The following is a 57,495-nucleotide window of genomic DNA, read 5'->3' as shown; positions in this document are numbered from 1 at the left end:
GTAGCCCAGCATCGCCGCCCACATCGGCTGGTCGGCAAGGCCCAGCGCACGGTAGATCGCGCCGACCGTGCTGAAGGACTTGTCGGAGTCGTAGCCCTGGTAGCCGCCCGCGATCGTCGCGATCTTCTTGCTGTCGTACAGGAACCGGGCAGGTATGAACGGGCTGCCCAGCAGCACGTAGCAGGCGCTGCCGACCAGGAGCAGCGCCACGAGCACCTGCTTGATGGTGCGGTCGGGGTCGACCTCGCGCACGGCCACGGTCCGATCGACCGTCACGGCACCAGCGCTCCGCCGGTGGCCTTCGCATACGCCTCGACGACGCCGTCGTGCAGGGCCGACTCGTCCATCTCGCCGACGAGCCGGTCGCCGGACGCGATCATGCGGAGCCGCTGTTCCGGGTCCGCGACGGCGGCGTGGGCGGCGAAGGCGGCCTCTGCCGGGGTCCGGGCAGTGGTGAGGTAGGTCCCCTCGAACGCCGGGATCTGGCGGACGACGGTGGGCAGGCCCACCCGGGCGGCGTCGAGCACGCTGATCGGGAACCCCTCGTACGCGGCGCAGTGGAGGTAGACGTCGGATGCCGCCAGCTCGCGCATGACGTCGTCGGCGGTGAGCCAGCCGGTGACCTCGACACCCGCGTCCCGCAGCTCGCGCACGAACGCCTTGTCGCCGTCGCCCAGCCAGCGGAAGGACAGCCCGAGGCCGGTCCGGTAGGCGTACCGCGCCGTCTCCGCAAAGAAGCGCGGATCCTTCTGGGCAACCACCCGGCCGACCATCGTCACCGTCCTCTGGTCCCCCGCCGCCGCGCCGGAACGGGCCCCGGCCTCCCGGACCGCGGCCGACGACGGCGCGTTGGGGATGCGTACGACGTCTCGCACGCCCATCGACAGGGCGAGGCTCTCCTCGCGGCGGCTCACCGCGGCGACCACCGAACCGTTCGCCGCCAGCGCCCGCTCCAGGACCCGGACGGCGCCGCGCACCGGCGCGGGGAGGTCTGCCCGCTCGAAGTAGTAGCAGTGCGGCTGGTAGACGACGGGCACCGGCAGCCTCCGCAGGCGCGTGTACAGCCCGGCCCAGCTCGAGTGCGCGTGCACGACGTCGGGCGCGACAGCGTCGACGACCTGGCGGACCGCCCGCACCCGGGCCGATATCCCGTCCGGAAGCTGAGCGGCGGTGCGGTAGACACCGCGGCCGTCAATGCTCTCGATACCGGTGGACAACAGATGATGTTCGGCCTCGGGAACCAGTTCCGTAATGCGGTCGATCGCACGGCCGACGCCGCCGGAATACCGGTCCGTGACATGCAGAATTCGCAACTGCGCCCCTCCGCTGCGTGCCATAATCCACCCCGAAAAGGACATATATCCCTGCGGGCGCGGTTCAACCGAACGTCAGTTAGATTACCAACGGAAACTCAGGTAGGCGCGGGAACGAAACCCGATATGCGACTCTGCCCGACCCTGTAGGAAGCAAATCGGCAGGACGCAAATCGGCGCGCTTCTCGGCCGACCGAAACCGAACGATCGTGCATCATCAGGGGAACGCGTTGAACGTTACCGAATACCTCCGGATCACCCGTGAGCACTGGGCTCCAGTAGCTGCTGTCGCGCTTGCCGGAATCATGCTCGCCAGCTTGTTCGCGTTGACCAGGACCCCTGCGTACACGACTTCCTCGCAGGTATTCGTGTCGTTCCACGGGGCCGAGTCGACGTCCGAGCTGGCTACGGGCACCAGCTATGTCCAGCGCCGCGTCGTGTCGTACTCGAACCTGGTGCGGAGCCCCCAGGTGCTCGACCCGGTGATCGTGGAGCTGGGCCTCGACACGACGGCCGGCGAGCTCGGCACGCGGGTCCAGGCGGCACCGGTGACCGACACGGTGCTGATCGACATCACCGCCACCGACGCCGACCCGACCGTTGCCGCGCGGATCGCGAACACCGTCGCCGAGAGCCTCGCGGAGCGCGTCGACGAGCTGGAGACCCCGCAGCAGACCGTCGACTCCCCGGTCCAGCTGCAGATGGTCCGCGAGGCCGCCCCGCCGGGCTCCGCGAGCTACCCGAACATCCCCGTGATGATCTTCGTGGGCTTCCTCCTCGGCGCGGCCCTCGGGATCGCTCTCGCGGTCCTGCGGGAGATCGCCGACACCCGGGTGCGGTCGGAGCAGGACGTGCGTGCCGTTACCGACTCGTCGGTCATCGGCGCCATCACCATGGACGACGAGGCGGAGAAGAACCCGTTGGTCGTCCAGACGAGCCCGTACCACACGCGGTCCGAGGCGTTCCGGAGGCTGCGGACGAACCTGCAGTTCCTTGATCTGGACGGCGGCCCGCAGGCCTTCGTCGTCACGTCGTCGGTGCCGGACGAGGGCAAGACGACGTCCGCGATCAACCTCGCCATCACGCTCGCCGACGCGGACTCGAGGGTCCTCCTGATCGATGCCGACCTGCGTCGTCCCTCGGTCGCCGGATACCTCGGCATCGAGGGGTCGGTGGGGCTCACGACCCTGCTCATCCAGCGGGCCACCATCGAAGACGTCATCCAGCCCTGGGGCTCCGCGGGCCTCTTCGTCATGCCGTCGGGCGCCGTGCCGCCGAACCCCGCAGAGCTCGTCGGCTCGAAGGCCATGGCGCGGCTGGTCCGCGAGATGAGCGAGCAGTTCGATTACGTCATCATCGACACCCCGCCGCTGCTGCCCGTCACCGACGCGGCGCTGATCGCCCGGATGACCAGCGGTGTGCTCATGGTGGCCGGCGCCGGCCAGATCCGCCGCGAACAGCTGCGGCAGTCGCTGGCGAACCTGTCGACGGTCAGCGCCCGGGTGCTCGGGATAGTCCTGAACAAGGTGGGCCGCAGCGCGGACGCCTACCGCGCGAGCTACGGCTACGAGTACCAGCCGCGCACCGAGGACACCGGCGGCAGGTCCGGCAAGAAGGGCCGCGGCGCCGGCAAGAAGAAACCGGCGCGGGTGGCACACGTGGCACAGCCGGCGCAGGTGATGCGGCCCGCGCGTCCGGCACCGGTCCAGGAGCCGACGGCGGGCGCCCGGTCGGCGGACCCCGCACCTGCCGAGCGCACGGCAGAGCCGGTCCCGGTCGCCCAGCCGGCACCGCCCGTCGGACCCAGGCCTGCGGGCCAGCCCGCGGAGCGCGCTTCGGTCACCGCCGACAGCGGACCGACGAACGGCATCCCGCCGCGCCGGTCCACGGTGCCGCGGATCCCGCGGATCGCCCCCGTCTGGGCTCCGGTCCGGAGCGACGACGCGGGCTCCGGCCTCGCCCCGACGAGCAAGCTGCAGGCGGTCCAGGTCTCTGACGGCTCCCTGAGCACCCAGAACGGCCCGGGCAACAACTAGTTGTCGTTCGAGATCGGCACCGCGACCAATCTCGTCAGGCGATGATCCGGGCGGGCACGCCGACGGCGGACGCGTCGTCCGGGACGTCGATGAGCACCACCGCGTTGGCGCCGATCCTGGCCCGGTCGCCGACGCGTACCGGCCCGAGGACGCGAGCACCGGCGCCCACATAGACGCCGTCGCCGAGCACGGGGTCGCCGTCCTGCCCGGTCCGTGAGCGGGCGGCGCCCAGCGTGATGCCCTGCTGGATGCGGGCGTCGCGGCCGACGACCACGCCGGGACCGATGACGACGCCGGTCGGGTGCCACAGCACCAGCCCCGGTCCGATCCGCGCCGACCAGGCGATGTCCGCGCCGGTGATCGCGTGGTTGACCTGCTTGAGCACCGAACCGAGCACGGGGACGGAGCTGCCGGCTCGCGCGGAGGCGCGGTACAGGAACGTCGCGAGGAAGCGCAGCGTGAGGACGGTCGGCAGCACACCGGCGGTACGCGGGCGGCGCGGGTCGTCGCTCGTCCGGTTGGCCGCGAGGTCCGCGAGCAGGCCGAGGGGCCGAGTGTCGGCGGTGCCGTGCGCGGCACCGCAGCGTGCGGTGTCCTCCGTCGTCTCGTGAGTCGTCTCGTTCGTCGTGTCATGCGTCATCGCGTTTCGACCAGGCCTTCCGTCATCGAGTCGGCGGGGCGCCCCAGGCCCCAGCGTGCGCGTCCGACGGCGCGCGTCGCGGCGCTGATCGCCGCGCCGAGCCGGTCGCTCCCCGCCGTCCAGTCGTAGGCCGCGACACGCTCGACGGCGGACTGCCGCAGCCGGTCGCGGTAGCCGCCGTCCGCCATGATCCGGGCCGCCGCCGCGGCGAGGGCTGCCGGGTCGCCGGGCGGTACCACCACGCCGTTGCCGAGGTCGCGCACCACCTCAGCCTGACCGGGCACGTCGGTCGCCACCACCGGGAGGCCCGCGGCCGCTGCCTCGATCACCTTGAACGGTGAGGTGCCCCGCGCACTCGCCGTGACGGCGCCACGGGTCGCGAAGGCGAGGGTGGCCCCGCCCAGCACGCGTGCGACGTCCGCCCGGTCGAGCGTGCCTCGCCACTCGACGCCGTCGGCCCGGGCGGCCAGCACCCGCTCGCGTTCGACGCCGTCGCCGACCACGACGAGCCGCAGCCCGTCCGGCCAGGCCGGCTGCCGGACGGCGGCCACGAGGTCACCGATCCCCTGCCACGGCGCGAGGTTCCCCACGAAAACACAGTAGGGCGGCTGTTCAGGGGCACGTCGCGCGGCGGCGAACAGGCCGATGTCGGCGCCGTTCTCCAGGACCGTCACCTCGTGGGCGGGCCGGCCCGTCACCTCGACCACCCAGCGCGCGATCCCCGCGGAGGGTGCGACCACCCGGTCCGCCACGACGAGCGGGCGCAGCGCCACCCACCGTATGAGGCGGGATCTGCCGATCCACGGGTGGACCGCCTCGACCTCGGCCAAAACACCCTGCGCGCAGACGACGGAGGCCCCGCCCCGCAGCCGCGCCGCGACCAGCGCCGGCAGCGCGAACGGGTGCCAGCGCACGACGACGAGCCCGTGCCGCGGCTGCCGCACGGAGTCGAGCAGCAGCCGGACGAGGCGGGCGAGCCGTCCGCCGGAGCGCCCACGCCGGGCGACCACGCGGTGGGGCTCGATCCCGAGCGCGGCGAGGCGCTTCAGCGTCCCGTCCAGGTGCACGCCGGCGGCTGCCGACTCCGCCGCGCCCTCGAGCCACACCAGGGTCGTCCTGGGTCCTGCGTCCACGTGCTGCCTCCTGGAGGTCTCCTGTGCGGGAGGGTTCATGGGCCCGCCCCCTTCCGTGAGAGCAGGCGTGCGCCGCGCAGCAGCACGCCCAGATCCGTCCGGAGCCTGCGCCACAGCAGGGCCTGCAGCGCGACGGCGCCGGCCCAGACGAGCAGGCCCACCGCGAGGGTGGGCCACGAGCCCAGGTCGGTCAGGCGGCTCGCGACCAGCCCGGCGGCCGCGGCGCCGATGCCGTGGCTCACGAAGGCGCGGACGCCGTTCCAGAACAGCGCCCGCGCGGGCGCCTCGGTGACCCGGCCGACCCACCACAGGCCCAGCGGCCACACCACCGCCGTCGACGCCGCATAACCGAGCGCTGCACCGGTCATGCCGAAGAAGCTGCCGCCGCCGATCGCGAGCAGCACCACCGGCCTGGTCACCAGCGTGAACCGCAGCAGCGCACCGGTCCGCCCCGCCGACTGGAACACCCAGCCAGGGGCGAAGCCCGCGGCCTCGAAGACGCCGCCGACCGCGAGGATCGCGAAGGCCGGGGCGGCCGACGACCACCGCTCGCCGAGCACCACGTCGACGACCGGTCCGGCCAGCGCGGCCGCCAGCATCAGTGCGGGGACGATCGTGTGCAGCAGGATCGTCTGACCGAAGAGCAGGAACTCGCGGTAGCGCGGCGGGTCGTCGTGGACACGGGAGAGCACGGGGAGCGCCACCCGGTTGGCCGGCCAGGTGGCCTGCCGGATGGGTAGGGCCATGAGCTGGTACACGCGGCTGTAGAGGCCGGCGACGCCCGCGCCGAACCGGACGCCGAGGATCGCGGTGTCGATGTTCCGGGTGGCGTAACCGAGCAGCTGCGCGCCCAGCAGGTTCGAGCCGTACCGCACGAACGGGCGCACGGAGACGTCCCGCCGCGGCAGGCCGGGGACCCACCGGCCGGCGGCGATCACCCCCACCGACATCACGAACGCTGCGACGAGCTGCTGCGCCACCAGGGCCCAGTAGCCGCCGCCCGCCACGGCGACCAGGATCGCCACGCACAGCCCCGCGACCGGCCCGGCCACGTCCGCGACGGCGGCTGCGCCCAGGCGCATCCCGCGTACAAGGCTCGCCCGGTGCTGCGTCGCCACGGCGTTCAGCAGGAAGCTGAGCGAGACCCAGCGGGTGACGTCCGTCAGCTCCGGCTGGCCGTAGAAGGCCGCGACCAGCGGCGCACAGGCGATACCCGCACCCGTGAGCACCGCACCGATCAGCGTGTTCAGCCAGAAGAGATTGTCGCGCTCGGCGTCGGAAAGGGTCTTCGCCTGGACGGCGGCATTGGCCAGCCCGAAGTCCCGTACCGTCTCGGCGACGCCGACCAGAGCGAGCACCATCGCCAGGTAGCCGAAGGCCTCAGGGGCCAGCAGCCGCGCCAGGACCACTATCGAGACCGCCTGGACGCCGACCTTGAGCAGCTGGCCGCCCATGGTCACGGCGCCGCCCCGAGCCGCCTGTCTGCCGAGCGGAGCCGGGTCCGTGCCGACGGACGTCCCGCTCACTGTCGCCGGCCGACGAGATGTGGCACTACCTTGCGGTACGCCTCCGCATGACGCCTGCCGATCAGCTCCCAGTCGCGCTCGTCCAGGTGGGGCCGGGTCCCTCGCTCGCGGGTCATCCGCGCGACGGCCATCGCCCGCAGCAGGTCTGCCGGCTGCAGCACGCCGTCGTACATGATCACCCAGCCCTCGCCGACCTCGCGGGCGAGCCCGTCGGTCGCGGCGCTGCGCGGCACGAGCACCGGCCGGCCGAGGGACAGCGCAAGCAGGGCGGCACCCGAGTTGTGCATCTCCTGATAGGGCAGCACCACGAGCTCCGCGCGGCGCACCTCCCGCGCCAGCACGTCGTCGGGCACGAACTCCAGCCTGGCCGCTATCCGGTGGTCCGCCGCGGCGACCGCCGTGATGTGCTTCGCGAGCGCCGCGTCCTCGGACCTGCCGACGATCGTCAGGCGCATCGTCGGGTCGTTGACCGCGCGGAACACGTCGAGCAGCCGCTCGATCCCCTTGTAGCGGCGGATCAGGCCGAACTGGAACAGCCGCCCCGGCTCGGGCCGCGTGCCGGGGTCGGGCGGGAAGACGGACCGGTAGTGGCCGTGCGGGATGGTCGCGTTCCGCACGCCGGGCGGCAGCGGTGTTGTCGGGTTGAGCCTGATCCACAGCACCGTCCGGCGGTCGAGCGCCTCCAGGAACGACCGCTCCAGGCGGTCGCCGGACTCGTGCGGTGCGACGTTGTGCGCGGTGCGCACGACCGGCGTCTCGGTCAGCTCGAGCCGCAGCAGGAGCAGGTAGGCGAGCAGCACCTTGACGAACCGGCCGACCGGCGTCCGCTGTCGCACGAGGAACTCGGGCCAGTGCACGTGCAGCACGTCGTACGCGCCGAGGATCGCGCGCGGCCACGAGAACGTGAGGATCTGGATCTCGGGCGGTGCGCCGCCGATCATGTGGTCGACGTACTGCGTGGTGCCGTTCGGGGCGGGCAGCACGTGGAGCACCCGGATCCGGACGCCGACGGCGGTCTCGACGTCCGAGAGGTCCGCGGGGTCGTCACCCTTGCCCATGCCGCTCCTTGAACGCACCATTCCCCTTTCCCGCTCAAAACAAATGCCCACCTATCGCCCCGAGGAAATCGGCGAACCAACCGACCGGCAATAGTTTTAAATCGTATTGCCGTGGTTAATGGCGCGCATCCGGGCGATCAGTAGGCACCGCTCGGCGCGAACACTTCGCGAGCGGTCCGCAGCATGATTCCGATGTCGCCCAGCAGGCTCCAGTTCTCCACGTAGTAGAGGTCCAGCCGCGTGCCCTGGTCGATGGTCAGGTCGTTGCGGCCGCTCACCTGCCACAGGCCCGTCAGCCCCGGCTTCACGAACAGCCGACGCCGCAGCGCGTCGTCGTACTGGGCTACCTCGAGCGCGACCTGCGGCCGGGGGCCGACCAGGCTCATGTCGCCCTTGATGACGTTCAGCAGCTGCGGGAACTCGTCGAGGGAGTACTTGCGCAGGAACCGGCCGAGCGAGGTGACGCGCGGGTCGTCCTTGCGCTTGTAGTAGATGCCCACCTCGCCGTCGAGCACGTCGGTGAGGCTCTCCTCGGCGTCCTGCCGCATCGACCGGAGCTTGTAGAGCGTGAACGGCTTGCCGTTCAGGCCGATCCGCTGCTGCCGGAACATGGCCGGCCCGGGGCTGGTGAGCCGCACGCAGAGCGCGAGGAGGAGCATCGGGACGGCGACCACCGCCGCGATCAGCGTCGCGACGACCAGGTCGAACACGCGCTTCATCGCATGCTGGAGGCCTGTGTAGCCGGGCGGCGAGACCTGCACCACCGGAACGCCGTCCACCGGCGTGATGAGCATCCGCGGGCCGGCGACGTCTGCCAGCGCAGGGACGACCACGAGCTCAGCACCCGTGACCTCGAGGTCCCACGCGAGCTGCTTGAGCGCCGCGGGGGTCGCGCTGTCGGACGCCGTCACGGCGACGACGTCGACGTCGATCGTGCGGGCGGCCTCCGCCGCGTCCTCGACGCGGCCGAGCACCGGGACGCCGTCGACGGGCGACGGCACACCGGCTCCGCCCGGTATGCAGATGCCCACCACGAGGAAGCCCGCCTCGGGCGAGCGGTCGACGCGACGGCAGAGGTCGAGCACCGCGTCCCGCCCACCCACGATCAGCGTGCGGCGCTGGAAGCGTCCGTGCGTGCGCTCGGCGTGCAGCCGCGCCGCGAGCACCCGGCGTCCGATGGCGAGAAAGATCAGGCCGACCGGCAGGGTCACCGCCACGTACGAGCGGGCGAGGTCGAACTTGACGAGGTAGCAGACGATCGCGGTGAGGCCGAAGAGCGCGAGGGAGCCCCGCGCGACCCGTACGTACTCCTCGCGGCCCGAGCCCAGGATGCGGGGGCTGCGCGCACCGGCGAGGCCTATCGCGATGACCCAGGCCTCGGCGAGCGCCACCGAGATGAGCACGTACTGGCCGCCCCGCGGCTCGAAGAGCTCGACCTGGACCTGCCGGTCGAAGCGGAGCACGTAGCCGAGGGTCACGGCCGCCACCACTGCCACGATGTCCACGAACAGCGCGCGGTCGGTGACGATCTCCTGCCATGGAGCGGCCGGGCCCTTGCGCGGAGCCGGCGCGGTCATCGACGCGGCGAGCCGCGCCGCCTCGTCGTCCAGCTCCTTGAGTGCGGCTGCTTCGCGATCGACGTCGGCGGCGTTCGGGTGGTTCTCGACGGTCAAGGCACACTCCCCCTGGACAGGTACATCGAGGCTGGTGCACTGAGTACGGCCGCGCGCTGCGCCTCATCCAGGCGGTGAGGTGCGGTGCACGGCCGATCGGAAGGCCGCGTACTGATGGCCCTGGAGGATCAGTTCTGGCGGGTCCGGATCCGGCTGACGACGATCGCGGCCACGCCGGCGACGACCAGCCCACCGGCGATCGCGAGGTACGGGAAGCTCGTCGGGCCGGTGGCGACGATGCTCGTCCGGCTGTCCGCACCGCCGGTACCCGCGCCGGCGTCCGGCCCGTCCGCACACTCGGTGACGACACACGGGTGCTCGCCGTGGTCGGCGCCCGCCTGGTCCGCGTACGCGGCTCCAGCCGGCGCCAGCACGACCACCATGGCGATCACCAAAGCACTGATGAAGCGTCGAAGCATTGCCCTGTCCCCTGGATAGTGACTTTTGATCAGCCGGTCGGCGTCACTTTCCGACGGACACTTCAGCAGGTCGTGTACCCGGTGTCGTACGAAGAATGACATCGCCGTCCTGGTGCTTCCCAGTGATAATTGCATAGGTCACAGACACTGTCTCGCCAGGGTGAATTTCAATGTCGTCAAATGCCCTGGACAGTCCTTCGTGCTGCTGCGGCGAAATCCCAGTTTTCTCCGAGTTTTCGGACGCGTCGAGAACGGCGCCACCGGCGGGTGCATAGACGATCGAACGGAGCCGGATCAGGCCCGGCTCGCTCACGTCCTGACCGGCCAGGTAGTCCGGCGGCGAGCCCGCACCAGGCTCCCCGACGCGCGACGTGTAGGCGACGCTCACCTCGAGCTCGCGCGCTCCGTCGGGCCTGGCACCCCGCTCGACGACGTCGATCGCGGTGTCGAGGTAGTAGCCGACCTTGGCCGTCTGCAGGCCCTGGGTGAAGACGCCGACCACCGGCCGGGAGCCGTTGACCCCGCGCAGCCCGCCGTCGAGGACCGTGCCCTCGAGCAGGTGCGCCTCTCCCTGGTGCGCCGACCACACGAGCAGCCGACCCTCCCGCGCCGCGGCCGCCAGGGCGTCGACCATCCCGCCGGGCTCACCGGAGCCCTCGGACAAGGACGTGAACGCCGACTCCGCGAAGTCGGCGAAGATCAGGTCGGCGTTGTCCGGCGTCTCCGTGAGGTAGATGCCGTTGACGAGATAGCTCACCAGCTCCTCACCCAGCAGTCCCCCACCGGCCCCGCCCGGGGTGGACCCGTCGGCCTCCAGGAGCGCGGCCAGCGCGGTGGGGTCGACGGACAGCACGCCGTCCACCAGCTGCCCCGTCTCGCGCTCCCACATCGTGCGGGCCATCTCCGCGGCCCGCGGGAAGTCCGGCGTCGACGTGACGTTCTGCATCCAGCCACCGACCGCCTCGTCGAACATCGCCTCCTCGCCCTCCATGAGCTCGCCGGGGGGCGGCACGAAAGGCCCCACCTGGCTGGCGTGCATCTGGTCGGTGAGCTCGATCCTGCCGCGGTCTGCGTGCAGCACCAGCACGGTCCCGACGACCCCGCCCAGCGCCCGCGGCTCCGCGTTGTTCTGCACCAGGACGAGGTAGTCCCTCGGCTCGTCGGCCCCCAGCATCGGCGGGATGAGCTGCGCCGCGCGGGCCGCCGTCGCCGTCGACATGCGCAGGTCGCCGAGCTGCCCTTCCAGGTTGGAGACGGCGGCGGACACCTGCGGCAGCATCGGCGACCGGTCGATCTCCTCGACGCGCTGCTGCGCGTACCCGACGGACTGGTCGGCCCGCCGCACGTCCGGCGCGACACCCTCAAGGGGCGTGAGGTCCACGCGGCCACCGTGCGGCGCGAAGGTCGCCGGGTCGACCACCTCGACGACCGACGCGAGCTGCGGGAGCGGACCCTGCGCGAGGCGGTCGACCACCGCGGCCATGGTCGCCACCGCTTCCACCGTCGGCCCGACGCCGGGCAGCCGGCTCGCCAGCGTCCAGTGCGGGCCCACCGTCGCCGCCTGGGCGTCGGAGGCATGGCTCTGCAGCTCGGCCACGGTGGTGTCCAGGTGCTCGATGCGGCCGGCGACGGCGTCGGCCTGCAGCGTGGAGACGCCACGGGCGGCCTGGGTCAGCGAGTCGCGGGCCCGCAGGGCGTCGAACGCCACCCAGGCCACGAGGACCGCGAGGGCGACCAGCAGCCCCGTGACGCTCAGCACGACGATCTTCAGACTCCGGCGCCTGTGCCGTGTCCAGTACACCCGCCTGGGCAGCGGCGGCTTCTTCCACGGCGCCGGCGCGGGAGCCGCGGGACGAACCCTCGTGACCGTGGCGAGGCCACCGGCTCCCGGCGCGGGAAAGTCGCTCGTCCCGGGCCTTCTGAGGGGCAGGACCTTGGCGCCCTCGTCGACGCCTTCGCCCGCCTGGGTACTTCCCGCCTGCGTACTTCCTGCTTGTGTACTTCCTGCTTGCGTACTTTGAGAAGGGCTGCTCACGGGCGAGAACACCGGTGCGTCCGCCCACTTGCCGCCCCATCCAGGATGTGTCACCAGACCCCCTGATGGCTATGTCCGCACGATCCGCGTCACGTTACCTGCGACCCGTCAAGAGGGCACGGCAGAATTCACCCTCACGCTTTCAGGGGGTGCATTAAGGGGTGATTTAACTTGTAAAGAACCGAAAAACCGGTCAAGGCAAAGTAATGCATGCTTAGAATGGCGCCGGACTTACCAGACTTTTCGAGAGGGGCGTCCCTCATGTCACTTACCGTGCTCGCCGTCTGCACGGGCAACATCTGCCGCTCACCCGCCGTCGAGACGTTGCTGCGCAGCGTCCTCGACTCGTCCGTCACCGTCGGCAGCGCCGGGACCCACGCGCTGGTCGGCCACCCGATCGCCGAACCCATGACAGAGCTCCTCACCGCCGGTGGTTTCCCGCCCGGCCAGTTCGCCGCACGGCAGCTGACCAGGGAGCTCGTCGAGCAGGCAGACCTGATCCTCGCCCTGACCCCGGAGCACCGCACCCGGGTGGTCGGGTCGGTACCTTCCGCCGTGCACCGCACCGTCACCGTCGCCGAGCTGGGGCGGCTGTCCAGCACCCTGCCCCCGGGCAGCGTCTTCGGGCAGGACGACGCCGCCCGGCTGGCCACCCTCGTGCCCGCCGCGCTCCTCGAACGGCCCCACCACGTCGGCCGGCACCACGACGACGAGGTGATCGACCCCTACAGGCGCTCGGCCGACACCTATCGCCGCAGCTACGACCAGATCCTCGACGCGCTGACCCCGATGATGGCGGCGCTCCGCGCCTGACCGGCACAGTTCACCCGCGGTCACACCGCACACTCCGACGGGCCTGCCGAGCTCTTGTCCGTAGACTGGCGGCGTGCCAACGATCCGCTCCCTGCTGGCCCACCCCGAGGAGCGCCGGCCCAGCCCGCCGGCTCCGCGCGCCGACCTCTTCCGCGTCTTCGGCGCGGGCATCGTGCTGTTCGCCGTCGGGCTGATCGTGACGCTGATCCTCCACCTCACGGGGCGGGGCGGCCTGGAACCCGTGTGGATCTGCGGTACGGGCATGGCGCTCGGCGGGCTCGGCCTGCTCTGGGCCCGCCGCCACCGGTAGGCTCGGCGCTGATCGCGACGGCGCGCTCGAGTCAGAGCGCGATTCGGTAGACCGCTGCCGTCGCGTCGGCAGCCCAGTGGTAGGCGGGCATCGACGCCTCACTGCACCGCCGACCCCGCCGGGCGGACTCGCCGGCCGGCACCCACTGGTAGGTGCGGTGCGAGGCTTCGGTGGCCACGATCCGAAGGGTCACCTCGCGTCCGCAGTTCACACAGATCCCGTGCGGAGTGGGCTGCAACGTCTCATCGGACGGAGAAGGAGATGTGGGTGCGCGTGCGGGCCGAGCCACGGTGGTGTCGGCTTCGGAGGCGAAGTCCTCCTGTGCGTCGTGGCCGACAGCGGTGACGTTCACCGCACACCCGCCATCGTGCGCAGTACCTCGACCACGCCGTGCTCGGTGACGCTGCCGCACACCTCGCCCGCCGCAGCCTGGACCGCGGCCGGGGCGTTGCCCATCGCGACCGCCCGGGCTGCCCACTCGAACATCGGCAGGTCGTTGTGCCCGTCACCCACCGCAACGGTGTGCTCCGGAGCGACCCGCAGGCGACGTCGGACGGCCTCCAGGCCGCTCGCTTTCGACAGACCAGCCGCGGTCAGGTCGAGCCAGTCACCCGGCTCTGTGGTGGAGCCCAGCGTGACGGTCACGTCGAACCAGCGCAGCTCGCGCGCCAGCCGTCCGACGCCGGGCGCGTGCACGACGGCGCGGGTCGTGGGCGCAGCCCACAGGTCGCGTGCGCGCCCCGTGGGCGCAGCCCACAGGTCGCGTGCGCGCCGGACGACGCGCTGTCGGCCGTTGAGCAGCCCGCCCGGGAACGGGTCGTTGACCCGGTAGCCCTTGCCAAGGACTTCGGTCGCCAGCAGCACCTCGGGGATCAGGTCGACGGCCCGCCGCAACGCGGGACCGGCGTCGAACCGCACAGCGTCCTCGATGACCAGACGGCGCCCGCTGATCCGCACGGTCACCGCGCCGTTCGAGCAGACCACATGACCTCGGCGCAGCCCGAGACGCTTGATGATCGGCGCCACCCCGACCAGGGATCGTCCCGTCGCGATCACCAAGTGGTGGCCTGCCGCGAGAGCAGCCCGAACCGCGGCCACGGTCACATCCGGGATACGCCCGGAATGGGCGAGCGTGCCGTCGACGTCCAGCGCGACCAGGTGCGCTGCGGTGGCGAGTGGCGTCGGCGGTGGCGCGGTCGCGGTCTTCTGGGTCACGGTCGTCTCCCGTAGGGCGGGTCTTGGAGTGGCCCGACGCCGGGCGTGCGTTCGACGTCGGGCACGACCCAATCTCGCCTCTGCAAGGGGGACGTAGTAACCGCGTTAGCAGGTCACTTGAGAGACACTTCAACTGTCCACGGGCTTCCGTGGGAATCTGCTTCAGGCGCGCGCCGTCAGCCCAACCAGGGTTGCGTTCGTGATGTGTCGAGCGCGTGCGTGATCCTGAGCCTGATCGCCGGGTGGATGTTCAGGGCGTCGAGGCGGTCGAGCGGCTGCCAGATCACCTCGGACGACTCGGACGACGTCCGTGCTCGACCACCCGTGACAACTCCGGTCAGGCAGATCGAGAACTGCGAGCGAACCTCGCCGTCGGAGTAGGCGACTATGTGGTTCGGATCGGTGTAGATGCCGACCAGTCCGGTGATCTCGACGTCGTAGCCCGACTCCTCGTTGGTCTCACGGACCGCAGCCTGGGGGACGGACTCGCCCGGCTCCATGGCTCCGCCGGGGATCGTCCAGAGATCGTTGTCCGTGCGGTGGATCAGCAGGATCCGATCTGCCTCGTCACGGGCAATCACACTCACAGCCGGGACGATTGAATTCGGCGTGGGGGCCAGCGGGTCGTTGACGTAGTCGATGCGCGCCATGCCCCTCACCCTTTCACGAGGTGCCGAGCGGCGTTCCGAGGTCCCAGACGCGCTCGAAACTGTCGCGATACATGTCGAACATGTCGCGCTCCGGGTCACGCTGCAGATGCAGCATCGGAGCCAGGTAGCCGGCGATGCCGAAGACATGCGGGGTTACGAGCATGTCTTCGTCGTAGACGAAGATCGAGTTGTACAGGGTGGTGCGATGGAGACGGAACTCGACGTTCGGTTCGCCGAGGAGCGGCTCGTAGTACGCCAGCGCCGCGCGGATGCGAGCCGGGACAGCTTCGTCGACGCCTTCTTCCTCGCCCCGCAGAGCGGCCTCCGGGCTGTTGGGATCCCCGAGGAGGATACGGACGCGGACACCGTCCTGGGCCTTGCGTCGCATGATCTCGATCGAGGACGGGTTCTGCTCGGGGATGAACAGGATCGCGTGCCCGAGCAGCGCGATATCGCTGGTCGCTTCGCTCAGGAGGCGGAGCCAGAGATCGGTGGGAGATGCGGCGCGGTGCGGGTACAGCGCGACGACCTCTGGATGGATCATGGTGCTGACACCCGTGGCGGGCCAGATCTCGTCCACGGTGACGCCAAGTGCCTCGGCGACCAGGGCCGCTGTTCGAGGACGTGGCCTTCGACCTTGGCGCAACCAGCGGTCAACGGTCTTGGGGTCGACGTCGACAAGCTGTGCCAGATCCGCAGCGGTCAGGCGCCGGGCCGCCAGGAACTTCGCCAGGGGGTCGTTGACCCGGTCCATCAGTTTGGGCACTGACAGGACGGTACTGGACATTCGAAGTGTCCAGGGGTCAGGACACACCGTCGCCAAGGGGGCGGGAGGTCTCCCAGACGCGTTCGAAGCTGGTCGCGTACATGTCGAACATGTCGTGAGCGGGGTCGCGTCGTAAGTGCAGGATCGGCGCGAGGTAACCGTAGGCGCCATAGACGTGCTGGTTGACGAGCATCTCGTCGTCGAACCGGAAGATCGAGTTGTACAGCGTCGTCCGGTGCTGGTGGAACTCGACACCTGGCACACCCAGCAACGGGCGGTAGTACGCCATCGCCATGCTGATCCGTGCAGGCAGCGCGTCGCCCAGCCTTTCTTCAGCGCCCCGCAGGGCGGCTTCAGGGCTGTCGGGATCTCCGAGCACGATCCGGACGCGCACGCCAGCCTGGGCCTTTCGCCGTAACAACGCGATCGCTCCCGGGTTCTCCTCGGGCAGGAACTGGCTCGCATACGCCAGCAACCCGATCTGCGTGCTCGCTGACCGCAGAAGGTCCAACCAGAGCGGCTTCGGGACCATCGCGCGGTGCGGGTATAGGGCGACGACCTCGGCATGCACCCGGGCGGCCGTCTCGTTCGCGTCAGGCCACAGCACTCCGGGCGCGACGCCTAGCGCTTCAGCGACGTCGAGCGCCGTCGGACGGTGCGGAACACGGCCCTCATGAAGCCACCGCTGGACCGACTTGTGATCGACACCGACGAGAGCAGCCAGGTCCGCCGCGTGCATCCCCCGCTGCTCCATCACCCGCCTCAACTCGTTGTTCATCGCCCGCCCCGTTCCCGTCCCTCGGCCCCCAGGGACGTTACCGGAGCTGCGAGCCACCGCTGGCGGAGGACAGCCCGTGTCGGGTCACGTTCGACACCTCACCCGCGGCTTCGAGTGTGTCCGGGAGGCCGGCTACGAACCGTCGACTACAGAAAACCGCACCGCCCCCAGCACAGCACCGACCACAGCCACCGCGTCGGTTAGGTCAGGCAGGACCGTCGATGCGCCCGCCGCGGTCAGCGCAGCGGCCTCGACACCACCCGTCAGCACCGCGACGACCTGAGCCCCACCACGCATCCCAGCGTGAACGTCGTTGAGCGTGTCACCGATCAGCACCGTGTTGGACGCATCGAAGACGACGTCATGCTTGGCAGCTGCGCACGCCTGGGCGATAGCAACCAGGTCTGGACGCCGCGGAGCGTCGAACCCGAATCCTCCGCAATCCCAGTCCAGCCATGTATCAAGGCCGAACGTCCCCAACTTCACGATCGCGTTCGCACGAAGGTTGCCGGTCAACACCGACTGCACGATTCCGGGAACCCGCGCGAGGGCATCAAGCGCACCACGGGCACCAGACAGAGCACGGCCGCGATCCGCCAGTTGCCTGCGCAGCCCGATCAGGGACCTGGCCATCGCGTCCTGCTTGACTACATCGGAGAACGACGCCGGGTCCACCCCGTGATCGGCAAGCAGGTCATCGAGTATCTCCGGATCGGTCCGCCCGCCCGTGCGCGCGAAATGCTCGGCAGGACGACCGGTCAGGATCTCGAACGCACCTGCATACGTCTTCTTGCTCACCCCGCCGTTCTCGATCAGCGTGTGGTCCACGTCCCAGAGCACAAGCACGTCCATATCGAGACCGTACTGGCGAGCGCGATCGGCAACGCGCGGCGTCCGCGGCCGCCGGCGTGCCTGACACGCTGAGCGAGCGCCTTGGCCCGATCATCTGGCCCGACGGGCCAAAAACTCGCCCCGCGCTCCGGGAGAAGCCGCCGATCAGTCCCAGACGCGCTCCGCGCTCAGTTCCTCCGCACGTGCCGGGTCGCGCAGCGCGGCCTCCAGGAGGAGCGGGTCCGCGCCCGTGAGCTCCGCCAGTGCCCGGGCCAGGCCCTCGGGTGATGCGGCATGCGCGACGCCGGGCCCGCCCGCGTCAGCCGACGTCCCCGACACCCACCACGCGACGCGCTTTCCCTCGACGGTCAGCACGTCGTGGCGCCGCCAGGTCGACGGCGCATCCGGCGCAAGCGCCCGGACCCGCGGGTCGAGCTCGACGGGCTCCCCCGGTTCGTCGGGGGCGAGGGCGGCATCGCCCTCGAACGGGAGGTCCAGCAGCTCGGCGAGCGCCTCGGCGACGTCGGCCGGGGCGGGGACCACCGGACCGAGCTGGGCCCAGCGCGCCGAGGCGGCGACCGCGAGGTCGTCGACGCTCTCCACGCTCACGCCGGCGGGCCCCAGCGCGGGCAGTCGTGCCGGGGTGATCGACGGCGCGTCGGCGGCGCGGGCGAGCGCGGCCAGGCCGGCCCAGACGGCGCGCGCGACGTCGGCGGATACGGTCTGGCGTTCGTCCGCCTGCGACACCGGCAACCGCTCCAGGACGGCCGGCCAGTCGTGTCCGGGCAGGTCAGCCAGGTTGTGGAGCCCGCCGAGCGCGGCCAGGACGGCGTCGTCGAGCCCGGCGGTCGCGGGCGGAGCAGGCGGCAGCAGGGGCGTGTCACCGAGCGCGAACGGCGCGCCGACTCGACGTCGCAGGAACCACGCCGTGTACGACACGGCCTGCCGGCCTGGTGCATCCGCGGAACGCACAGGGGTCAGGAGCGCGCGGCGCAGGCCGGGGTCGGCAGACACCTTGCCGAGCGCCGCGGCGAGCGGGCCAGGTCCGGCGTCCGCCGCGTCACGCAGCGCGTCCAGGTCCGAGACCGCCTCGACGACCCCGATCCACGCGCCCGGACCGAGCTCGTCCGCGAGGTGCTCGAGGTACTCGTCCCAGTCGGAGAGCCACCCGGCTGGGTCGTCGGGCCCGTAGTCGGCGTCGGCACCGTCGGCGGTCACGACGTCGGCGACCCGGTAAACGACCAGCTCGGCGCGGGCGCCGGCGGCGGCTAGGGCAGCCGGCCCCCAGCGTTCGACGACGTCGTCCCGCACCAGGGCGAGATCGACGTGCCCGGCCGCCCACGTACCGGGCAGAGCCGCCTCGCGCAGCGGCACGACGTCGCCGTCCGCCACCACCGGCAGCTCGCCCAGCCAGAACGGGAGGTCGGCCGAACCGGTCCCGGCCGCTAGCCGGACCAGCTCGAGCACCGCCGCTACCACCTCGGCGGACGTCGGGTCGTCGAGCGCACCCGGGTCCCGCACGTCCGGATCCGGCACGGCGTCGGACGGCGCCGACAGGACGGCCCCGAGACGCTCGGCGTCGCCGTCGTCCAGCACGTCCTCCGCGGCGGCGAGCGCCGTCGACCGGACCGCCGGGTCCGCGAGCAGCCCGTGCGGGGTGGTGGATGCGGCGCCGGCCCGTTCGAGCAGCGGGTGTGCCACGTCCGGATGCACCACGCGGACGCCGAGCGCACGGGCGATCCCGGCGAGGTGCGGCGCGTCGAGCAGCACGGTGCCACGGGCGCCGCGGGTCACGCGGCCGTCGGCGAGCGGGAGCGGCGCCCCGGCGACCGCCTCGAGCACCGTGGGCTCGCCGGCGTGCGGGGCGATGGCGTCGAGGGCCGCGCGGATCACGCCGGGTTCGGGCGGCAGCGCCTCGACCACGTCGGCGAGGTCGACGGACTCGGCGCCCAGCGAGCGGGCGAGCGCCTGGTACCGCACCGGCACGGTCACCAGGGCCGCGGAGCTACCGGCGGCGAGCGCGGAGGCGAGGGCCGGGTCCTCGCCGAGCGGTCCGGCGAGGAAGGCCGCACCCCGCGGTGCGATGCGCAGTGCCGCACCGGGCACGCCGTCTGCGCCTGCCGCCTCGGTGCGTTCGGACACCTCGGCAAACGTGCTCAGCCGGAGGAGCGGGGTGTCGCGCAGGGCCGCGTCGGCCGACGCGCGGATCGCTGCGTCGACGTCGCCGGCTGGCAGCCCGGTCGGCACGAGGCCGAGGACCTCGCGCTCGGCACCGAGCTCACCCAGGAACGTGGCGTAGGCGCGGCCTGCCTCGGCGGCCACCCGGTCCGACGTCGGGCCGGGGAGCACCCCGCGCCGTCCCGGGTCGACGGGGAACGACGCGATGAGCAGGGCCGGAAAAGTGAGCCGGACGTCGGTGGGGGTCGGCGCGTGCAGCGCCGCGCTCTCTGCCGCGCGTCCGCCACTGACCGGCAGCGCCCAGAGCACCGACCAGTCAGGACGGCGCGCCTCGGACGGCAGGCTGTCGTCGGGCCCGAGCGCGCCGGACGCGCGGTGCACGCGCCACCGCGAACCGACGTCGCGCAGCACGCGCCGGCTCGGCGACGGCGTCACGCTGTGCGGTTCAGAACCCGACTGACCTGCGGAGTCGTCCTCGATGACCACTTCGTCGAGCGCGGGAAGGGCGAGCAGGAGCGCGTCGTCGAGCGCTACGAGCTGAGCGCGGACGGCGGCCACGGCGTCGGCGTCGCGCAGCACGAGCTCGACCACGGTGTCCGGCTCGTCCGGCGTCGTCCCGGGTGCGGGGAACGGGAGTCGCAGCACGGGCAGCGCGTCGCCGCGGGACCGAGCTTCGCCCCTGAGCCGTCCCTCGTGGGCGTCCGGGGCATGGGCGTCCGGCAACGGGCCGACCTCGAGGCCCAGCTCCGCGCGCGTCCCCGCGAGCGAGAAGCGCACGCCGCCGGTCCGCGACCGGACGACCACGTCGTCCGACACCGCTCGGACGGCGGCGAACCCGACGCCGAACCGCCCGACGGCACGCATCGCCTCGCCGGAGCCCTCTTCGGCATCGGATCCGGCATCGGCGTCGGCGCCGGCCGAGACCTTCGCGGAGGCCCGCAGGGACGCGAGCGACGCGACGCCGGCGGCGTCGAGGGGCGCACCGGTGTTGGCGGCGACGAGGCGCCAGCCCGCGCCGACGTCCAGCTCCAGCCGGAACGTCAGCCGGCCGGGGATCCCGGCGCGGGCGGCGGCGTCGGCGGCGTTCTGCGCGAGCTCGACCACCACCCGGTCGCGGTAGTAGCCGCGGGCGTGGTCCTCCTCGGAGTTCGCGTCCTCGCGGAAGCGCGTGGGCGACGCACGCCATGCCTCGGTCACCGCGCGCCGGAGCGCACCGGTGCCGAAGGGGTCGCGCGTCACGCGGAGGATTCGTCCTCGGCGACGGTGGTCTCGACAGGCTCGACCCGCGAAGCAGGCTGGACCTGCGAGACAGCCTCGACCTCGTGCTCGTCGATCAGCGGCGCGGGCGCGGGCCAGTCGGTCGGGTGCTCCTCGACGTCGGTCTCCGAGTGCGCGCCGCAGCCGTGGTCGAGCGAGACGACCTTGCCGTCGTCGGGCGACCACTCGTTGGCGCACACCCCGAAGAGCTGCCCCATCGAGCCGGACAGGGGGATGAGGAACGCGCAGGACATGCACTCGGCAGCCGCCGCGACGGCACCCGCGGTGGTGGGGCCGCGCGTGCCGCGGTACCAGCGCTCGGCGGCCTCGGCCCGGCCCTGCGGGGACAGCACCCGGGTGCGGGCGAGCGCCAGCTCGTCGATCGCCACCTCGTCCACCTCGGGGTCACCCGTCGAGGTGTACCCGGGCTCGAGCCGCGGGTCGTCGGCGCGGAACGGCAGCACGTCCCCCGGGCCGACGTCGCCCGGGCGCAGCCGCTCGGACCACGGCAGCCAGGCCGGGGCGAGGATTGCCTCGTCGCCGGGCAGCAGCTCGACCTCGCTGATCGTGGCGGCCCGGCCGCGCGGCACGCGCGTCACGGTGACCGTCCAGTGCCAGCCGCGGTACCCCCGCATGGTCGCGTTGAAGCGGTGGGAGACCACCCGCTCGTCCTCGAAGAAGGTGCCGAGGTGCTCCCCGACGTCCTCCGGTCGCTCGGCGACTTCCTGTGCGGCGGCGCGCGCGAGCTCTGCGGCACCGTTCAGCACGGCGTCTCGGCTCGAGCGTGCGGCGATCCGCCTGGTGAGTGTTCGTATGGCGGGCGCGATGGTCGTGACCATGTTCCTCGGGACCTCGTGTGGTTTCAGGCGTCGAAGTCGTCTGCGACCTTGCGCAGCATCTTGGCGAGCAGCTCCGGGTTCTTCGGATAACGCCCCTTGCGCAGATCATTCGCCACGCGGTCCAGCATCTGCGTGAGATCGCCGACGAGCACAGCCATGTCGTCAGGGTCCTTCCGCTTCGCCTTTGCGACCGACGGCGCGGAGTCCAGCACCTTGACTGCGAGCGCCTGGGGACCGCGGCGGCCGTCGGCCACCCCGAAGTCCACCCGTGCGCCCGGCTTGGGGACGACGCCGTCGGGCAGCGCGGAGGCGTGCAGGAATACCTCGCCTCCGTCCTCGTTGGCGATGAAACCGAAGCCTTTGTCGGTGTCGAACCACTTGACCTTGCCGGTGGGCACTGCGACCTTCTTCTGTGCTTGTCGGAACTGCTCAGTGACTGCTCGGGCAACTGCTGGGAACTGCTCGGGGATCTGCCCGGACCGGCCCTGGCTGCTGCGAGCTGAGCGCGCCACCTGGACCGGAAGTACCAGGTTACCGGGCGGAACCGTGCCGCGTCGCATGCATTGAGCACTCTTCGCCCGCGCGACCTGCCCGGGGCCTGCTCCGGGAGGGGCGTTTGCCGGGTTTCAGGTCTGGAAGCCCAGGTCCGCTGCGAGGCGTAGCGCCACCTCGTCCAGCCATACCTCGGGGTCCGCGACCGAGCCCACCTGGTGCCCGAACAGCTCGAACGAGATCACGCCGAACAGCTCGGTCCATGCCATGAGGGCGCGCCGGACGGTCTCCGACAGCTCGTCGCCGGCCGGGCCGGCGCTCTCGATGAGCCCGTGCTGCGTGACGAAGGCGAGTGCCGGCGCGACGGTCCCCGGGTCCGCGGCAGCGCCCGGGGCGGCGGCCGGCACCACCGGCGGGCGCGCCCCGGCCGCGTAGCCGTCCCCCACTATGCGGATGAGCACGCGGACCACCCGTGTCGCCGGGTCGACGGTGTCCCGCGGGGCGGCGTAACCGGGCACCGGCGTGCCGTAGAGCAGCCCGAACTCCCCTGGGTGCGTGACGCACCAGGTCCGGACGGCGCGGAAGGTCGCGAGCCAGCGCGCGGTGACGTCCGAACGGTCGGCGACGCCGGCGTCCGCGGCCTCTGCGGCGGTGCCGAGCTCGTCGTACGCCTCGATGAGCAGGGCGGTGAGCAGCGCGTCGCGGCTCGGGAAGTAGCGGTAGACGGCCGAGGAGACCATCTCCACGTCGCGGGCGACGGCGCGCAGCGACAACCCGGCGGCGCCGTCGGTGGTCAGCCGCTCGCGGGCGGAGTCGAGGATCTCGCGGGTGATCGTCTCGCGGGCGAGGGCACGTGCGGTTCGGGCCGGGCTCATGGGCTCCAGGGTGCCACCGATGGATCACCGCACACAAACGCGAGCACTGCTCTTGCCAAGGCGCACCCGCTCGTGCCACGCTTGCGGCATCGAACGAGAGCACCGCTCTCGGAATGGAGCAATGATCATGACTGACCGCCACCTCATCGTCGGAGCCGGCCCCATCGGCACTCACGTCGCCGCCCTGCTGGCCGAGCGCGGCTCCCGCGTCACCGTCGCGAGCCGTTCGGGCCGCAGCACCGGGATCGCCGGCGTCGAGCACCTCGCCCTGGACGCCTCGGACGCCGACGCGCTGTCCCGTGCCGCCGACGGCACCGGCTACCTCTACAACTGCGCCAACCCCGGCGACTACACACAGTGGGAGCGCGTCTGGCCCGCGCTCGCCGCCTCGCTCCTGTCGGCCGCCGAGCGTTCCGGCGCCGTCCACGCGATCACGGGCACGCTCTACCCGTACGGCCCCGTCGACGTCCCGCTCTCCGAGGACCTGCCCGACGCCGCGACCGACCACAAGGGCCGCCTCCGCGCCCGGATGTGGGCCGACGCCAGGGCCGCGCACGACGCCGGGCGGCTGCGCGCCGTCGAGATCCGCGGCTCCGACTACATGGGGCGCGGCGTCGGCGGCAACGGCCACATCTCGCGTGTGGTTCCCGGTGCGCTGCAGGGCAAGCGCGTCATGATGATGGGCCGCACCGACCTGCCCCACAGCTTCACCGACGTCGCGGACGCGGCCCGCACCCTGGTCGCCGCCGCCGCGGACCAGGGCGCGCACGGCAGGGTCTGGCACGTCCCGAGCAACGCGCCACGGACCCAGGCGCAGGCCCTCACCGACGTCCTGGCCAGCGTCGGCAAGACGCCGGTGAAGGTCTCCTCCCTGCGTGGCGCCGCCCTGGGCGCCACCGCCCTGGTCTCCCCGTTCATGCGGGAGATGCGCGAGATCATCTACCAGTGGGAGCGCCCGTACGTCCTGGACGACACTGCCGCCCGCGCCCGCTTCGGCATCACTCCGACGCCGTGGGAGGAGGTCTGCCGCCGCACGGCGCAGGCCTGAGGCAGCCCCGGGAGTGGACCGGCCGAACTTCGGCCCCGGAAACCCGCGTAGCATCGTCAGGATGGCCTCCTCGCTCCCCGCAGCGCCGGCGGCGGCCACGCGGCACTTCGCCGACGACCTCCGGCAGCGCTCGGACACCGCGCTCGCCGCGCTCCTGCGCGCCCGTCCTGATCTAGCCGCGCCCTCTCCCTCGACGCTCCGCTCGCTCGCGGCCCGCGCCTCCAGCCGCACCTCTCTCGAACGCGCCCTCGCACGCTCCGACGCCCTGATCCTGCAGGTGCTGGAGGCGGTGCTCGCCCTGGAGCCCGTCTTCCGCCTGCCGTCCGGACCCCCGGAGGAGAGCTCCGGCGAGTCGCCCCTGGCCGGGCCGCTCAGCACCGAGGTCGTCACCTGGGCGCTCGGCGGGTCGGCGGAGGACGGACCACGTGTCGACGCCGCCGTCCGCCGCGCCGTCGAGCAGGCACTGCTCTGGGACGCGGGCGGCGAGTACGGCACCACGCTCGACCTGCGCACGGTGCCGGGCCTCGACGAGCTGCTCGGCCCGAACCCCGCGGGGCTGGGGCCGCACCTCGACCCCGTCCCGGCCGGGCTGACCGCGGCGGTGGGCAACGCCCTCGGGTCGGCCACCGGCAGGACCGAGACCGCGGCGGCGCTGGGCGCGCTCCTCACCGAAGCGCCGCCCGGTGCCCGCGCGATCCTCGACGCGCTCGCCTGGGGTCCCCCGGTCGGCGTCGTGCCGCCTGCGGGCACCCGGCCGCGGGACGCCGTGAACTGGCTGGTCACCGAGCATCTGCTGGTCCGGTCGGACGCCAGGCACGTCGTGCTGCCGCGCCTGGTCGGGCTGGCGCTCCGCGACGGGCACACCCATCGCGAGCCGCGCACCCTGCCGCCCGAGCCGCAGGGCCGGGCGGTACCGACCGCCACCGCCGACGCCGAGGCGGCGAGCGCGGCGCTCGAGCTCGTCCGGCGTGTCCGGCTGCTCCGGCAGTCGTGGGACGAGAGCCCGCCGTCGGTCCTCCGTGCGGGCGGCCTGGGCGTGCGCGACCTGCGCAAGGTCGCCGCCCAGCTGGAGACGGACGAGCCGGCCACAGCCTTCGTGGTCGAGGTCGCCGTGCTGGCCGGCCTCGTCCGCGACGACGGCGAAGCGCCGCCGTCGTACGTGCCGACCGTCACCGACTGGGACGACCTGGACGACGCCGCCCGCTGGGCGCGGCTCGTCGAGGCCTGGCTGGCCTCCCGCCGGGCACCGTGGCTCGTGGGTTCCCGCGACGACAAGGGGGCGCTCCGGGCGCCGCTGTCACCGGACCTGCAGCGGCCGTGGGTGCCCCGGCTGCGCAACGGCGTGCTGGGCGTGCTCGCGGCCGAGCCGGCCGACGGCACCGTTCTTGCGCCCACACCCGAGGACGTGGTCGAGGTGCTGACCTGGCACACGCCGCGCTCCGTGCCGCCCGCGACCGCCGTCGAGGGTCTGCTGACCGAGGCCGAGTGGCTGGGCGTGACGGGGGCCGGCGCGCTCTCGACGCCGGGCCGGGCGCTGCTCACGTCGGAAGACGGGTCGGGGAACGGTCCCGCTGAGGCGCTGCGCGCCGTCCTGCCCCACGAGGTGGACGAGATCCTGCTCCAGGGCGACCTGACGGGGATAGTCCCCGGCCGCCCGTCGCGCGGGCTCGCGCGGCTGCTGGAGCGGTCGACGGACATCGAGTCGCGGGGCGCCGCGACCACCGTGCGGTTCAGCCCGGCGTCCGTCACGCGGGCGCTCGACCAGGGCGAGACCGCTGACGGCATGCTCGACGAGCTCGCCCACCGGTCCCCGGTGCCGGTCCCGCAGCCCCTGGAGTACCTGGTCCGGGACACCGCGCGGCGGCACGGCGCGGTGCGGGTGGGTACCGCGTCGTCCTACCTGCGGGCCGCCGACGCGACGGTGCTCGCCGGCCTCGAGCACGACCCGACGCTCGTGGGCCTCGGCCTGGTGCGGCTCGCGCCGACCGTGCTCGCGGCGTCCGTCCCCGCGTCGGCCCTGCACGAGGCGCTGCGCAAGCGCGGCCTGGTCTCGGCCCTCGAAGGGCCGGACGGGCGCGTGCTCGTCGCCCGCCGGGGCGTGACGGGCCGGGCGATGCCCGCTCCCCGCTCGGCGGCAGCCATCCGGATGGGCGCCGGCACGACCGCCGAGGTCGTCGAGCGCTCCCCCGACCCGGAGGCGCTGGTCGCCGACCTGCGCGCCGTGGAGGACGCGGCGCGCGCAGGCGCCCGGGCCCGGGCCGACGCCGCGGAGGTCGCGCGGTCGGTCTCGACGTCCGGCGGCGGCATCCCGCTGCGCGGGTACCGCGTCGTCAGCGCTGTGCCACCTCGGCCGGAGCCGTCGGCGGACCGGCCGCGGCCGGGCGCGCTGGAGCCGCTCGCGGCGGCCGACGCACCGTCCCTGGACCGCCCGGTGACGTCCGCGGCGGACGCCCTGGGCGAGGACCCGGGAACACAGCACCCCGCTGACGGGTTGGCACTGCTACGCGACGCGCTCCGCGACGGCACCACGGTGATCGTCGAGGTGGCCGGTCACACCGGCCGGCTGGAGCGCCGCGAGCTGAAGCCCCTGAACCTCGACGGCGGGCGGCTCCGTGCTCTCGACCCGGATCGAGAGGCCGAGCTGACGATCGCCGTCCACCGCATCGCGTCGGTCCTGCCGACGTCATCCACGCCGTAGGCAGCAGTCCGCCGTCGGCCGCAGAACCGCTGTAGCAGCAGTAGGCGCAGTAGGCGCAGTAGCAGGACCAGAGCAGAACTGAGGGAGACCCCCATGCCCGACGGCCCGTTGATCGTGCAGAGCGACAAGACGCTCCTGCTGGAGGTCGACCACCCGGACGCCGAGAGGGCGCGGCGCTCGATCGCGCCGTTCGCCGAGCTGGAGCGCGCGCCCGAGCACGTGCACACCTACCGCCTGACGGCGCTGGGCCTGTGGAACGCGCGCGCGGCCGGCCACGACGCGGAGCAGGTGGTGAGCACGCTCCTCGAGTTCAGCCGCTACCCGGTGCCGCACGCGCTGCTGGTCGACGTCGCCGAGACGATGGCCCGCTACGGGCGTCTCGTGCTGGCGCAGGACCCGGCGCACGGCCTGGTGCTGCGCACCACCGACCGGGCGGTCCTCGCGGAGGTCCTGAAGTCACGGCGCACCGCGGGCCTGGTCGGCGAGCGGCTGGACGACTCCACGGTCCTGGTGCACCCCTCCGAGCGCGGCCACCTCAAGCAGGTGCTGCTCAAGCTCGGCTGGCCGGCCGAGGACCTCGCGGGCTACGTCGACGGCGAGAAGCACCCGATCGAGCTCAGCCCGGTCACCAAGCCGCGGACCGAGCACGAGAAGGCCAAGCCGTGGGAGATGCGGCCCTACCAGGCGCAGGCCGTCGACGGGTTCTGGCACGGCGGTTCGGGCGTCGTGGTGCTGCCCTGCGGCGCCGGCAAGACGATCGTCGGCGCGGGCGCCATGGCGAAGTCGGGGACGACGACGCTCATCCTGGTGACCAACACAGTGAGCGCGCGCCAGTGGCGCGACGAGCTGGTGCGGCGCACGACGCTGACCGAGGACGAGATCGGCGAGTACTCCGGCGCCCGCAAGGAGATCAAGCCGGTCACCATCGCCACCTACCAGGTGCTGACCACCAAGCGGAAGGGCGTCTACACGCACCTCGAGCTGCTCGACGCCCGCGACTGGGGCCTGGTCCTGTACGACGAGGTCCACCTGCTCCCGGCCCCGGTCTTCCGGATGACGGCGGACCTGCAGGCCCGACGCCGCCTCGGCCTGACCGCCACCCTGGTGCGCGAGGACGGCCGCGAGGACGAGGTGTTCAGCCTGATCGGGCCCAAGCGGTTCGACGCGCCGTGGAAGGACATCGAGGCGCAGGGCTACATCGCGCCCGCCGACTGCGTGGAGGTGCGGCTCACGCTCCCGGAGAGCGAGCGCATGACGTACGCGACGGCCGAGATGGAGGACAAGTACCGGCTCGCCGCGTCGGCGTCGGGCAAGAAGAAGGTGGTAGAGCAGCTGGTGGCGCGCCACCCCGACGACCAGGTGCTCGTCATCGGGCAGTACATCGACCAGCTCGAGGAGCTGGCCGAGCACCTCGACGCGCCGATCATCACCGGGGCGACCACCAACAAGGAGCGGCAGCGGCTCTTCGGGGCGTTCCGCGAGGGTGAGATCTCGCGCCTCGTCGTGAGCAAGGTCGCCAACTACTCGGTGGACCTGCCGGAGGCCTCCGTTGCGATCCAGGTGTCGGGTTCCTTCGGGTCGCGGCAGGAGGAGGCGCAGCGTCTCGGGCGCATCATGCGGCCCAAGGCGGACGGCCGCACGGCGCACTTCTACGCGGTGGTCGCGCGGGACACCGTCGACCAGGACTTTGCCGCACACCGGCAGCGGTTCCTGGCCGAGCAGGGTTACGCCTACCGCATAGTCGACGCCGAGGACCTGGACGAGTCACCGGCGGACTCCGCGGCTTCCTGAGGATCCGGGCGGGGGTCGAGCCCACTGCTGAGCAGGCCCTCGGCCACGCTGTGAAAATGCGCTTCACGCTGGGCGTTTACCTGGGGATTCGTTGCAGATCTGCAACGTCACGCTCTCCGATTGCGTGGTCTTGAACCCGGGGTGACTATCAGGACGTGATCGAGTCCTCAGCTAGGCACGAGCATCAGCACGAACCCAGTACCCGGGCATCCGGGGGCTGGGCGATCGTGGCCTTCGCAGGCCTTGTCGGTGTCGTGCTGGCGGCTACCTCCCAGGCCGCCAACGCCACGGTCACCATGCCGTCCGAGCCGATGCCTTCCGTCTCGCCGCGGCTGTCCGCGGCGACCCAGGCGCAGCTGATGTCGGACGTGCTGCCGGCGTCGCCGCCGATCACCCTCACCGACCAGGTGACGGACGGCGCCGGCGCGCTCAGCGACGCCGAGCGCCAGGACGTCGACTCCGCGCTCGACCGGCTCGCCGACGAGTCGGACCTGCGCATGTTCGTCGTGTACATCGAGAGCTTCGACGGCACGGAGCCCGTGGACTGGGCCAACGCGAGCGCCAACCAGTCGGGCCTCGGCCCGGACGACCTCCTGCTGGCCGTCGCCACCGTCGACCACGAGTTCGGGCTGTCCGCCGACACCAACGTCCCCCTCACCACGGCGCAGCTCCGCTCCATCGACAGAACGGTGGCATCAGCGGTCGAGGACGAGCGCTGGGCGCCCGCCGCGACGGACGCCGCCGACACCGTCCGGCGCGCCGCCACTTCCGCGACCAGCCCGCTCCTCGTCGCAGGTGTCGCAGTGGCCGGGGTGCTCGTGCTCGCCGCCCTGGGGTACGTCCTGTGGCGCTTCGCCCTCCCCCGGGTCCTGCCCCGCCTGGCCCGGCTCACCGACCGCTCCGCGACGGCCCGCGGCCCGGTCCCGGACGAGCTCGCCGACCTGCCCGTCCCCGAGCTCGACGAGCGCGCGTCAGGCTCCCTGGTCCGCATCGACGACGCGCTCAAGACGTGCGAGCAGGAGCTCGGCTTCGCCCGCGCGGAGCTGGGCGCCGACGCGACGAGGGACTTCGAGCTGATCCTGGCGCGCGCCGCCGCCGACGTCCGGCAGGCCTTCGCGATCCGGCAGGAGCTGGACGTCGCCGCACTGGATGTCGCCGCGCAAGCGGAAGACGCGCAGGCCGACGGCGCCGCGCGGGCCGGCCATCGCGCGGCAGAGGAGCACCTCCCGGTGCTCGGGGACGCCGAGCGGCGCGCGCGCCTGACCCGGGTCATCGCGCTGTGCGAGAGCGCAGCGGACACGCTCGACGCCCGCACCCGTGCGTTCGACGACCTGCGCCGCCTGCAGCAGCGCGCGCCAGAGCTGCTGGCCGACGTCGTCGCCAGGGAGCCGGAGGTCAGCGACCGGGTGGCCGCGACGCACGCGGCCCTCGAGCGGCTCGCCGGGCGGTATCCGGCGGAAGCGCTGGCGATGGTCTCGGGCAACCCCGAGCAGGCCGAGCTGCTGCTGGTCAACGCCAAGGCGGCGGTGTCCGCCGGGCGTTCCGCCCTGGAGGCCGGGCAGAAGGCGGTAGCCGTCGCGCACGCGAGGGGCGCGCAGAACGCGCTCGGCCAGGCGGTCATGCTGCTCGACGCCGTCGACGGCACCGCCGCGCACCTCGACCGGGCAGCAGGGCGGCTCGACAAGTCGATAGCGTCGCTGACGCAGGACGTGGTCGCCGCCCGGTCCGTCGAGGGCGACTTCCGGGTGACCCTCGCGCGCACCGCCGCGCAGGCCTCGCTCAAGCACGTCGAGGTCACGCGGGAGGGCGGTGACCCGCTCGCCGGGCTGCAGCGCATCGCGGCCGCGGAGGCCGCGCTCGACGCCGCGCTCGCCGGGACCCGGGACTTCACGGAGGTCGCGGCCCGGGCGTCCGCGCTGCTGCGGGACACCCTCGGCCGGGTCGACGAGCAGCTCCGGCAGACCGCCGACTTCGTCGCGACGCGCCGCGGCGCCGTCGGCTCGCCCGCACGGACGCGGCTCGCGGAGGCGGCAAGACTGGCCGACGCCGCCCGCTCGCTCCAGCCGGCCGACCCCGCAGCGGCCCTCGGGGAGGCCCAGCGGGCGAGCAAGCTCGTGCAGGAGGCCGCGCGGCTCGCCCGCGAGGACGCGGACGCCATGGTGATCGCGGCCGCTGCCAAGGCGGAGCCCGACGCGGACGGCTCGGACGAGAACGGCCCCATCACCGGCGGCATGATGCTCGGCGGCATCCTGCTCGACCCGAGGGTCGTACGTTCCCGCAGGCACGCAGCTACCGCACGGATCGGTGGCGGGTTCGGCGGCGGCGGGTTCGGCGGCGGACGTCCCGGCACGCTCCGGAGGCTCGGCACGGTCCGTGCCTGGTGGCCGACGCCCGCGAGATAACGCGTCGCACGTCACATCCGGGTGGGTGCCTCGAGCAAGGAGATCGGGAGTAATTTGACCTGCCGGTCTCCTGGACCCGGGCGATCGGCTGATCCCCACGAGAGGTAGCCACATGAAGAAGCTCGCCCTGCCCGCCCTCCTGCTCGTCGCCCCGCTGCTCGCATCCTGCGCGGCGGGCGGCTCGCCCGGTGAGGCCGCGTCGTCCGCCCCGCCGCCCGCCGAGCACGCCGCCGGCGAGGTGCACTGGTCGTACGACGGCGAGGAGGGCCCGGACGAGTGGGGCCACCTGGCCAAGGACTTCGCGGAGTGCGAGGCCGGCGACGCGCAGTCGCCCATCGACCTGCCCGACCACGCCGAGACGAAGCTGACGGCGCACCCGAAGATCTCGTCGTCACCCACCGTCGGGGAGTCGGTCGACACCGGCCACACGATCCAGCTCGTACCCGACGGAGACGCGTCCGAGGTCGAGTGGAAGGACAACGAGTTCGACCTGGCCCAGGTGCACTTCCACATGCCGTCGGAGCACACGGTCGAGGGCAAGGCGCTGGACGCCGAGTTCCACTTCGTCCACACGACCGAGGACGGACAGGCACTCGTCCTCGGCGTCCTCGCCCAGGAGGGTGACGAGAACGAGGCCTGGCAGCCGTTCATCGACGGCGCGGCCGAGCCGGGCTCCGACGAGCTGCCGATCGACGTCGCCGCGATGCTGCCGGCGGACCCGACCTTCGAGGAGTACGCGGGCAGCCTGACGACGCCACCGTGCACCGAGGGCGTCGACTGGGTCGTCTACCACGAACCCATCGAGCTGTCGGCGGAGCAGATAGCGGTCCTCAAGAACGCCTACGACAACAACGCCCGCCCGGTCCAGCCGCAGGGCGACCGCGAGGCCTACGAGGGCACGGTCACGATCTCGAACGACTGACACCCCGTTGAGTGCTGGATATTCGCCCTTCCAGCGCGCCTGGAAGGGCAAATATCCAGCACTCAACGAGTCGGACGGGCGGCTCGCTACAGGTAGCGGAGCGGGTCGAACTCTTCGATCGGGATGATCCGGACGCGCGGCAGCATCGTCGTGAAGGCGTCGGCGTCGGCCTCCAGGTCGTACATGACCAGGCCGCGCTGCTCCAGCTCCGTGAACCGGGCGTTGACGAACTCCCGGAAGCCGAGCAGGCCCACGCGCCGGTCGTCGTCGTCGAGCAGCGCCTCGATCTGCGGCAGGAAGTCGCCGTCGTGGCTCGCGAGCAGCACGTCGCCGGGACGGTCCATCAGCGCGTCGAGCGTGCGCTGGATACCGACGTCGACCACCTTCTCCGAACCCTGCGCCGCAAGCGGGATGGGCTTGTAGCCCATTGCGAGCAGCGCCTGCACGAACGGCATGGGCATCTGGCCGGACGTCGCGTTCAGGAAGAAGAGCGGCACGACCTCCTGGGACCACACCTTCTCCGCGAACGCGGAGATGCGGTCCCAGCGGGGACGCTCCTCGGGTGCGGGACGGCGGTTCAGCACGTTCATGCCGAGCGTGGCGTCGATGTTCTCACCGTCGACGATGAGATACGTGCGCCGGGGCGTCTGCCCTGGAACCTGCGGGAACGGTGCTGACATGCCCCCCAGCCTAGCCGCGTGGCAGGTGCCGGGCCGGACGGATTCCGCCACGAGAGGACCTGGCGATTTCCCGGGCGAATCTCAGGCACTCCTCAGGAACCGGTCGCACACTGGAAGCATGGCTACTCCTGAAGCGCGTCTCGTCGTGGTCGACGACGAACCGAACATTCGCGAGCTCCTGTCCACCTCCCTGCGCTTCGCGGGCTTCGAGGTGCATGCGGCAGCGGACGGCAACGGCGCACTTCAGCTCGTCCGCGACGTCGAGCCCGACCTCGTGGTGCTCGACGTGATGCTCCCCGACATGGACGGCTTCACCGTGACCCGCCGGATGCGGGCGACCGGCAGGCACACCCCCGTCGTCTTCCTGACCGCGAAGGACGACACGCAGGACAAGGTGCAGGGCCTCACCGTCGGCGGCGACGACTACGTGACCAAGCCCTTCAGCCTCGAAGAGGTGGTGGCCCGGATCCGCGCGGTGCTGCGCCGCACCGGTGTGCCCGCCCCCGAGGAGGAGGCGGTGCTGCACGTCGGAGACCTCGAGATGGACGAGGACTCGCACGAGGTGCGGCGCGCCGGCGTCGAGGTGGACCTGTCCCCCACCGAGTTCAAGCTGCTGCGCTACCTCATGCTCAACTCCGGCCGCGTCCTGTCCAAGGCGCAGATCCTGGACCACGTGTGGCAGTACGACTGGGGCGGCGACGCGAACATCGTCGAGTCGTACATCTCCTACCTGCGGCGCAAGATCGACACCCTGGAGATCGACGGCGAGACCCTGCCACCCCTGATCCACACGAAGCGCGGAGTGGGGTATCTGCTCCGCGCTCCGCAGCCCGCCCGTGCTTGAGCGGGCCAAGGAGCGCCTGTCCGGCATCCCCCTGCGCGCCCGGCTGGTCGCGATCATCTCGCTGCTGCTCGCGGCGGGGCTGGGCATCGCGGCGGTCGCGACGACGACTGTGGTGTCGGGCTTCCTCGTCCAGCAGGTGGACGACCATCTGCGCACGACCGCTCTCAACCCCAGCGAGGTACTGAAGGCGTCCTCGCAAGGGCTGCCCAGCGACTACTACGTCGAGGGTGTGGGCGAGGAGGGCGGGCACAGCACGCAGGGCACTTGGGCGATCACGCGCTACGGCAAGCCGGAGCTGCCGGACATGACGTACGAGGAGGCCGCGTCGGGCGGTGGCGAGCCGTTCACGGTCCCTGGGACGGACCACTCCGCGGGGAGCAAGAGCTGGCGTGCCATCGCCCTGGTCGGCAGACTCCAGGCGACCGGTGAACGTGCTGTCGTCTACATCGCGCTGCCCCTGGCCGCCATGGACCGGACGATCTCGATAGTGACCCGCACCCTGATCATGTCCGGCCTGGGCATCGTGCTGCTCGGCGGGCTCACGGCATGGGTGCTCGTCGAACGGTCGCTCCGGTCGCTCCGGTCGGTGGAGCACACCGCGGCCCAGATCGCGGCGGGCGACCTCTCGCAGCGCGTCCCCGAGGCTCCGGCCGGCACGGAGATGGGCTCCCTCGCGGCGTCGCTCAACGCGATGCTGACGCAGATCGAGCGGGCCTTCGCCGCACAGGAGGCCTCAGAGGTGCGGATGCGCCAGTTCGTCTCGGACGCGTCGCACGAGCTGCGCACTCCGGTCGCGACGATCCGCGGGTACGGCGAGCTGTACCGGATGGGCGCCCTGGACAGCACGGAGAAGGTCGACGACACGATGCTCCGCATCGAGGACGCCGCACGCCGCATGGGCACGCTGGTCAACGACCTGCTGGTGCTCGCCCGGCTCGACGAGGGCCGCCCGATCGCCCGGGCCGACGTCGACCTGGTCGCGCTCGCACGCGACTCCGTCCAGGACCTGCACGCACTGGACCCGACGCGCGAGGTCGCGCTGGTACCGCTCGACGCCGACGCCGCCCCGGACGACCCGGCGGGTCAGGTACCCGACACACTGGTCGTGGAGGGCGACGGCGATCGCCTGCGGCAGGTGGTCACCAACCTCATCGGCAACGTCGCGCGGCACACCCCTGCGGGTACGCCCGCGGAGATCGCGCTCGGCGTGCGGAAGGACGACGGCGTGGCGGTGCTCGAGGTGCGCGACCACGGCCCCGGCCTCAGCGAGGAGCAAGGCCGCAGGATCTTCGAGCGGTTCTATCGCGCGGACTCGTCCCGCACCCGCGAGTCCGGCGGCTCGGGGCTCGGCATGGCGATCGTCGCGGCAATCGTGGGCACGCACGGTGGGCACGTCGAGGTAGCGCCGACCGACGGTGGCGGCCTCACCGTCCAGGTCACCCTGCCGCTCTGAGCCACGACACGACGTGTCGGAGTCGTGACCAGCATCCAAGACGGTAGTAGTCGCCGCTGACCCATTCGGTAATAGGCTGGCGGTGCAGTGACCGACATCGACCGTTAGGCAGAATTCACATGGGCGTGCTCACGTCTGACGCGCCGCAGTGGTTGCTCACGTCCTTCGTCCGCAGTGCGCTGGGCGCGGGGGCCACGGCGGGGACCGAGGCGATCGAGGAAGTCGGTCAGGGTCTTCTGGGCCGCTGGGCCGACGAGCGCCGGGCGTTTCACAACCTGCGCCACCTCGCCGCCGTCCTGCACCGGGTGGACCAGCTGGCCGAGGAGACGCACGAACCCGACCTGGTGCGCCTCGCCGCCTGGTACCACGGTGCGGTGTTCAGCTCCGACAAGAAGGTGGCGGAGGCCTCGCAGGGTGGCGAGCAGTCGACCGCCTCCGCGCTCCTCGCCCACGACGAGCTGACCGGGCTCGGGGTGCCCGCACGTGCGGCCGACCGGGTGGCCGCGCTGGTCAACGCCATAGTTCGGCATGCGCCGAACCCCACGGACTTCGACGCCGCGGTGCTGAACGACGCCGACCTCGCGATGCTCGCCGCCGAGCCCCAGCGCTACAAGGAGTACAAGGCTGCGGTGCGTGCGGAGTACGCGCACATCCCGATCGAGGACTACCTCAGGGCGCGGATCCGGGTCATCGAGCGACTGCTCGCCCGTAAGTCGCTGTTCCTGAGCCCGATGGGCGCCGCGTGGGAGGAGCCCGCGCGGCAGAACCTCGACATGGAGCTGCACCGGCTGCGCAAGGAGCAGTCGAAGCTCGACGCCGTCTGAGCCGGACCCTCCCCACGGCCGGGCAGCGTTCCGAGCACGACCACACCTCCGGCTGGGGCGCGCCTGTGCACAGCCGCCCCCGGACACGCTCCGCCGTCGGGCCGCACGTACCTACCGTCGGATGGACGACGCCGGACGGGCCGGCGCGCGGGAGGGATGACCATGCGGTTCGAGGTCGACAGCGACCAGGTGGAGCAGGCGGGCGCGGCAGTGGCGGGCTCGGTGGCGGCCGTGCGGACGGAGGTGGGGGCGCTGATGCGCAATCTCGACGCCCTGCAGGCGACCTGGCACGGCCCGGCGGCCGCCGCGTTCGGCGGCACCGTCGCGCAGTGGCGTGGGGCGCAGGCACAGGTGGAGGGCGCCCTGGACGCGATCCAGGCGGCCCTGGCGGCCGCTGCGCGCACCTATGCGGAGGCGGAGGCGGCAGCGGTTCGCATGTTCTCCTGACGAGTCCGCACGACAATTCTCACGAACAAATGGCCGACGCCGGCCGGTCGCCCTCCGTAGGGAGGGTGACCGACCGGCGTCGGACAAGGTGCCTGGGCCGGGGCCCGGGCGGGTCAGGCAGGACTCAGAAGTCCATGCCGCCCATGCCACCGGTCGGGTCGCCGCCCTGGGCGCCCGCGGGCTCCGGCTTGTCGGCGACGACTGCCTCGGTGGTGAGGAACAGCGCGGCGATGGAGGCCGCGTTCTGCAGAGCAGAACGGGTCACCTTGACCGGGTCGTTCACACCGGCGGCGAGCAGGTCCTCGTACACGCCGGTCGCGGCGTTCAGGCCGTGACCGGTGGGGAGGTTGCGCACCTTCTCCGCCACGACGCCGCCCTCGAGGCCGGCGTTGATGGCGATCTGCTTGAGCGGGGCGTCGATCGCGGCACGCACGATCGAGGCACCGATCGCCTCGTCGCCCTCGAGCTCGAGCTTGGCGAACGCGACGGCACCGGCCTGGATGAGGGCCACGCCACCACCGGCGACGATGCCCTCTTCGACGGCAGCCTTCGCGTTGCGAACGGCGTCCTCGATGCGGTGCTTGCGCTCCTTGAGCTCAACCTCGGTGGCCGCGCCGGCCTTGATGACGGCGACGCCACCGGCCAGCTTGGCGAGGCGCTCCTGCAGCTTCTCGCGGTCGTAGTCCGAGTCGGACTTGTCGATCTCGCTGCGGATCTGGTTCACGCGACCGGCGATGAGGTCGGCCTCGCCGGCACCCTCGACGATCGTGGTCTCGTCCTTGGTGACGACGACCTTGCGCGCCTGGCCGAGCTCCTCGAGCGTGGCGTTCTCCAGCTTGAGGCCCACCGTCTCGGTGATGACCTGTGCGCCGGTGAGGATCGCGATGTCCTGCAGCATGGCCTTGCGGCGGTCGCCGAAGCCCGGAGCCTTGACGGCGACGGACTTGAAGGTGCCACGGATCTTGTTCAGCACCAGGGTCGCCAGGGCCTCGCCCTCGACGTCCTCGGCGATGATGAGGAGCGACTTGCCCGACTTCATGACCTGGTCGAGCAGCGGCAGCATGTCCTTGACGCTCGAGATCTTCGACTCGACGATCAGGACGTACGGGTCCTCGAGCACGGCTTCCTGGCGCTCGGGGTCCGTCTCGAAGTAGCGGGCAAGGAAGCCCTTGTCGAAGCGCATACCCTCGGTGAGCTCGAGCTCGAGGCCGAAGGTGTTCGACTCCTCGACGGTGATGACGCCTTCCTTGCCCACCTTGTCGAGGGCCTCGGCGATGAGCTCGCCGATCGCCGGGTCACCGGCCGAGATGGCGGCCGTGGCGGCGATCTCTTCCTTGGTCTCGATGTCCTTGGCGGCGTTCAGCAGCTGCTCGGTGACGGCCTCGACGGCCTTCTCGATGCCACGCTTGATGGCGATCGGGTTGGCACCGGCGGCAACGACGCGCAGGCCCTCCTTCACGAGCGCCTGGGCGAGCACGGTGGCGGTGGTGGTGCCGTCACCCGCGACGTCGTCAGTCTTCTTGGCGACCTCCTTGACGAGCTCCGCGCCGATCCGCTCGAACGGGTCGTCGAGCTCGATCTCCTTGGCGATCGAGACACCGTCGTTCGTGATCGTGGGGGCGCCCCACTTCTTGTCAAGAACAACGTTGCGGCCCTTCGGGCCGAGCGTGACCTTCACCGTGTCGGCGAGCTGGTTGAGCCCGCGCTCCATGCTCCGACGAGCTACCTCGTCGAAAGCGATGATCTTGGCCATGGGGATGAATCCTCCGCTGGTGGCTTGTCCAGGCCGGCCGGTGCCCGCGACGGACGGCCTGCCGTCCCGACGATCATGTCTCGCCGTGACCGGAGGCCTCACCATTCGACCCTTGCTGTCACTCTCGAACGGAGAGTGCTAAGACATTATTGGCACTCGGACCATGAGAGTGCAAGACGCGTCCGGGTCGGGTGGGTCACGGACGGAGGTCCGGCAGCGAGCGGACGTCGAACTCCCGCAGCAGCGCCCGGCGGGCCGCGTACCAGCCACCCATCCCGTGCACGCCCGGCCCGGGCGGGGTCGAGGCGGAGCACAGGTAGAGCCCCTCGGCGACCTGGTAGGGGTCGGGTGCGAGCGTGGGGCGCGCGACCATCTGCCACATCGTGGCCGCCCCTGCGGAGATGTCGCCACCCGGGTAGTTCTGGTTGTGCCGCTCCATCTGTGCGGCCGGTATGCACCGCGAACCGACGACGACGTCGCGGAAGCCGGGCGCGAACCGCTCGATCTGCCTGGTCACCGCCTCCGTGACGTCCTGCGTGGATCCCGCCGGCACGTGCGCGTACGTCCACAAGGGCCGCTGGGGACCGCGCGGCCGGCTCGGGTCGGCGACGCTCGGGTCGCTGACCAGGACCACCGGGTGGTCGGCATGCAGCCCGTGCGCGACGCTGTCCTCCGCGGCCACCAGCTCGGCCCGCGTGCCGCCGACGTGCACGGTGGAGGCACGCCCGACGTCGGGCACCTGCCAGGGCACCGGGCCGTCGAGGACGAAGTCGACCTTGGCCGCCGCGTTCCCGTACCGGAACCGTCGCAGGGCAGCACGGCGCCCCGGCCGGACCCGGTCCCCGGCGATCCGGAGCAGTGTGCTGGGCGTGGTGTCGAAGAAGACGGCGCGCGCGGGCGGCAGGTCGGACCAGCTCTCGACCCGGCGGCCGGTCTCGACGGTTCCTCCGTGCGCCTCCAGGTCGCGGACCATCGCGTTCACTATCGCCTGGGAGCCGCCGACCGGGATCGCCCAGCCGCCGTCGGCGTGCGCGAGCGCCGCGAGGAGCAGGGCCGTCCCCGCGCCCCCGAGCGACGGGAGCGGTGTGATGTTGTGTGCCGCGACACCGGTGAGCAGCGCCTTGGCCTCGTCCGTGAGGAACCTGCGGTCCCAGCGGGGCCCGCCCTGCTCGAGGAGCGCGGAGCCGAAGTGCAGACCAGGCCCGACCATCGAGGCGAGCGCCCGCACGGGGAGCGTGTGCCCGCCGGAACCGGGCACGCCCTCCACCATGCCGCGCACCGTGCGCTTGTCCCCCAGGGCGAGCGCCGTGACCTGCCGCCAGTGGGCGGTGAGCGGGCCCAGCAGGTCGCCCCAGGCGTCGCCGTCGGGCCCGAGCCGGTCGGCGGTTCGAGCCAGGTCGCGGAAGGCGATGCCCGCGCGTCCGCCGTCGAGCGGATGGGCGTAGGCGACCTCGGGCGCGACGAGCTCGACACCGCGTGCGGAGAGATCGAAGGAGCGGAAGAACGGCGACGCCCAGGCCATGGGGTGCACGGCGGAGCAGAGGTCGAACAGCATGCCGTCCGCGAGCTCGGGGATCGCGACGGTGCGGGCGCCGCCACCGATCGTCGGCTCGGCCTCGAGGACCCGGACCCCTAGCCCCGCGCGGGCGAGCGTCACCGCGGCCGCCAGGCCGTTGGGTCCTGAACCCACCACTACCGCGTCGAGCAGGGTCACTCCCCCATCGAATCACGGTATCGGGCCGGACGGCCCATGGCGGGGGCAGTCCTACCGGTCGAGGCTCGCCTGGCGGGGGACCAGGTGCCAGAACGAGCAGCCGCGGTACGGGCGGCTGCTCGGCGGCGTCGGGCATCATCGTCCGGCTGCGCAGCAACAACGGTCGTCGTCGACCGTCCAGATCGGACGCCGGGGTCTGGGTCCCGGCAGTCCTGGGGGGGCGGCGGGCGACGGGCGGGCACTTCCCGCCCGTCGTCCCATCGAATCAGAGTGGACGAACCTGCTCTGCCTGCGGGCCCTTCTGTCCCTGCCCCACCTCGAATTCCACTTCCTGCCCCTCGTCGAGGGACCGGTAGCCATCGGACTGGATCGCGCTGTAGTGAACAAAAAGGTCCTGGCCGCCGGCAGTCGGGGTAATAAAGCCATACCCCTTCTCGGCGTTGAACCACTTGACGGTGCCCTGGGCCATGCGTAGTTCTCCTTGTACCTCTGCACGGGACACTCGGTCGACCCGTGGTGGTTCGAGCCTAGTGGTCCGGCTCACACCAGGGAACCCTCTATGTCCCGTATGAGGTATTAAGCGGATGGCGAACGGGCAGGTCAGAGGCTTGGGGCATAGTCCGGTCAGGCGGATATCAACCTGGTGGTACGAGCCGGACGGAGAATCGTCCACACTCCGGCCCTGCCCGGGAGCCGACCAGTGGTTGACCGAAAGCCGACGACAACGCTGCCATCGGCACGCTCAGCCGGCCGGCGTCATCAGCCAGTCGGCGCGGTGAACAGGAAGACCCAGACTGCCTGCTCCGAGCTCGTCACGGCGTCGTTCTGGACGACGTTGGCCTCGGGGATGCCCAGGATCGCGGCGGCCGCCTTGGCTTCCTTGTCACGCCCGTTGCCGTACCAGACGACGTTGGTCCCGGCCGAGGTGACGGCCGAGAGGTCGGCCTCCGGGGGTGTCGCGGTGAACTCCGACCCACCGAGGCCGCCGGAGACGAGTTTCGTATTGGACTCGTCCGCGAGACCCTCGACGGTCCCGAGGTTGAACACCATGTACTTCGCAGCGGGATCGGCCGCCGCGACCAGCTCTTCCACGCTCTGCCCAGGCGTCTCCGCCGACGCCGTCGGGCTCGGCGAGCCGCTTGTCTCCGGGGCTGAACCGGATTCCGAGGTCGAGGCCGAGGCCGACGGGCTGCCCTGCGCCTCTGCAGGGTCGTCCTCTCCGGACAGCAGCGTGATGCCGCCCCACGCCACGGCGGCGCACACTACGGCGACCAGCAGGAACGGCCAGGCCGAGCTCCAACCGCTACGCGGCGCACGGTGCACACCCACGGGTGCGCCCCCGGGGACAGCGACGTCGAACTCGTCGGGCGGGTAGGGGTAGCCACTCTTCGTCACGGCAGAGAGAGTAGCGGGTCGTTGTGACGGATCGGTGCCCGCTCAGTGGTTCTCATCGGCCAACCGTCGTGCAGAGCGCCCTCGCTGGCGGGTCGATCGGACCCTGCGCAGGCGTTTGACCAGCATCGGGTCGTGCTCAAGGGCGGCAGGAGTGTCGATCAGCGCATTCAAAACCTGGTAGTAGCGCGTGGCCGTCAGATCGAAGAGTTCCCGTGCCGCCTCCTCTTTGGCGCCTGCATACTTCCACCAGCGGCGCTCGAACGCGAGAATCTCCCGGTCGCGGTCCGAGAGCTTGTTCTCGGCACCGTCGACCCGCTCGACATCAGGGCTGCCGGCCCCGGGAGCAAGCACCTCGCTCACCGGCTCACCGCGTACCCGAAGGACGTGACTGTTCTTCACTCTTCCCCTTTCACAGTGTCAACACGCCGACCCGCCCCTCGACGCCGAAACAGGACCTCCGCGGATACCGCTACGGGAGGCGCCAGTCGACCGGCTGCGCGCCCTGCTGCTCGAGCAGCGCGTTCGCCCGCGAGAACGGCTTCGACCCGAAGAATCCGTTGCGCGCCGACAGCGGCGAGGGGTGTGCGCTCTCGACGACCGGCACGTCCCCGAGCCACGGCTTCAGGTTGCGCGCCTTCGCGCCCCACAGGATCGCCACGAGCGGACCGCCCCGCGCCACCAGCGCACGGATCGCCGCCTCCGTGATCTCCTCCCAGCCCTTGCCCGCGTGGGAGTCGGATGCGCCGGGCCTGCAGGTGAGGGTCCTGTTCAGCAGCATGACCCCCTGATCGGCCCACGGCCGCAGGTCGCCGTTCGACGGCAGCGGGGCGCCGAGGTCGTCCTGCATCTCCTTGTAGATGTTGACCAGCGACCGCGGCACCGGCCGCACCTCCGGCTGCACCGAGAACGACAGCCCCATGGCATGGCCCGGCGTCGGATACGGGTCCTGGCCCACGATGAGCACGCGCACGTCCGCGAGCGGCCGCTTGAACGCCGCGAGGACGTTCTCGCCCGCTGGCACGTAGGTGCGCCCCTGGGCGACCTCGGCGCGCAGGAAGTCACCCATCGCGTGGATGCGCGGTTCGACGTCTACCAGTGCCTCCGCCCAGTCCGGTGCGACCACCTGCGACAACGGGGGCGGGGCCGAGGCGGCAGCAGTGTCGACAGGGGGCGTCGGGTTCACGATGGTCTCCACGTTCAGGAGGTTACCGGCACCCTCCGACACTGCCAGTTTGTGCTGCCCGTCACACCCCCGAGCCGACGAGTTCCCCGCTCCGAGCGGGAGAATGGGCGCTGTGAGCGCCACGACGATCCCAGACCCGGAAGGCCGGTCCCCCGACCTCCCCACCGCCGCACCCGTCCGCTGGGCGCGGTACGTCGCCATGGGCGACTCCTTCTCGGAGGGCCTGTGGGACCCGTACCCCGACGCCCCGGACATCCAGCGCGGCTGGGCCGACAACCTCGCGGCAGTCCTCTCGTCACGCCGGATCGCAGCAGGCCAGGTGCCGCTCGAGTACGCGAACCTCGCGATCCGCGGCCGCAAGCTGCGCCCGATCATCGCCGAGCAGCTCGACGTCACCATCGGGGCCCAGCCGGACCTCGTGTCCCTGGTGGGTGGCGGCAACGACATCCTGCGCGCCTCGGCCGACATCGACGCGATCTCGAGCGCCCTGGAGGACGCCGTCGTCGCGCTCCGGGCGTCCGGTGCCGACGTCCTGATGGGTACCGGGTTCAAAGCCGGCGCCGCCCTGAGCTGGACCAACGGCCGCGTGGGCGCCTTCAACGCGAACGTCTGGTCCATCGCCCGCCGGACCGGCGCGCACGTCCTGGACCTGTGGGGCATGCGGGCGCTGGGCGACCTGCGCCTCTGGTCCGACGACCGCATCCACCTCACCCCCGAGGGGCACCAGCGGGTGGCGAACGCGGCGCTGGACGCGCTCGGTCTCGATCCGGACGACGCCGCCTACGACACCCCGCTCAATGCCGCCCCGCCGGCAGCCTTCCGCGAGACGGCGAGCGCCAACGCGGCGTGGATGCGCCAGCACGTGGGCCCATGGGTCAGGCGCCGCCTGACAGGCACCTCCAGCGGCGACGGCCGCACCGCGAAATGGCCGACGCCGCAGCAGTGGCCGCGCGCGTAACCGCGCGTCCGCCCGTAGGATCGGCAGGTGAATCTCTGAGGCTCTCCGGTGTTTGCACCGGGGAGCCTCCGCCGTTCCGGATTCCCCGTTCGCCGAGTAACTTAACATTCTAGATGGTACAGTTACTGCCATGACGATGAGCCCGCCGGTCGACGCTCCCGTGTCGCTGCTCGGCCCCCGACGGCGCTGGACGCTCCTGGTGACGGTAGGCGCGGGCCTGCTGCTGATCACCCTGGACAACTCGATCCTGTACACGGCGCTGCCGACCCTCACCCGGGAGCTGGACGCGAGCTGGACCGAGAGCCTCTGGATCATCAACGCGTACCCGCTGGTGATGACCGGGCTCCTGCTGGGCACGGGAACCCTTGGCGACCGGTTCGGCCACCGGCTCATGTTCCTGGCCGGTCTCGTGGTGTTCGGGCTCGCCTCCTTCCTGGCGGCCACGGCACCCACGCCGGAGGTCCTGATCGCCGCGCGCGGCCTGCTGGCCGTCGGCGCGGCGGCGATGATGCCTGCCACGCTCGCCCTGATCCGGGTGGCCTTCGTCAACGAGCGCGAGCGCAACATAGCGATCAGCGTGTGGGGCAGCCTCTCCGTGGTGGGCGGCGCGCTCGGACCGATCGTCGGCGGCGCCCTGCTCGAGCACTTCGCCTGGGGCTCGATCTTCCTGATCAACGTGCCGGTCGTCCTCGTAGCCCTGGTCCTCGGGGTCGCCGTCGCCCCGGCCGACGACCCGCACCCGGGCACGAAGTGGGACTTCATCTCCTCGGTGCAGGCCCTGGTCACGCTCGTCGGCCTCGTGGTGCTGATCAAGGAGGTCGTCAAGATCGACCGCTCGGGAACGGTGCTGCTCAGCGCGGTGCTGGCGACGGTCGTCGGGTGGTGGCTCTTCGTCCGCAGGCAGCGGCGTCTGCCGTTCCCGCTGCTGGACCTGTCGATCTTCCGCAACGCCGCGTTCGCCTCCGGTGTGCTGGCCGCCGCGTTCGCCATGTTCGCGATGGGCGGCCTGCAGCTGGCCACCACCCAGCGGTTCCAGCTCGTTGCGGGCTTCTCGCCCCTCGAGTCGGGACTGCTGGTGGCCGCCGTCGCGATCGGCTCCCTGCCGTCGTCGATCCTCGGCGGTGCCTTCCTGCACGTCGTCGGCCTGCGGCTCCTGATCGGCGGCGGCCTCGGCGTGGGCGCCGTCGGGGTGGCGTGGACCCTGGCCGCCGTCCCGCACGGGATGGGGTGGCTGCTCGGTGGCCTGTTCGTCACGGGCCTCGGCCTGGGCGCGGCGATGTCCGTGGCCTCGACGGCGATCATCGGCAACGTACCCGCCCGCCGGGCGGGCATGGCCTCCTCGGTGGAGGAGGTCTCCTACGAGTTCGGCAGCCTCGCCGCGGTGGCGCTGCTCGGCTCTCTGCTGACCACCATCTACACCCTCACCGTCCGCCTGCCCGTCGGTGCCCCGGCAGAGGCCCGCCGGTCCCTGACCGACGCCCTGGCCGCACCCGGCAGCGGGCCCGAGGTCCTCGACGCCGCGTTCCGCGCGTTCGGCAACAGCTACTCGACGGTCATGGTCGTCTGCGCGGGGGTCCTCACGGTCGGTGCGATCGTCACGACCGTGCTGCTCCGCGCCTACGGGCCCGGATCGGCGTCCTCCGCCTACGGCTCCGGCCACTGACCCCTCGACCGAGCACCCCGGAGACCCCGTGCGACCGAGCAACCGCGACCGCATCCTCGACGCCGCCGTCCGCGTCATCCAGCGTGAGGGCGTCACCGCCGTCACCTTCGACTCCGTGGCGGCCGAGGCAGAGCTGACGCGCGGCGGGATCATGTACCACTTCCCGTCCCGCGAGGACCTGCTCGTCGCCATCCACCAGCACCTCGCCGACCGCTGGGAGGCCTCCCTCCTGGCTGAGGCAGGCCGGCCCGCCGATGAGCTCACCGCCGACGAGCGCCTGTCCGCCTACATCCGCGTGAACGCCCGGTCCGCGACCCGCGCCGAGCTGCAGCTCATGCTGGAGTCGGCCACGCACCCCGAGTGGGCAGCCCCGTGGAACGGCGTCCTGGAACGCTGGGCACCCGTTCCCACCGACGTCGGAACCGACGCCGCGTCCATGGCCCGGCTCGTCACCAGGCTCGCCGCCGACGGGCTGTGGATGTTCGAGGCGCTCGCCTACCGCGACCTGCCGGAGGCGCAGCGCCGCGCGGTGGCGGAGCACCTGGTGCGTGCGGTTGGTGCTCCGGATCTGTAGCTTGATCCGGAGCAGGGCCGATGTGCGATTGGAAGACTAGAAGCCGTGCGATCAGAAGACTAGAAGCCGTGCGATCGGTAGACTAGGCCCATGGGCGACTACCAACGACGCATCGTCGATGCGACCCTCGACGAGCTCCAGCCGCATCTCAGAGCCCTGTCCATCCATGGCCCAAAAGGTGTCGGCAAGACGGCCACGGCCATGCAGCGCGCAGCGTCCGTCATTGATCTCAGCCTTCTGCGCCAGCGTGAGCTGGTCACCGCCGCCCCGGAGGTCCTGACAGACCTGCCTGGCCCAGTCCTCGTCGACGAGTGGCAGCGGCTCCCCGAAGTCTGGGACCACGTTCGACGTGCGGTGGACGCCGGATCGGGCCCGGGACATTTCATTCTCGCTGGCAGCTCAGCACCACGAGGGGCTGTGATTCACTCCGGCGCGGGACGAGTCGTGCCCATGCGCATGCGCCCGCTGAGCCTCGCGGAACGGCACGTCGAGAATCCGACCGTCAGCCTGGCCGCCCTCCTCGACGGCAACCAGGACGTCGCGGGGAGCACGTCCTTCCGACTCGGTGGCTATGTCGAAGAGATTGTTGCTTCAGGGTTCCCTGCGATCCGTTCGCTCCAAGGCCGGGTTCGCCGAGCAGAGCTGGACGCGTACCTTCAGAACGTGGTCCATCGGGAGTTCCCCGAGCAGGGCTACCCCGTGCGCAAGCCGGAGGTCCTCCGTGCCTGGCTCGCTGCCTATGCCGCGGCCACGTCGTCGACCACGACGTACTCGAAGATCCTTGATGCCGCGACAGCAGGCCTGTCCAAGCCTGCGAAAGAGACGACCATCGCCTACCGCGACGCTCTCTCGTCGCTCTGGCTGCTCGATGCCGTTCCGCCCTGGATTCCGAGCCACAATCACCTCGACCGTCTGGCGCAGTCGCCGAAGCACCAGCTCGCCGACCCTGCACTGGCCGCACGGCTCCTCGGACTCGACGCTCCGGCGCTGCTGCGCGCGGACCAGGGCAGCACCCAGCTCACAGAAGGCACGATCCTCGGCGCCCTCTTCGAGCATCTGACAGCACTCAGTGTCCACACCTATGCAGAGGCTGCCGAGGCCCGACTCCACCATCTGCGGACGCAGAACGGCAACCATGAGGTCGACCTGGTTGTCGTGTGCCCGGATGGCAGAGTGCTTGCCATCGAGGTCAAGCTGGCAGACCGAGTCGAGGATACCGACGTCAAGCACATCAATTGGCTCCGCGACCGGATCGGAGACGATCTGATCGACGCTGTCGTCATCTACTCCGGCGAGTACGCCTACCGGCGTCGGGACGGCGTCGCCGTCGTCCCGCTCGCGCTGCTGGGGCCGTGAACTATTAGCAGGCCGGGGCCGCCGTCCAGCTGGCATCACACATAGGTACGTGGTTCGGACCAGGTGCCATTGCTAGCCTCCTGGCGTGCACGAGCCGCCAACCGATGTAGAGATCCACGAGCTCCTTACTACCGTGCAACGGTCGTGGGATCCGGCTGTGGAGGTGCTGGAACATCTGGCGGTCGGATTTGGAGCCCACCATTGGCAGGCCCGTGTGGACGGCAAGGCGCGCTATTTCGTCACCCTCGATGGGCTGCTGGCAGGCCGCCGTACGCTACAGACATTGCGTGCCGCGTACGCAGGTGCGTCGGCCCTGGCCCAGCAAGGGTTGAACTTTGTGGCGGCGCCGATCGAGCCGTCCGTCGTGCCGTTTGGCGACCGCGCGGTGAGCGTCACTCCGTGGCTCGACGGAACTCCGACGAAGGTGATCGACAGGGCCGCCACGGAGGCGATGCTCCAACGACTCCATGCCGTCGATCCGACGACGCTTGGCGTCGAGCTGCCCTCGTGGGGACCCGTCGTCGGTCCCGATCTGGCCGACCACGTCGCAGCGCGCGTGCTGCAACCCTGGTCGGACGGGCCGTACGGCGCGAGGAGCCGGGAAGCCGTGGCCGTGGCGCTGGACGACGTTCGTCGTTGGACCGCCCGCTACGCCGAGCTCGGCAGGATAGCGCGCACCCGCCGCTGGGTGCCGACCCATGGTGAACCGGGAGGGCACAACCAAACTGATCACCGCGTCGAAGACCGTGCTTGTCGACTGGGAGACACTGAGGCTCGCTCCAGCGGAACGGGACCTACGAACCCTCGGCAGCGGCGATCGTCTGATGCTCGAGATGTTCGACCTCGAATGGCGACTTGGCGAGATCAGCAAATACACCACTTGGTTCGCCGGACCGCACGGCGACACCGCGGATGATCGCTCTGCTTTCGAAGACCTCATGCACGAGTTGACCCGGTAGCGCCGCGAGAGAGTCAGGCAAGTGGTCAGGCCGTAGCCGCCGCACAACTTCGGGAACGACAGCAGGCCAGCACCGCATTGGCGCTGACCTGCCGGACCATCTGGAGCCGCCTGTCGGGTTCGAACCGACGACCTTCCGCTTACAAGGCGTCCAAGACTCGCCCCAGGGGCACCGCCAGACGCTGTAGGCGCGGAAAGACGTCGTTGCCCCTCGCCGCCCGTCGGTCCTCGTCGCTGGCTATTGTCAGGCAAATTGTCAGGCAGCCACCGTGGACGGCGTTGCGGGTTTGCGGCTCTGCCCTCGTCATAGGTGGGCTTCGTGGGGTCCCTGTCCCTCCGGCATCCGGCGGCGCGGGGCACGTCTCGGACATCGGTTCTGCTGGCAGTGCAACAGGTCCCGCCCGTCGAGCTGGTGGTGACGTGGTGCTCCTGGTCGGCGGGACCTGTTGCACTGTCGGCGGGTTCGGTGTCAGGGTCCCGGTCAAGCCGTTGGATGCCGGAGGGACAGGGGCACCACGGGCGTTTACCTGCCCCTCTGGTGTTCGGTTGGTGCCCGACGGAGTCACTGCCTGAGAGCTGAACTACGAAGAGACGGTCTCGACCACATGCGTCGGGACCGTCTCTTCGTGTTTGGGGCCGGTAGGCCGTCGGGGTGCGGTGGGGTGCGCGAGGGCCGCTTGCGGCCCGGAGCGCGGGGCCCCATCGCGGGCCCCCGCCGGCCGAACGGCCCTGCGCGCCGGAGGCGCGCCTTGAGCCAGTAAAGAAAGTCCTCACAGCGGGCGCATCGCTCACGTGGTGGGTAGCGGGCCGCCCGTGAGGTAGTTGATCACTTCGCGGACCCGGGTGACGTCGTGCCCGGTCGGCTCGACCTTCTGCACGCGGTCGATGGACAGCGTGGTGGGCTGTTCCGCGATCGCCCAAGACTCGGCGTCGAGCCGTACGCGGGTGGGCCAAGGGCGTTCACGGCTGGTCATCGGCACGGCCAGGACGAGCTGGCGACGGTCGTGGAAGCGCTCGTCGGAGAGGACAAGGTAGGGGCGGCGACCGCGTTGCTCGCGTCCCACGGTCGGTGACATGTCGGCCCAGATGACGTCACCGCGCCGGATAGGGCTCACGTGGTGGGCTCCGCGTCGTCGGCGTGCCGCTCGACCTCGGCCAGGGCTACGGCCTCGTTGGCGGAGAACTCGGCCCAGTCGTCGGTGTCGTAGGCCCCACCGTCGTCCATGCGCGCCCAGAAGTCCTGTTCGGCCTCTTCCTCGGCCTTCTCCTTGACGAGCTGTTCGAGGTAGGCGGCCTGGGACATGCCGTGGGACTGGGCAAGGTGACTCACCTTGTCCCGTGTCGTCGTGCTTACTCGAATGCTAGTCATCGCGCTCATACACTCAATGTAGCCGCGAAACGCATACATGAGAAGTAGTGGGGGTATGAAGCAGGGCTCCAGGAAAGTTCTCCCGGAGCCCTGCTTCGTGTCGACGCACTCGCGCATCACGTCCCTACCTGGCGTCGAGTTGCCCCATGTCGGCGGTGACAGCGTCTGCGCCAGCGGCTTGCAACTCGTCACCCCGGCGCGGCGTCTTGGCATATCCGATGCACGGCACGCCCACTGCTAGTGAGACCTCGACGTCAGAGACGGAGTCGCCGATGAACGCAGCGCGGCGCGGCTCGATGCGGAGGAGCCGCAGCGCTTCTTCCACGGTGTGTGTGTTGGGCTTCATGAGGTCAGGTCTGCCGGTCGGTCGGCCGATGACGGCGGCGACGTACGGAGTGAGGGTCCAGCGTTCGAGGTAGGCGCGGATCGCTGCTTCGGCGTTGTTGCTCACGATCACCACAGGCTTGCCTCGCTGGTGGCAGCGAGCCAGCAAGTCATGCGTGCCGTGGGTCGGTTCGGCTGAGTACGCGGCAGTCGTCTCGGCGTCGTCGCATACAGCCTCAACGTCAGCTAGGACTTGGGGCGCATTGTCAGCGGCCCAGCGCAGAACAGCGAGGTGGTCGCTGGTGGTGCCGATGTGGTTGTCCAGGGCGATGTCGTGCATGAGCAGCGGTACTCGTGCCGCGTTCGCCACCTCGAGATTTGCGGGCGCAGGGATCAGCGGCGTGACGGGTCCGTCGAAGTCGAGCAAGACGGCATCTGCTACGGCGAACAGTTCTGCGGCGTCGCTCATGCGTCGGCCTTGGTGGCAATGGTGTCCCACACGCTGTCGAACCAGAGACGAGCCTGGGCGACGAACTGGGTCCCGGGCGACTCGGGGTCGCCGTCGTCGGTGTAGTGGAACAGCTCGGAGTCTTTGCCAAGTGAGTCGTAGGTGGCGAGGCGGTCGTCGCCGTCGCGGATCTCGTGCTCGCGGACCGGGTAGAACCCGAAGAACACATCCATCCCGCTGAGGATGTAGGCCTTGAACAGTGGGGCTGAACCGTGAACCCGGGATTCCACCGCGGCGTTGCGGACCAGGCCGAGGTCGTGCAGTTCCTCGATGTTGTCGCGGATCGCGCCGAGGCGTCGGGCGCTGATCGCTGCCGTGCGGGCCGTCGAGCAACTACGGGCGCAGTCAGAGTGGCAGGCCGGGCAGCGCCTCCGGCACGTCGAGCGGTGGAAGACGACGGTCGCTCATGACTTGGTCTTCACCACGCGGTATGGGACACCGTTGTCTGCTGAGAACGTCCGGCGTGACTTCCGCAAGGCGCTGGAACTGGTGCCGAGTATCGAGGATCCAGCCGCGTGGACGACGAAGGAGCTGCGTCAGTCGTTCGTCTCTGTCATGTCGTCCGAGGGCGTGCTGATCGAGGAGATTTCGCGCCTCGTCGGTCACAACAACACCCAGGTCACGGAGCGGGTCTACCGCAAGGAACTGCGACCGGTGATCCAGACCGGTGCCCGGGCGATGAACTCCGTCATCGGCACTGTTGAGGTCTCCCTGGGCGATATGGAGCCGCTGTTCAGCGTCGCAGAGGCGCGCGGTGGTCGGGATGCTTAGCCAGAGCGTTTGTCAGGCAGATTGTCAGGCAGAGCCCGATTCGCTGGCCCGGGGAAGCCAGCAGGCCAGCACCGAAATGGCGCTGACCTGCCGGACCATCTGGAGCCGCCTGTCGGGTTCGAACCGACGACCTTCCGCTTACAAGGCGGGAGCTCTACCAGCTGAGCTAAGGCGGCAGGCGGGGACCAGCCTAACGGTTCCTATCACCAGTCCGCTTCCAGAATGCGATCCGGCATGAGCAGGTTGTCAGTTCCGTGCCGAACCGCTTGACGGCGGCGGACCTTCGTGGGCCGTGGCACAGAAGACGGCGGGGTCCCGGGCCGCAGCCCGGGACCCCGCCGTCCACAGCCTGTGGATTACTCGGAAGGCTCCGCGGACGGCTCCGCAGAAGGCTCCTCGGAGGCGGGCGCCTCACCGGTGATGGCCTCAGTCAGGCCGCCGGGGGCCTGCCAGCCCTCGAACCGCTCGCCGTCGATCACCACGGTGGGCGTACCGAAGCCGCCCTCGGCGTTCAGGAGAGACTTGGTGCTGCCCGCAACCTCCGACGAAGCAGTGACCCACTCCGCGTAGGTGTCGTCCGCGTCGCCGCTGGCGATCCCGGCAGCGACATCGGCAGGCACGCCGGCCTGCTCCGCGACCTGGGCGAGCTGCTCGTCGGACAGACCGGGGGTGTTCTCCTCCGGCTGGCTCGCGAACAGCGCCTCGTGGAACGCGTTGAACTGCTCCGGCGCCTTGTCGGCGACCCACGCGGCAGCCGACGCCGCACGCGTCGAGTACTCGGTGCCCTGCGACGCTCGGTTCAGGATCGAGACCGGGTGCACCACCAGCGTGAGGTCACCGGCCTCGCGCATCTCGGTGATGCTCGCATTGTTCAGCGACTCGAACTGGCCGCAGATCGGGCACATGTAGTCCACGTACACGTCGAGCGTCTTGGCGCCCTCGTTCTCGGTGCCCGCAACGCCGTCGGCACCGACCGGGATACCGGTCTGCTCGACGACGCCGGCCGGGAGGTTGTCGACCTTCTCCATGGGCGTCTTCTGGCCCTCGAGGATGATCAGCACCACGGCCCCGATCAGGACGATGATGCCGAGCACGAGCGCGCTCACCACGATCAGGCGGCTGCGCTTCTCGCGCGACTGCTGCTTCTTCTGGAGGGCAAGGGCCTCGGCACGGGCGGCGTCTCGACGCTGTGCCTTGGTCTGATTCGTCGACATCGGGGTCCTTCGAGATGCGGGCCAATGGGGCGAGGCGCCGCAGGCGCCCAATGCAAGACTACAAGTGCTCGCTGGGAGACGGCTGGACGTTTCGTTACGATCCCGGCACCCAGCCTGTGGATCACCACACGACGTCGGGGCGGTCTGCCAAGGGCCACCACAGCACGTCCACCGAGCCGTCGAACAACGGCTGCGCGGCGAGCACCGCGAGCGCCAGCACGACCACGACGAGGATGACCTTGGGTCCCCAGCCAGGCGCGATCCGGCGCAGCAGCGGCCCGGCCCCGACGCGTGTCCCGTACGACGCCGGTCCGAACCACGCGACGACCACTGTCACCAGCATCGCGATGCCGAGCACGAGGCTGTCGACGATCTGCTCGTTCATACCGCCCACCGAGCGTGCCTCGACGGTCTGGATGGGGGCGATGATCACGTTGCCGGGCGCGAACACGATGAGCCCGAGCAGCACGACGATGACGCCGGCGCAGAGGGCGACCGCGGCGGCGGGCAGCACGCCAAGCACCGCGCGCACGAGATGCCAGGGCGACAGGAGGGTCGCCACCAGCGCGTCGCCCCGGCCCGGGCCGCGTCGCGCGCGGCGGTCGCGGAACTCGTCGACGGCGATCCCAGCCAGCCGGGACATGATCATCAGCGCGACGAGCAGCACGACGGCGACGCCTGGCTGGGTGGTGGCGAGCGCCACGAGCGCGAGCCCCACGACGGCGAACAGCCCTCGGTAGCCGGTGACGTGCGTGGGATTCGCCTGCTCGGGGGTGTGTGCCGGTGCGACAGACGGCGGAGCAGGGCGTGGGGCACCGCCCGCCCGCCCCGTGACCGACCGTCCTCTGGCCGCCCCCGCGACGGCGGCAGCACCCGCGGCGGCGCCGACCCCCACGCCGCCGGCCGCCTCTGACACCGGGTGTGACAGGAGGCCCTGCGGCATGACCCGCGTCGAGCCGAGGTCTGCGGGCGTCGAGGCGGTGCGGGCGTCGGCGGAGCCGAGCACCGCCGTCGGGCCGGCCGAACCGTCGGAGCCCGTCGTCGCGGCGATGAACGCCTCCGACTCGGCCTTGAGCGCTCGGGCCACCTCGTCGGGCCCCCAGCGTTCGACGGGCACCGCTCGGAGTGCCGCACCCAGTGCCCGTGCCGTGCGCGGGGGCAGCCCGTCGAGGTCTGCCTGGCCCTGCCGCGAGCGCCGCAGCACGAGCTCGGTGGGCCGCACGCCGAACGGTGCGCGGCCGGTGCCGGAGAACGCGAGCACGGCGGCCCAGGACCACCAGTCGGTGTCGGGGCCGGGCTCCGCGCCGTCGAGCAGCTCCGGAGCGAGGTAGCCGGGGGTACCCATGACGAACCCGGTCCGGGTGGCCCGGGCGTCGCCCGGTCCCTGGGCGAGACCGAAGTCGATGAGGACCGGCCCGCTGCGCGCGATGAGCACGTTGGACGGGGTGAGGTCGCGGTGCACGACCCCGGTGCCGTGCACGGCCTCGAGCGCGTCGGCGAGCTGGTCGGCGAGCTCGAAGAGGTCCCGGGAGTCGAGGGGCCCGCGCTCGTCGATCTCCTCCTCGAGCGTGGGCCCCTCGACGAGCTCGGTGACGATGAAGGCCTCGGGCCCTTCGAGCTCGGCGTCCAGCACGCGGGCCACTGCCGGGTGCCGCAGGCCCTGGAGCGCGGCGGCCTCGCGGCGCAGCCGTTCGCGGGCGGCGGGGTCGTCGAGGTGGCGGTGCAGCATCTTGAGCGCCACGGCCTGCCCGCCGTCGTCCTCCGCGCGGTAGACGGCGCCCATGGCGCCCGACCCGATCTCGCGCACGACCGTGTAACCACCGAGCTTCGAGCCGGCCGCAGGGCCGGCGCCGTTCGGGATCGAGATCGAGGTCTCCACCTCCTTCATGAGGCACACCGTAGTCGTCGCGGGCAGCGGACGCCCGGCATTCCCGCGCACGCGAGCAGCGAGTGAACAGCCTGCTCGTTACCCTGAGCAGGCAAGAGGCGCCGCTACTCTTGGCACTGGACAGCGAGACTCTTCTACAACCAAGGAGCAGTACATTGCCGGGTAAAGACGGGTACGATCTGGTCGTCGTCGCGAACCGACTTCCAGTTGACTTCTCGGTCGGCCCAGATGGCGATCTCACCTGGCAGAGGTCGCCTGGCGGCCTCGTCACCGCGCTGGAACCGGTGATGCAGGACGCCGACGGCGCCTGGGTCGGCTGGTCGGGCGCTCCCGACCTCGCCCACGACCCGTTCGAGGCGGACGGCATGCTGCTGGTCCCCGTGACGCTGAGCGCGGTCGAGATCGAGCGCTACTACGAGGGCTTCTCCAACGGCACCCTCTGGCCGCTGTACCACGACGTCATCGAGCGCCCCGACTACCACCGCCAGTGGTGGGACGCGTACCGCCGGGTCAACCAGCGCTTCGCCGACGCCGCCGCCGAGCAGGCCGCAGAGGGCGGCGTCGTCTGGGTGCACGACTACCAGCTCCAGCTCGTCCCCCGCATGCTGCGCGACCTGCGCCCCGACCTCCGCATCGGGTTCTTCGACCACATCCCGTTCCCGCCGGTCGAGCTGTTCGCGCAGCTCCCGTGGCGCCGCCAGATCATCGACGGCCTGCTGGGTGCCGACCTCGTCGGGTTCCAGCGCACCGGGGACGCCGCGAACTTCGTGCGTTCCGCGCGCCGCCTCACCGGCTACACCACGCGCGGCCCGATCATCACGATCCCGGACGCCGACGGGCGCCCCGGCCGGCACGTGCGCGCGTCGTCGTTCCCCATCTCCATCGACTCCCACCGGTTCGACACCCTCGCGCGCACGCCAGAGGTGCAGGCCCGGGCCAAGGAGATCAAGGCCGACCTCGGCAACCCCGAGACCCTGATGCTCGGCGTCGACCGGCTCGACTACACCAAGGGCATCCGGCACCGCATCAAGGCGTACGGCGAGCTGCTCGACGACGGCCGCCTCGACGTCGAGCACGCGACCCTCGTGCAGGTGGCGAGCCCGAGCCGCGAGAACGTCGGTGCCTACCAGGAGCTCCGCGAGCACGTCGAGGTCCTGGTGGGCCGGATCAACGGCGAGTACGGCGAGCTGGGCCACTCCGCCATCCACTACCTGCACCACTCCTATCCGCCGGAGGAGATGGCGGCGCTCTACCTGGCCGCCGACGTCCTGCTCGTGACGTCGCTGCGCGACGGCATGAACCTGGTCGCCAAGGAGTACATCGCCGCACGCTCCGACGAGCGCGGCGCCCTGGTGCTGAGCGAGTTCACCGGCGCGGCCGACGAGCTCTCCCCCGGCCCGCTGCTGGTCAACCCGCACGACATCGACGGCATGAAGGACATCATCGTGGCCGCCGCGACCATGGACCCCAAGGAGCAGCGGCGGCGCATGCGCCGCCTGCGCCGCAAGGTCCTGTCCGACGACGTCGCGAAGTGGTCGGAGACCTTCCTCGGCGTGCTCACCGCCGTGCCGCCCCGGCCGCTCACGGTGGACCCGCGCTCCGCGGAGCCGCGCCACCACAACCTCCGCGACGCGCTGACGGCGTTCACCACCGTGCCCGACGGCGTACCCGCGCGCGGCCGGCTCGCCCGCATGGGCAACGGGAACGGACGGCGCAGGAAGCCGACCACCGGCTGGCTGCTCGCGTGCGACTTCGACGGGACCCTCGCGCCGCTGGTCGACGATCCCAAGGCATCCACGATGACGCGCGCCGCACGCGCCGCCATCGAGGAGCTGCACGCGCTCGCGCAGGACGCTCCGGTGCGCCTGGCGTTCATCTCCGGCCGGGACCTGTCCGACCTCGCGGAGCGGACGGTCGCCCCCGACGGCACGTTCCTGGTCGGCAGCCACGGCGCCGAGGCAGGCCGGGCCACCACCACCGGCGTCGAGCAGGTGCCGTTCCACCTGACCACCGTCCAGTCCGGGCAGCTCGACGCGCTGGTCGCCGGGTTCGAGTCCGCGGTATCGGGCCGGGAGGGGGCGTGGGTGCAGGTCAAGCCCGCCGCCGCCGTCGTGCACACACGCCTGGCGAGCGTGGACGACGCCGCCGCCATCACCGTGGCCGCCGACGAGGTGGCCGCCAACCTTGGCCTGCCCCCGATGCACGGCAAGGACGTGGTGGAGGTGTCGGTAGTGCCGACCAGCAAGGGCGAGGCCCTGCGCCGGCTGCGGGGCACCGTGGCGGCCGAGCTGGGGGTCGAGAAGGTGCGCGTCCTGTACGCGGGCGACGACACCACCGACGAGCACGCCTTCGGCGCGCTCGAGTCCGGCGACCTGTCGATCAAGGTGGGAACCGGCGACACGCTCGCCTCGCACCGCGTCCCGGACCCGGACGCTCTGGCCGCCGTCCTCGCCGATCTCTCGCGCACGCTGCGGAGCGAGGACTGACCCGATCGTGACCCGGTCGATACCTCGACCTTGACGAACCGGGGTACGATCGCGCTGCAAGTGTCACAGCCGACACGTGAGTGGAAGCAACGGCACCCGACCACAACGGATCGTCCGGCACGTACCTGCCGGTGGAGGGATGTACTAGTCATGGCTACGGTCACTTTCGATCACGCGACTCGCGTCTACCCGGGCACTGAGCGCCCGGCTGTGGACCAGCTGAACCTGGAGATCGAGGACGGCGAGTTCCTCGTCCTCGTCGGCCCGTCCGGCTGCGGTAAGTCCACCTCGCTGCGCATGCTCGCAGGCCTTGAGGACGTCAACGGCGGGCACATCTTCATCGGTGACCGCGACGTCACCGACGTGCAGCCCAAGGACCGCGACATCGCGATGGTCTTCCAGAACTACGCGCTGTACCCCCACATGTCGGTGGCGGACAACATGGGCTTCGCCCTGAAGATCGCTGGCACGCCCAAGGCGGAGATCCGCCAGCGCGTCGAGGAAGCCGCGAAGATCCTCGACCTCACCGAGTACCTGGACCGCAAGCCGAAGGCCCTCTCGGGTGGCCAGCGTCAGCGTGTCGCCATGGGCCGCGCCATCGTGCGTCAGCCCCAGGTGTTCCTCATGGACGAGCCGCTGTCGAACCTCGACGCCAAGCTCCGTGTCCAGACCCGTACGCAGATCGCGTCGCTGCAGCGTCGCCTGGGCGTCACCACGGTCTACGTGACCCACGACCAGACCGAGGCGCTCACCATGGGTGACCGCATCGCCGTCCTGAACCACGGTGTGCTCCAGCAGGTCGGTACCCCGCGCGAGATGTACGACCGCCCGAACAACGTGTTCGTCGCCGGCTTCATCGGCTCGCCCGCCATGAACATCGGCACGTTCGACGTCAAGGAGGGTGTCGTCAAGGTCGGCTCCGCCGACGTCCCGCTCGAGCGTTCCATCGCGAGCGAGCTCACCGAGGCCGACGGCGGCAAGGTGACCCTGGGCTTCCGGCCCGAGGCGCTCGACGTCGTCCCGGTCGGCACCCCCGGCTCGTTCGACGTCGAGGTCAACCTCGTCGAGGAGCTCGGCTCGGACGCGTTCGTCTACGGCACCCTCAAGGGCGACACGGAGCTGAACCTCACCGCCGGTGAGACCAACCAGCTCATCGTGCGCATCGACCCGCGCAGCGTCCCGGACAAGGGCGACCTCATCGCCGTCGCGATCGAGGCCGGCCACTCGCACATCTTCTCCGCGACCTCTGGTGAGCGTCTCGGCTGATCGTCCGGCTGATCCCTCGGCTCGCTGAGGGAACGGTTACCTCCTCGGGGTGTGTTGCTGTGCGTGGACAATGTCCACGCACAGCAACACAACCCCCACGCCAATAAAAAAACCCCCCCCCCGCGTAACCCGGGAACAGCCCAGGGTTTGACCGACCGGCGGCCCGCGC

52 protein-coding genes and 1 tRNA gene (1 of these 53 only partly in view) are annotated in these 57,495 nt (G+C 71.3%); 20 read left to right on the top strand and 33 right to left on the bottom strand.

Annotation, left to right across the window (positions count from 1 at the left end):
• Nucleotides 1-276, bottom strand: partial view of a hypothetical protein gene (locus AB0F70_RS20665; RefSeq protein WP_357452523.1) — the beginning only. Its footprint begins 870 nt before the window's first position; 276 of the gene's 1,146 nt are visible here — the first part of the coding sequence; its start codon is at nt 274-276; its stop codon lies off the left edge, out of view.
• The gene (locus AB0F70_RS20660) at nt 273-1,217 is read right to left on the bottom strand and encodes a glycosyltransferase (protein ID WP_357452520.1); all 945 of its coding nucleotides are present in this window, start codon (nt 1,215-1,217) and stop codon (nt 273-275) included. Before AB0F70_RS20660 ends, AB0F70_RS20665 begins: the two co-directional genes overlap by 4 nt.
• A gap of 305 nt (nt 1,218-1,522) precedes the next feature.
• On the opposite strand from AB0F70_RS20660, the gene AB0F70_RS20655 reads away from it, so the two are divergent.
• The gene (locus tag AB0F70_RS20655) at nt 1,523-3,349 is read left to right on the top strand and encodes a polysaccharide biosynthesis tyrosine autokinase (protein ID WP_357452517.1); all 1,827 of its coding nucleotides are present in this window, start codon (nt 1,523-1,525) and stop codon (nt 3,347-3,349) included.
• A gap of 34 nt (nt 3,350-3,383) precedes the next feature.
• Here the strand turns inward: AB0F70_RS20655 and AB0F70_RS20650 are convergent, their stop codons facing one another.
• From AB0F70_RS20650 to AB0F70_RS20620, 7 genes are all read right to left on the bottom strand, one after another.
• Entirely contained in the window at nt 3,384-3,989 is a 606-nt protein-coding gene (locus tag AB0F70_RS20650; protein ID WP_357452514.1) for a serine acetyltransferase, read from the bottom strand.
• Entirely contained in the window at nt 3,986-5,161 is a 1,176-nt protein-coding gene (locus AB0F70_RS20645) for a glycosyltransferase family 4 protein (protein ID WP_357452510.1), read from the bottom strand. The genes AB0F70_RS20650 and AB0F70_RS20645 overlap by 4 nt, the downstream gene beginning before the upstream one ends.
• Nucleotides 5,158-6,648, bottom strand: a complete 1,491-nt coding sequence (locus AB0F70_RS20640; protein WP_357452507.1) for a lipopolysaccharide biosynthesis protein — start codon at nt 6,646-6,648, stop codon at nt 5,158-5,160. Before AB0F70_RS20640 ends, AB0F70_RS20645 begins: the two co-directional genes overlap by 4 nt.
• On the bottom strand, nt 6,645-7,706 hold the full coding sequence (locus AB0F70_RS20635; RefSeq protein WP_357452504.1) for a glycosyl transferase: 1,062 nt from the start codon (nt 7,704-7,706) through the stop codon (nt 6,645-6,647). Before AB0F70_RS20635 ends, AB0F70_RS20640 begins: the two co-directional genes overlap by 4 nt.
• 137 nt (nt 7,707-7,843) lie before the next feature.
• The gene (locus tag AB0F70_RS20630) at nt 7,844-9,379 is read right to left on the bottom strand and encodes a sugar transferase (protein WP_357452501.1); all 1,536 of its coding nucleotides are present in this window, start codon (nt 9,377-9,379) and stop codon (nt 7,844-7,846) included.
• Nucleotides 9,380-9,507: 128 nt separating this feature from the next.
• Nucleotides 9,508-9,798: a hypothetical protein gene (locus tag AB0F70_RS20625; protein WP_357452498.1), complete on the bottom strand. Its 291-nt coding sequence runs from the start codon at nt 9,796-9,798 to the stop codon at nt 9,508-9,510.
• 43 nt (nt 9,799-9,841) lie between these two features.
• Nucleotides 9,842-11,557, bottom strand: coding sequence for a DUF4012 domain-containing protein (locus AB0F70_RS20620; protein ID WP_357452495.1), 1,716 nt, complete (start codon nt 11,555-11,557; stop codon nt 9,842-9,844).
• Nucleotides 11,558-12,094: 537 nt separating this feature from the next.
• Here AB0F70_RS20620 and AB0F70_RS20615 point away from each other — a divergent pair.
• Together AB0F70_RS20615 and AB0F70_RS20610 are read left to right on the top strand one after the other, a co-directional pair.
• A complete protein-coding gene (locus AB0F70_RS20615) occupies nt 12,095-12,646 on the top strand; it encodes a low molecular weight phosphatase family protein (protein WP_357452492.1) in 552 nt (183 codons plus the stop codon).
• A 73-nt stretch (nt 12,647-12,719) separates the two neighbouring features.
• Nucleotides 12,720-12,956 carry a DUF2530 domain-containing protein gene (locus tag AB0F70_RS20610; RefSeq protein ID WP_357452489.1) on the top strand — a complete coding sequence of 79 codons (237 nt, stop codon included), beginning with the start codon at nt 12,720-12,722 and terminating at the stop codon, nt 12,954-12,956.
• A 31-nt stretch (nt 12,957-12,987) separates the two neighbouring features.
• On the opposite strand, the gene AB0F70_RS20605 is transcribed toward AB0F70_RS20610, so the two are convergent.
• The 10 genes from AB0F70_RS20605 to AB0F70_RS20560 form a co-directional block, all read right to left on the bottom strand.
• Nucleotides 12,988-13,134 carry a hypothetical protein gene (locus AB0F70_RS20605; protein WP_357452486.1) on the bottom strand — a complete coding sequence of 49 codons (147 nt, stop codon included), beginning with the start codon at nt 13,132-13,134 and terminating at the stop codon, nt 12,988-12,990.
• Between the two features lie 170 nt (nt 13,135-13,304).
• Nucleotides 13,305-14,171, bottom strand: a complete 867-nt coding sequence (locus AB0F70_RS20600) for an HAD family hydrolase (RefSeq protein WP_357452483.1) — start codon at nt 14,169-14,171, stop codon at nt 13,305-13,307.
• A gap of 176 nt (nt 14,172-14,347) precedes the next feature.
• Nucleotides 14,348-14,821: an NUDIX domain-containing protein gene (locus AB0F70_RS20595; RefSeq protein ID WP_357452480.1), complete on the bottom strand. Its 474-nt coding sequence runs from the start codon at nt 14,819-14,821 to the stop codon at nt 14,348-14,350.
• Nucleotides 14,822-14,834: 13 nt separating this feature from the next.
• A complete protein-coding gene (locus AB0F70_RS20590; protein ID WP_357452477.1) occupies nt 14,835-15,608 on the bottom strand; it encodes a helix-turn-helix transcriptional regulator in 774 nt (257 codons plus the stop codon).
• Nucleotides 15,609-15,624: 16 nt separating this feature from the next.
• Entirely contained in the window at nt 15,625-16,365 is a 741-nt protein-coding gene (locus tag AB0F70_RS20585; RefSeq protein WP_357452475.1) for a helix-turn-helix transcriptional regulator, read from the bottom strand.
• A gap of 132 nt (nt 16,366-16,497) precedes the next feature.
• A complete protein-coding gene (locus AB0F70_RS20580) occupies nt 16,498-17,217 on the bottom strand; it encodes a haloacid dehalogenase-like hydrolase (RefSeq protein ID WP_357452472.1) in 720 nt (239 codons plus the stop codon).
• A gap of 144 nt (nt 17,218-17,361) precedes the next feature.
• A complete protein-coding gene (locus AB0F70_RS20575) occupies nt 17,362-20,613 on the bottom strand; it encodes an ATP-binding protein (protein ID WP_357452468.1) in 3,252 nt (1,083 codons plus the stop codon).
• On the bottom strand, nt 20,610-21,470 hold the full coding sequence (locus tag AB0F70_RS20570) for a DUF3027 domain-containing protein (RefSeq protein WP_357452465.1): 861 nt from the start codon (nt 21,468-21,470) through the stop codon (nt 20,610-20,612). The genes AB0F70_RS20575 and AB0F70_RS20570 overlap by 4 nt, the downstream gene beginning before the upstream one ends.
• 23 nt (nt 21,471-21,493) lie before the next feature.
• Nucleotides 21,494-21,868, bottom strand: a complete 375-nt coding sequence (locus AB0F70_RS20565) for a cold shock domain-containing protein (RefSeq protein WP_357452462.1) — start codon at nt 21,866-21,868, stop codon at nt 21,494-21,496.
• A gap of 228 nt (nt 21,869-22,096) precedes the next feature.
• Nucleotides 22,097-22,837, bottom strand: coding sequence for a TetR/AcrR family transcriptional regulator (locus AB0F70_RS20560; RefSeq protein WP_357452459.1), 741 nt, complete (start codon nt 22,835-22,837; stop codon nt 22,097-22,099).
• A 127-nt stretch (nt 22,838-22,964) separates the two neighbouring features.
• Here AB0F70_RS20560 and AB0F70_RS20555 point away from each other — a divergent pair, with 127 nt between their 5' ends.
• The 5 genes from AB0F70_RS20555 to AB0F70_RS20535 all read left to right on the top strand — a co-directional run bounded on the left by AB0F70_RS20555 (nt 22,965) and on the right by AB0F70_RS20535 (nt 31,698).
• Nucleotides 22,965-23,885, top strand: a complete 921-nt coding sequence (locus AB0F70_RS20555) for an NAD-dependent epimerase/dehydratase family protein (RefSeq protein WP_357452456.1) — start codon at nt 22,965-22,967, stop codon at nt 23,883-23,885.
• 61 nt (nt 23,886-23,946) lie between these two features.
• Nucleotides 23,947-26,583 carry a helicase-associated domain-containing protein gene (locus AB0F70_RS20550; protein ID WP_357452453.1) on the top strand — a complete coding sequence of 879 codons (2,637 nt, stop codon included), beginning with the start codon at nt 23,947-23,949 and terminating at the stop codon, nt 26,581-26,583.
• A 93-nt stretch (nt 26,584-26,676) separates the two neighbouring features.
• On the top strand, nt 26,677-28,374 hold the full coding sequence (locus AB0F70_RS20545; RefSeq protein WP_357452450.1) for a DNA repair helicase XPB: 1,698 nt from the start codon (nt 26,677-26,679) through the stop codon (nt 28,372-28,374).
• A 155-nt stretch (nt 28,375-28,529) separates the two neighbouring features.
• Complete coding sequence (locus AB0F70_RS20540) at nt 28,530-30,776, top strand: TPM domain-containing protein (RefSeq protein WP_357452447.1); 2,247 nt, start codon at nt 28,530-28,532, stop codon at nt 30,774-30,776.
• Nucleotides 30,777-30,888: 112 nt separating this feature from the next.
• Nucleotides 30,889-31,698, top strand: a complete 810-nt coding sequence (locus AB0F70_RS20535; RefSeq protein ID WP_357452444.1) for a carbonic anhydrase family protein — start codon at nt 30,889-30,891, stop codon at nt 31,696-31,698.
• An 86-nt stretch (nt 31,699-31,784) separates the two neighbouring features.
• On the opposite strand, the gene AB0F70_RS20530 is transcribed toward AB0F70_RS20535, so the two are convergent.
• Nucleotides 31,785-32,378, bottom strand: a complete 594-nt coding sequence (locus tag AB0F70_RS20530; protein WP_357452441.1) for an NYN domain-containing protein — start codon at nt 32,376-32,378, stop codon at nt 31,785-31,787.
• A 118-nt stretch (nt 32,379-32,496) separates the two neighbouring features.
• Here AB0F70_RS20530 and AB0F70_RS20525 point away from each other — a divergent pair, with 118 nt between their 5' ends.
• The 4 genes from AB0F70_RS20525 to AB0F70_RS20510 all read left to right on the top strand — a co-directional run bounded on the left by AB0F70_RS20525 (nt 32,497) and on the right by AB0F70_RS20510 (nt 35,946).
• On the top strand, nt 32,497-33,222 hold the full coding sequence (locus AB0F70_RS20525; RefSeq protein ID WP_116676991.1) for a response regulator transcription factor: 726 nt from the start codon (nt 32,497-32,499) through the stop codon (nt 33,220-33,222).
• Nucleotides 33,215-34,675: a HAMP domain-containing sensor histidine kinase gene (locus tag AB0F70_RS20520; protein WP_357452439.1), complete on the top strand. Its 1,461-nt coding sequence runs from the start codon at nt 33,215-33,217 to the stop codon at nt 34,673-34,675. The genes AB0F70_RS20525 and AB0F70_RS20520 overlap by 8 nt, the downstream gene beginning before the upstream one ends.
• Nucleotides 34,676-34,794: 119 nt before the next feature.
• On the top strand, nt 34,795-35,499 hold the full coding sequence (locus AB0F70_RS20515; RefSeq protein WP_357452436.1) for a hypothetical protein: 705 nt from the start codon (nt 34,795-34,797) through the stop codon (nt 35,497-35,499).
• A gap of 162 nt (nt 35,500-35,661) precedes the next feature.
• The gene (locus tag AB0F70_RS20510) at nt 35,662-35,946 is read left to right on the top strand and encodes a WXG100 family type VII secretion target (RefSeq protein ID WP_357452433.1); all 285 of its coding nucleotides are present in this window, start codon (nt 35,662-35,664) and stop codon (nt 35,944-35,946) included.
• 124 nt (nt 35,947-36,070) lie between these two features.
• Here the strand turns inward: AB0F70_RS20510 and groL are convergent, their stop codons facing one another.
• From groL to AB0F70_RS20480, 6 genes are all read right to left on the bottom strand, one after another.
• Entirely contained in the window at nt 36,071-37,699 is a 1,629-nt protein-coding gene (gene groL / locus AB0F70_RS20505; RefSeq protein ID WP_357452430.1) for a chaperonin GroEL, read from the bottom strand.
• A gap of 196 nt (nt 37,700-37,895) precedes the next feature.
• Nucleotides 37,896-39,413 (bottom strand): NAD(P)/FAD-dependent oxidoreductase, encoded by a 1,518-nt coding sequence (locus AB0F70_RS20500; RefSeq protein ID WP_357452427.1) that lies wholly within the window; start codon nt 39,411-39,413, stop codon nt 37,896-37,898.
• A gap of 265 nt (nt 39,414-39,678) precedes the next feature.
• On the bottom strand, nt 39,679-39,882 hold the full coding sequence (locus AB0F70_RS20495; RefSeq protein WP_108493306.1) for a cold-shock protein: 204 nt from the start codon (nt 39,880-39,882) through the stop codon (nt 39,679-39,681).
• Between the two features lie 290 nt (nt 39,883-40,172).
• Complete coding sequence (locus tag AB0F70_RS20490) at nt 40,173-40,808, bottom strand: hypothetical protein (protein WP_357452423.1); 636 nt, start codon at nt 40,806-40,808, stop codon at nt 40,173-40,175.
• A 42-nt stretch (nt 40,809-40,850) separates the two neighbouring features.
• A complete protein-coding gene (locus tag AB0F70_RS20485) occupies nt 40,851-41,159 on the bottom strand; it encodes a DUF3263 domain-containing protein (RefSeq protein WP_357452643.1) in 309 nt (102 codons plus the stop codon).
• A 118-nt stretch (nt 41,160-41,277) separates the two neighbouring features.
• Nucleotides 41,278-41,994: a uracil-DNA glycosylase gene (locus AB0F70_RS20480; RefSeq protein WP_357452640.1), complete on the bottom strand. Its 717-nt coding sequence runs from the start codon at nt 41,992-41,994 to the stop codon at nt 41,278-41,280.
• A 109-nt stretch (nt 41,995-42,103) separates the two neighbouring features.
• Here AB0F70_RS20480 and AB0F70_RS20475 point away from each other — a divergent pair, with 109 nt between their 5' ends.
• The 5 genes from AB0F70_RS20475 (at nt 42,104) to AB0F70_RS20455 (ending at nt 47,501) form a co-directional block, all read left to right on the top strand.
• Nucleotides 42,104-42,949 (top strand): SGNH/GDSL hydrolase family protein, encoded by an 846-nt coding sequence (locus tag AB0F70_RS20475; protein WP_357452419.1) that lies wholly within the window; start codon nt 42,104-42,106, stop codon nt 42,947-42,949.
• Between the two features lie 130 nt (nt 42,950-43,079).
• Entirely contained in the window at nt 43,080-44,612 is a 1,533-nt protein-coding gene (locus AB0F70_RS20470; RefSeq protein ID WP_357452416.1) for an MFS transporter, read from the top strand.
• A 28-nt stretch (nt 44,613-44,640) separates the two neighbouring features.
• Complete coding sequence (locus tag AB0F70_RS20465) at nt 44,641-45,186, top strand: TetR/AcrR family transcriptional regulator (protein WP_357452413.1); 546 nt, start codon at nt 44,641-44,643, stop codon at nt 45,184-45,186.
• 90 nt (nt 45,187-45,276) lie between these two features.
• Nucleotides 45,277-46,542 (top strand): DUF4143 domain-containing protein, encoded by a 1,266-nt coding sequence (locus AB0F70_RS20460; protein WP_357452410.1) that lies wholly within the window; start codon nt 45,277-45,279, stop codon nt 46,540-46,542.
• Nucleotides 46,543-47,240: 698 nt separating this feature from the next.
• Nucleotides 47,241-47,501, top strand: coding sequence for a hypothetical protein (locus tag AB0F70_RS20455; protein ID WP_357452407.1), 261 nt, complete (start codon nt 47,241-47,243; stop codon nt 47,499-47,501).
• A 787-nt stretch (nt 47,502-48,288) separates the two neighbouring features.
• On the opposite strand, the gene AB0F70_RS20450 is transcribed toward AB0F70_RS20455, so the two are convergent.
• The 4 genes from AB0F70_RS20450 to AB0F70_RS20435 all read right to left on the bottom strand — a co-directional run bounded on the left by AB0F70_RS20450 (nt 48,289) and on the right by AB0F70_RS20435 (nt 49,874).
• Nucleotides 48,289-48,615 carry a type II toxin-antitoxin system PemK/MazF family toxin gene (locus AB0F70_RS20450; RefSeq protein WP_357452404.1) on the bottom strand — a complete coding sequence of 109 codons (327 nt, stop codon included), beginning with the start codon at nt 48,613-48,615 and terminating at the stop codon, nt 48,289-48,291.
• Entirely contained in the window at nt 48,612-48,878 is a 267-nt protein-coding gene (locus AB0F70_RS20445; protein WP_357452401.1) for a hypothetical protein, read from the bottom strand. Before AB0F70_RS20445 ends, AB0F70_RS20450 begins: the two co-directional genes overlap by 4 nt.
• A 115-nt stretch (nt 48,879-48,993) precedes the next feature.
• On the bottom strand, nt 48,994-49,662 hold the full coding sequence (locus tag AB0F70_RS20440; protein ID WP_357452398.1) for an HAD family hydrolase: 669 nt from the start codon (nt 49,660-49,662) through the stop codon (nt 48,994-48,996).
• Nucleotides 49,659-49,874 carry a hypothetical protein gene (locus AB0F70_RS20435; RefSeq protein ID WP_357452395.1) on the bottom strand — a complete coding sequence of 72 codons (216 nt, stop codon included), beginning with the start codon at nt 49,872-49,874 and terminating at the stop codon, nt 49,659-49,661. The genes AB0F70_RS20440 and AB0F70_RS20435 overlap by 4 nt, the downstream gene beginning before the upstream one ends.
• Nucleotides 49,875-49,971: 97 nt before the next feature.
• Here AB0F70_RS20435 and AB0F70_RS20430 point away from each other — a divergent pair, with 97 nt between their 5' ends.
• Complete coding sequence (locus AB0F70_RS20430) at nt 49,972-50,472, top strand: tyrosine-type recombinase/integrase (protein ID WP_357452392.1); 501 nt, start codon at nt 49,972-49,974, stop codon at nt 50,470-50,472.
• Nucleotides 50,473-50,572: 100 nt separating this feature from the next.
• Here the strand turns inward: AB0F70_RS20430 and AB0F70_RS20425 are convergent.
• The 3 genes from AB0F70_RS20425 to AB0F70_RS20415 form a co-directional block, all read right to left on the bottom strand.
• Nucleotides 50,573-50,648: transfer RNA gene (locus AB0F70_RS20425), tRNA-Thr, on the bottom strand.
• Nucleotides 50,649-50,828: 180 nt separating this feature from the next.
• A complete protein-coding gene (locus AB0F70_RS20420) occupies nt 50,829-51,686 on the bottom strand; it encodes a thioredoxin domain-containing protein (protein ID WP_357452389.1) in 858 nt (285 codons plus the stop codon).
• Nucleotides 51,687-51,807: 121 nt separating this feature from the next.
• Entirely contained in the window at nt 51,808-53,574 is a 1,767-nt protein-coding gene (locus tag AB0F70_RS20415; protein ID WP_357452386.1) for a serine/threonine-protein kinase, read from the bottom strand.
• 155 nt (nt 53,575-53,729) lie between these two features.
• Between AB0F70_RS20415 and otsB the strand changes: the two genes are divergently transcribed.
• Nucleotides 53,730-56,060 carry a trehalose-phosphatase gene (gene otsB / locus AB0F70_RS20410; protein ID WP_357452383.1) on the top strand — a complete coding sequence of 777 codons (2,331 nt, stop codon included), beginning with the start codon at nt 53,730-53,732 and terminating at the stop codon, nt 56,058-56,060.
• A gap of 150 nt (nt 56,061-56,210) precedes the next feature.
• Nucleotides 56,211-57,326: a sn-glycerol-3-phosphate ABC transporter ATP-binding protein UgpC gene (gene ugpC, locus AB0F70_RS20405; RefSeq protein ID WP_357452380.1), complete on the top strand. Its 1,116-nt coding sequence runs from the start codon at nt 56,211-56,213 to the stop codon at nt 57,324-57,326.
• The last annotated feature ends 169 nt before the right edge of the window (nt 57,327-57,495 follow it).

It is taken from the genome of Promicromonospora sp. NPDC023805 (genome assembly GCF_040639635.1).
In the GTDB taxonomy this organism is placed as follows: domain Bacteria; phylum Actinomycetota; class Actinomycetes; order Actinomycetales; family Cellulomonadaceae; genus Promicromonospora.
The sequence above is the reverse complement of the archived record's forward strand: the minus strand, read 5'-3'. Positions and strand labels throughout refer to the sequence as shown.

Coding starts and splice junctions, on each gene's coding strand:
- AB0F70_RS20650 (WP_357452514.1), bottom strand. CDS start 3,989: ATGACGCATGACACGACGAACGAGACGACTCACGAGACGACGGAGGAC.
- AB0F70_RS20645 (WP_357452510.1), bottom strand. CDS start 5,161: ATGAACCCTCCCGCACAGGAGACCTCCAGGAGGCAGCACGTGGACGCA.
- AB0F70_RS20635 (WP_357452504.1), bottom strand. CDS start 7,706: ATGGGCAAGGGTGACGACCCCGCGGACCTCTCGGACGTCGAGACCGCC.
- AB0F70_RS20625 (WP_357452498.1), bottom strand. CDS start 9,798: ATGCTTCGACGCTTCATCAGTGCTTTGGTGATCGCCATGGTGGTCGTG.
- AB0F70_RS20615 (WP_357452492.1), top strand. CDS start 12,095: ATGTCACTTACCGTGCTCGCCGTCTGCACGGGCAACATCTGCCGCTCA.
- AB0F70_RS20595 (WP_357452480.1), bottom strand. CDS start 14,821: ATGGCGCGCATCGACTACGTCAACGACCCGCTGGCCCCCACGCCGAAT.
- AB0F70_RS20590 (WP_357452477.1), bottom strand. CDS start 15,608: ATGTCCAGTACCGTCCTGTCAGTGCCCAAACTGATGGACCGGGTCAAC.
- AB0F70_RS20585 (WP_357452475.1), bottom strand. CDS start 16,365: ATGAACAACGAGTTGAGGCGGGTGATGGAGCAGCGGGGGATGCACGCG.
- AB0F70_RS20580 (WP_357452472.1), bottom strand. CDS start 17,217: ATGGACGTGCTTGTGCTCTGGGACGTGGACCACACGCTGATCGAGAAC.
- AB0F70_RS20570 (WP_357452465.1), bottom strand. CDS start 21,470: ATGGTCACGACCATCGCGCCCGCCATACGAACACTCACCAGGCGGATC.
- AB0F70_RS20560 (WP_357452459.1), bottom strand. CDS start 22,837: ATGAGCCCGGCCCGAACCGCACGTGCCCTCGCCCGCGAGACGATCACC.
- AB0F70_RS20555 (WP_357452456.1), top strand. CDS start 22,965: ATGACTGACCGCCACCTCATCGTCGGAGCCGGCCCCATCGGCACTCAC.
- AB0F70_RS20550 (WP_357452453.1), top strand. CDS start 23,947: ATGGCCTCCTCGCTCCCCGCAGCGCCGGCGGCGGCCACGCGGCACTTC.
- AB0F70_RS20545 (WP_357452450.1), top strand. CDS start 26,677: ATGCCCGACGGCCCGTTGATCGTGCAGAGCGACAAGACGCTCCTGCTG.
- AB0F70_RS20535 (WP_357452444.1), top strand. CDS start 30,889: ATGAAGAAGCTCGCCCTGCCCGCCCTCCTGCTCGTCGCCCCGCTGCTC.
- AB0F70_RS20530 (WP_357452441.1), bottom strand. CDS start 32,378: ATGTCAGCACCGTTCCCGCAGGTTCCAGGGCAGACGCCCCGGCGCACG.
- AB0F70_RS20525 (WP_116676991.1), top strand. CDS start 32,497: ATGGCTACTCCTGAAGCGCGTCTCGTCGTGGTCGACGACGAACCGAAC.
- AB0F70_RS20515 (WP_357452436.1), top strand. CDS start 34,795: ATGGGCGTGCTCACGTCTGACGCGCCGCAGTGGTTGCTCACGTCCTTC.
- AB0F70_RS20510 (WP_357452433.1), top strand. CDS start 35,662: ATGCGGTTCGAGGTCGACAGCGACCAGGTGGAGCAGGCGGGCGCGGCA.
- groL (WP_357452430.1), bottom strand. CDS start 37,699: ATGGCCAAGATCATCGCTTTCGACGAGGTAGCTCGTCGGAGCATGGAG.
- AB0F70_RS20495 (WP_108493306.1), bottom strand. CDS start 39,882: ATGGCCCAGGGCACCGTCAAGTGGTTCAACGCCGAGAAGGGGTATGGC.
- AB0F70_RS20470 (WP_357452416.1), top strand. CDS start 43,080: ATGACGATGAGCCCGCCGGTCGACGCTCCCGTGTCGCTGCTCGGCCCC.
- AB0F70_RS20460 (WP_357452410.1), top strand. CDS start 45,277: ATGGGCGACTACCAACGACGCATCGTCGATGCGACCCTCGACGAGCTC.
- AB0F70_RS20455 (WP_357452407.1), top strand. CDS start 47,241: ATGGTGAACCGGGAGGGCACAACCAAACTGATCACCGCGTCGAAGACC.
- AB0F70_RS20445 (WP_357452401.1), bottom strand. CDS start 48,878: ATGAGCGCGATGACTAGCATTCGAGTAAGCACGACGACACGGGACAAG.
- AB0F70_RS20440 (WP_357452398.1), bottom strand. CDS start 49,662: ATGAGCGACGCCGCAGAACTGTTCGCCGTAGCAGATGCCGTCTTGCTC.
- AB0F70_RS20435 (WP_357452395.1), bottom strand. CDS start 49,874: ATGGATGTGTTCTTCGGGTTCTACCCGGTCCGCGAGCACGAGATCCGC.
- AB0F70_RS20430 (WP_357452392.1), top strand. CDS start 49,972: ATGTTGTCGCGGATCGCGCCGAGGCGTCGGGCGCTGATCGCTGCCGTG.
- AB0F70_RS20420 (WP_357452389.1), bottom strand. CDS start 51,686: ATGTCGACGAATCAGACCAAGGCACAGCGTCGAGACGCCGCCCGTGCC.
- AB0F70_RS20415 (WP_357452386.1), bottom strand. CDS start 53,574: ATGAAGGAGGTGGAGACCTCGATCTCGATCCCGAACGGCGCCGGCCCT.
- ugpC (WP_357452380.1), top strand. CDS start 56,211: ATGGCTACGGTCACTTTCGATCACGCGACTCGCGTCTACCCGGGCACT.